Source organism: Streptomyces sp. PsTaAH-137 (genome assembly GCF_003259365.1).
Taxonomy (GTDB): Bacteria; Actinomycetota; Actinomycetes; order Streptomycetales; family Streptomycetaceae; genus Streptomyces.
In genome coordinates this window covers 399,299-454,088 of record NZ_QLLY01000002.1, presented here as the reverse complement: position 1 = coordinate 454,088, position 54,790 = coordinate 399,299, and the positions used below count along the sequence as shown (strand labels likewise).

Genomic DNA, 54,790 nt, shown 5'->3' with positions numbered 1-54,790 from the left:
GCCATCCTCTCGACGGTCGCCGCCGGCCGCTCCGCGGGGGGCTTGGATCCTGTCTCGCTGACCAGCGGGTACGCGGCCGCGTTTCAGGTGGGGGCCGGGATCCTGCTGGTGGCGGTGCTGGTACTCCTGGCCTGGATGCCCCGCACCCCTGGGTAGTTCTCTGTCTGACGGCCGGTGGGGGCTGGTCGCGCAGTTCCCCGCGCCCCTGAGGCAGGCGCTTCGCGCCGCCTCCCCTTCAGAGGCCGCGGCTCCGCCGCGCCTCCGGTGATGAGATGGCGCACGAAGTGCGCATCTCAGGGGCGCGGGGAACTGCGCGGACAGTGCCGGTCAGAGCCAACCCTGCTGGCGCGCGGAGCGCATGGCTTCCATGCGGTTGCGGGTGCCCGTTTTGCCGATCGCCGAGGAGAGGTAGTTGCGGACCGTCGACTCCGAGAGGTGCAGCTTCCCGGCGATGTCGGAGACCGTCGCCCCGTCGGCGGAAGCCCGCAAGGCATCGGCCTCCCGCGCCGTCAACGGACTCGGCCCCGCCGAGAGCGCCGCGGCGGCCAGCGCCGGATCGACCACTGTCTCCCCGCGCAGCACCTTGCGAATGGACTCGGCGAGCTCCTCCACGGGTCCGTCCTTGACGAGGAACCCCGCGGCCCCGGCCTCCATGGCCCGCCGCAGATACCCGGGCCGCCCGAACGTGGTCAGGATCAGCACCCGGCAGTCCGGCACCTGGTCCCGCAACTCGGCGGCGGCATCGAGCCCGCTGCGCCCCGGCAGCTCGATGTCGAGGAGAGCGACATCGGGCCGGCACGTCAGCGCGGTGTCGACGATGGTGTCCCCGGCCGAGACCTGCGCGACGACCTCCATGTCCGCCTCCAGGCCGAGCAGCAGCGCCAACGCGCCCCGCATCATCCCCTGATCCTCCGCGAGCAGCACGCGCACGCTCTTCGCGGGCCGATGGTCCTGCGGCATCTCTGTCGTCACGCTGCGACCTTACGCGGTCGCCTCCGTCAGAACGGCGTCCCGCGCCGACTCACCCTCCCCGACCGGGAGTTCGGCCGTCACGGTGAAACCGGAACGCGCGCCCGGCCCCGCCGTCAGCGAGCCGCCCGCCGTGGCGAGCCGTTCGGCGAGCCCCTTCAGACCGGTGCCGCCGACCCCGGAACCGCCCGCGCCGGACGCCGGCGGCCCCGCACCGTCGTCGACGACCCGCATCCGCACCCGCTCCGCCGTCCCCTCGACGGTGATGACGCAGGTGCCGGCCGCGCTGTAGCGGACGGCGTTGGTGACCGCCTCGCGCACGACCCAGCCCAGCAGCGCCTCCGTCTGCGCGGACAGCGGCGGCCCTGATTGCCGTACGACGGGCTCGATCCCGGCGGCGGTGAGCGCCGAGCGCGCGTTGTCCAGCTCGGTGGCGAGGCTGCCCTCGCGGTACCCGGTGACGGCCTCGCGGATCTCGGTGAGCGCCTGCCGCCCGACCGCCTCGATGTCGGTGATCTGCTCCAGGGCCGCGTCCATGCTGCGCGGAGCCAGCCGCCGCGCCGCCTCCGACTTCACCACGATCACCGACAGGGTGTGCCCGAGCAGATCGTGCAGGTCGCGGGAGAAGCGCAGCCGCTCCTTCTCCACGGCCTGCCGGGCCAACTCCTCGCGGGCCGAGCGCAGTTCCCGTACGGTCTCGGCGAGGGACAGGATCGCCGCCGTCACCATCGTGGACAGGAACGTCCCGTAGAACACGCTGATCGCGTCCCAGCCCTCGCGCAGCGCGCCGACGCCGCCGCCGAGAACGCTGAGCCCCAGCCCGATCCGCCCGATGTTGTGACCCCGGGCGAGCGCGCCGACGGCGAGGCCGAGCAGCGGGAAGAACGTCAGCCAGCTGCCCCCGTACCCACCGGCCAGGGCGCACGTCAGCACGGTCATCAGACCGATGGCCACGCGGGTGGACGTGGCCTCCCGGGTCTCCTTCCGGAAGGCCCGGAACACCACATAGATGTAGAGGGAGTTGAAGGTCAGCAGCGCGATGCCGCCGATCCACGGATTCGGCGTCCTTCCCTGCACCAGGTTCGAGAAGGAGCCGAGCCCCATCAGCAGCCACGGCAGCATCGTGAAGCCGTTGAGCTGCGGGCCCAGCTGCTCGACCGGCTTGCCCTCCTTGCGGCAGGCGCGCTGCTCGGCCTTGACCCGCGCGTTCTCGGCCTTCCACTCGTCGCGCGCGACCTGCCAGGCCCGCCACCGGTCCTTCAGTGCCGTCATCAGAACTCCCCGTTCCCGTGTCCCGTCTCAGATGGTCCGAGCGGCCCTGCGGTACGAGACCACAGCGTACGAACCGAAGGCCAGCAGCCAGCCGACCAGAATCGCCAGGGCGGCGAGCGACGGCGCGTGCCCGTCGGCGACGGCCGTGCCGAGCTGCGCGAACCGGTTGGTCGGCGTGAACGACGACACGTGCCGCAGCCACTCGGGGAACAGCGCCACCGGGAACCACAGCCCGCCGAGCACCGCGAGCCCCAGATAGCAGAGCATGTTCAGCCCGCCCAGCGCCTGCGAGGTCAGCCGGTAGCCGTTGCCGAGGCCGAGCAGCGTGAAGGGCAGCGAGCCCAGCCACAGCAGGACGACGATGACCGGCCACTTCCACCAGTCGAGCCGTACGCCGTTCACCGCCGCGCCCGCGACCAGCACCGCCGTGACGGCGGGCAGCACGGTCACCACGCCCGTCAGCGCCCGCCCCATGACGCCCTGGTGCGGAGCCATCGGCGTGATCCGCAGCTGCCGCAGCCAGCCGATCGCCCGGTCCTCGGCGACCCCGCCCGCCGTGTTCATCGCCGCGCCCAGCGCCCCGTACGCGGCCATCCCCACCATCGACGCCGTCTTCCAACTGCCGTCGTCCGAACCCAGGTTGGTGAAAAGGAGATACATCATCACCGGCATCGCGACCGTGCCGATCACATACCGGCCGTCGCGCAGCGTGCGCCGGACCTCCAGCCGCAGGTAGTCCCACATCACACACGCTCCAGCTGCTCGTCGTCGTGCCCGGTGCCGGTTGCGGTGCCGGTCAGCGCCAGGAACGCGTCGTCCAGGGAGGCCGGCGCGACCTCCAGATTCCGTACGGCGTCCAGGGCGGCCAGCGCCATCACGGTCGCGTCCGGGTCCTCGGTGCGCAGCCGGGCCCGGTCGCCGCGGATCTCCACCGAGACCACCCCGGGCAGCAGGGCCAGCCCCTCCGTGCCGCGCCCGGCGAGGTCGAAGGCGACCAGGCTGCCGCCGCCAGCCCGGCGCAGTTCGTCCCCGCTGCCGTCGGCGACGATGCGGCCGTGGTCGATGACGACGATCCGGTCGGCGTGCGCGTCGGCCTCCTCCAGATAGTGCGTGGAGAACAGCACCGTGTGGCCGCGCCGCGCGTACGCCCGCATCGACGCCCAGAACGCGTGCCGGGCCTCCACGTCGAGCGCCGCCGTCGGCTCGTCCAGGACGATCAGCGCGGGGTTCCCGGCCAGCGCCACCGCGAACCGCACCCGCTGCGTCTGGCCGCCCGACAGCTTGTCCACGCGGCGGTCCGCCAGCTCCGCGATCCCGGCGAGCCGCAGCGCCTCCGCCACGTCCATCGGCGCCGGGTAGCGGCGGGCGACGAAGCCGACCAGTTCGGCGACGGTGACCCGCGGCACGGCCCGGCCCTCCTGGAGCATCGCCCCGACCCGCCCGGCGCGCACCGCGGTCTGCGGCGACGTACCGAACAGCTCCACGCGCCCCTCGTCCGGCTCGTCCAGGCCGAGCAGCAGGGAGATGGCGGTGGACTTGCCCGCGCCGTTGCGGCCGAGCAGTGCGACCGTCTCGCCCGGGTCGATCCGCAAGCAGAGGCCGTCGACCGCGCGGACGTCCCCGAATGTCTTGACGGCCCCCGTGAAGGACACCGCCGGTGTCTCTGTCGTCATGACACCGACGGTACGGAGCGGCACGGGCCGTGCGGCAGACACGGGTGTCCACGATCCGCCGGTACAAATGTCACACCCGGTGGAACTGACGCTCAGTCAGAAAGGTTCCGCCGCACCCTTCCCAACCCATCACCTCTTGGCTATACATGAGGTCGCCGGGTGGATGAGAACACGTTCTACCCAGCCTGTGACGACCTCGGTGCGGCCGACGGTGCGGACGGTCGCACCGAGGTCTTGACCCGTACGACCCGTCAGCCTGAGGAGCGCCTGCCTGATGCCCATCGACGCAGCGAAGGCCGTGGCCGCCGAGCCCAGGTCCGCCGAGATCTCCTGGGACCACAAGGACATCCAGCTCTACCACCTGGGCCTCGGCGCCGGAGTCCCCGCCACCGACCCCGGCGAGCTGCGCTACACGCTCGAATCGGCGCTGCACGTCCTGCCGAGCTTCGCCACCGTCGCGGGCGCGGGCACGGGGGTCGTCGGCGGGCTCAACTCCCCGGGCGTCGACGTGAACCTGGCGCACGTGCTGCACGGCGGGCAGACGATCGAGACGCACCGTCCGATCCCGGTGAAGGGCACGGCGACCACCACGTCCCGCGTCGCCGCCGTCTACGACAAGACCAAGGCGGCCGTCCTCGTTCTGCGTTCCGAAGTCTCCGACACGGACGGGCCGTTGTGGACCGCCGACTCGCAGATCTTCGTCCGCGGCGAGGGCGGGTTCGGCGGCGAGCGCGGCCCCTCCGAGCGCCTGGAGGTCCCCGACCGCGCGCCCGACCGCACCGTCGACCGCCCGATCCGCGAGGAGCAGGCCCTCCTCTACCGCCTCTCCGGCGACTGGAACCCGCTGCACGCCGACCCCGAGTTCGCCAAGCTCGCCGGCTTCGACAAGCCGATCCTGCACGGCCTGTGCAGCTACGGCATGACCCTCAAGGCCGTCGTCGACACGGCCCTCGACGGCGACGTCTCCCGCGTCACCCGCTACAGCACCCGCTTCGCCGGTGTCGTCTTCCCCGGCGAGACGCTGCGCGTGCGCATGTGGCAGCAGCCGAACCGGGTGCAGGTGACCGTGACGGCCGTGGAACGCGGCGAGGCACCGGTCTTGGCGGACACGCTCATCGACCACACCTGAACGACGTACACGCAGCAGAGAGCACCTGAGAGCACCTGAGAGCAGCTGAGACGCGAAGGAGCCGCACCCCATGCGAGCAGCCGTACTGCACGAGACAGGGCAGGACAAACTCGAGGTACTGGACGACGTCGAGGCGGTCGGCTTCGGCCCGGGGAAGGTGAAGATCCGGGTCCGGGCGACGGGCCTGTGCCACTCCGACATCTCCGCGATGAACGGCGTCCTGCCGCAGCCGGCGCCGTTCGTCCCCGGCCACGAGGGCGCCGGCGAGATCACCGACGTCGGTGACGGGGTCGCCGGGCTCAGCGTCGGCCAGCGGGTGCTCGTCTGCTGGCTGCCCGCCTGCGGCGCATGTCCTTCCTGCAAGCGCGGCCAGACCCAGCTCTGCCTCGCCGGGTTCATGAACGCCGGTACGCCCAACTTCAAGCGGCCCGGCGGGGACGTCTTCGGGTTCGCGGGCACCGGGACGTTCGCCGAGGAGGTCGTGGTGGACGCCGGGTGCGCGGTGCCGATCCCCGACGACGTGCCGTTCGACATCGCCGCGCTCATCGGGTGCGGGGTCACCACCGGGCTCGGGTCCGCCATCAACACCGCCGATGTGGCGGCCGGTTCGTCGGTGGCGGTCATCGGGTGCGGGGGCGTCGGCATCTCCGCGATCCAGGGTGCCCGGCTCAAGGGCGCGGCCCAGATCGTCGCCGTCGACCCGGTGGAGTCGCGGCGCGAGGCGGCGCTCAAGTTCGGGGCGACCGAGGCCGTCGCGCCGGACGCGCTCGGCGACGCCAAGCAGCGCATCACCGCCGGTGAGGGGTTCGACTACGTTTTCGAGGTCGTCGGCAAGTCGGCCACCGCCCGCACCGCGTACGAGACGACCCGGCGCGGCGGCACGCTCGTCGTGGTCGGCGCCGGTGCCATGGACGACGTCCTCCAGCTCAACATGTTCGAGCTGTTCTTCGACGAGAAGCGCATCCTGCCGTCCATGTACGGCGGCGGTGACGTCCTCACGTCCTACGAACGCGCCATCGCCCTCTGGCGCGCGGGCCGCATCGACCTCGAATCCCTGATCACCCACCGGGTCCCCCTGGCGGAGATCAACGAGGCCCTGGACCAAATGCGCACGGGCTCCGCCCTGCGAACCTGCATCGAGATCTAGCGGCGATCGGATGCGCCCCGTAAGGGGCGCGGGGAACTGCGCGATCAGCCACGACGGCGCCGCACCCGAAGAGCTCCCCTGAACCCGGGGCTCTGCCCCGGCCCCCGCTCCTCAAACGCCGGAGGGGCTTGGTGGGCAGGTGTGCCCGGTGCCCCAGGGGCGCGGGGAACTGCGCGACCAGCCACGACGGCGCCGCACCCGAAGAGCTCCCCTGAACCCGGGGCTCCGCCCCGGCCCCCGCTCCTCAATCGCCGGAGGGGCTTGGTGGGCAGGCGTGCCCGGTGCCCCAGGGGCGCGGGGAACTGCGCGATCAGCCACGACGGCGCCGCGCCCGAGAGATGTCGCGGACCCGAACCGAGAGGACACGCCCACCATGTCAACGCCGCTCAAGGGCCGCACGGCAATCGTCACAGGAGCCGCCCGCGGCCTGGGCCGCGCCGAGGCTCTGGAACTGGCCCGCCTCGGCGCGAACGTCGTCGTCAACGACTTCGGCCGGCCCGGCAGGGACGGCTCGGGGGAGGCGGACGCCACCCCCGCCGAACAGGTCGCCCAGGAGATCCGCGCCGCAGGCGGCACGGCCACCGCCCACACCGGCGACGTGGCCGACCACCAGCAGGCCGCAGAACTGGTCCAGTTGGCCGTCGACACTTACGGACAGCTCGACATCCTGGTCAACAACGCCGGCATCCTCCGCGACCGCATGATCTTCTCGATGACCGAGGACGAATGGGACTCGGTCATCCACGTCCACCTCAAGGGCCACTACAACACCACCCACTTCGCGGCCCGCCACTGGCGCGACCGCTCGAAGGAGACCGGCGCCCCGGTCTACGGCCGCATCGTGAACACATCCTCGGAGGCGTTCCTGGCGGGCAGCGCCGGCCAGCCCAACTATGCGGCGGCGAAGGGCGGAATCGTCGGACTCACCACCTCCACGGCCCTGGCCCTGGTCAAGTACGGCGTCACGGCGAACGTCATCTGCCCCCGGGCCCGCACCCGGATGACGGAAGACGTCTTCGCCGGGTTCGCCGAGCCCGCCGAAGGGCTCGACCCGCTCGCCCCGGAACACGTGGCCCCGCTGGTCGGCTACCTCTCGGGCCCGTCCGCGTCGCACGTGAACGGCCAGCTCCTCGTCGTGCACGGCGGCATGGTCGCGATCGTCGAACGGCCGCAGGTGCGGGCGAAGTTCGACACGGAGAAGGACGCGTTCACGTACGACGAACTCGACGCGCTGCTCACCCCGCACTACCAGGACCGCCCGCCGAACGAGACCTTCGCGGCGGCGGAGGTGCTCGGCCTCAAACACGGCTGACCCCAGAGAACGCAGGAGGGGCCCGGTGACCGATCGGTCACCGGGCCCCTCCTGTCCTGAAAGCGGACCCTAGGCCTCGTCGGCCCGCGCCCCGCGATGCCGCCCACGCGGCTCGGGCTGCTCGCTCGGAGCCGCCGCCGACGCGGTGACCGTGCCGCGATGCCGCCCGGAACCACCGGAGGCCGAAGCCTCCACGCGCTCATGGCGCTCCATGGTCTCCGTGCTTCCGTTCCTGCCGTTGCTTTCCGTCATCGGAAAACTCACCCCGTAAACCCTTACAAGATCCTTGACTTACAGCCCGGCGAGTCTAACCACCCGCCGTGCGCCCACCGAGCGGCGCCTGCCCCAACGGGACGGGACGCGGTGCCGACGGCGCCTCGGGCACGGCCGGGGCGGGTTGTCCGTCCGCGGCCGGAACCGATGGCTCCGGGGCGCATACCCGAGCGAGACCGCATGACACCTCCTGCGTCACACAAGGAAGAGAAAGCACTCCTTCGCGTGACCAGAACCCGCTCCCGGTCAACCAGCCCTCCGGAGCGGCCAGTTGATGCAACGGCGCGTCGGACGGCCGCCACAACCCGATCCACGGCGCGCCGTCGGCTCCCGCGGGGCCGTCGATGCGCAGCGCCACCGCGCAGCTCTCCGGCAGCAGCGTCTGCCCGGGCTGCACCGCGAACGGCGTCACCGTGCAGTCCGCGACCCGCAGCGCCTGCGGAAAGCGGATGGGCAGCGTCGAGCCCAGCACACCCCAGCCGAGCCGCGGTTCCCCCGGGGTCGCCGCGTCCGAGCGGACCAGGATGAGCCCGCTGTCGAGATCGGCGATGAGCAGCCGGTCGTCGCTCTCCTCCGTGATCTGGAGGAGCGGCGTCACCTCGCCGCCCCGCTCCAGATCGACCGCGACCGTCTTCACCGGCCCACCGTCGGCCGGCTCCCGGTCGAGCGCGAGCAGCCGCCCCCCACGGTCCAGCCACACCCCGCCCGAACACCGCCCCGGCACCTCGGCCACATGCTCGGGGCCGAACGACCCGCCCGCCACCAGCCACACATGAGTGGACTTCTCGCCCGGCTCCAGGGCGTACGCGCTGCGCCCGTCCGGCGACGGCGGCAGCAGCTCCAGCTCGTCGCACTCCACGGCGCCGAGCGGCACCTCGCCGGTCTCCGGCCCCGTCGGGTACAGCAGGGCGAACAGATGGCGCCTGCCGTCGGCCCGGCGCCGGATCAGCACCCGCCCGTCGGTCAGCGGCAGCACATCGGTGTCCGGCTCCTCGGGCTGGTGGCCGGGCAGCGGCACCGCGTACGGCTCAGGGCCGTCCAGCGTCCACCGCTGCGGGAACCACGAGGTGCCGTCGTACGCGAGCCGCGCCGCGTACGACGCGTCCGCCGTGATCACACAGCCGGTGCGCGGCGGCCGCGGCCGCCTCTCCGGCTCGGTCTCCAAGGCCAAGGCCGTCATGGGGATCTGTCACCTCCGCTCGTCCCCCCTGGGTGTCCTCCACGGCCGAAGCTAGTTTTCGTACGTACCTCCAGGGCATTCACGACCGCCCGCTTCACACCAAAGGGTGGCCGTGCCCGCAATCTGCTGAGAGGCGTACGCCGGATGTGCTGGGGGGCGGGGGAGCGGCGAACGGGCCCCGACCTGGCTGATGTTAGGTTTGCCTAACTAATTGCTGTGCACATCTTGTGTACCCGGAACTGGAGCACACCCATGCTCATACGCCCCCGTACGCGCGTCGCGGCCCTCGCCGCCACGGCGGCCGCCGCACTCGCCCTCACCGCCTGCGGTTCCGGGGACGACGGCTCCGGCGGGGCGAGCGGTGACAACGGCGCGGGCTCCAAGGCCGTGGCCCAGGGCGGCGACGACTTCTCGAAGGCCGCCGAGCAGACCGCGAGGATGGGCACGACGGCGAAGGCCGGCGAGTTCCCGCGCACCCTCACCCACGCGCTCGGCAAGACCGAGATCAAGAAGAAGCCGCAGCGCGTCGTGGTCCTCGACGTCGGCGAGCTCGACAACGTCGTCTCCCTCGGCATCAAGCCCGTCGGCTACGCCCCCACCGAGGGCGACGACGGCATCCCGTCCTACCTGAAGAAGGACGCGGGCAGCCCCAAGAACGTGGGCACCATCAACGCCCTCAACATGGAGGCCATCGCGGGCCTCCACCCCGACCTGATCCTCGGCAGCGAGCTGCGCGCCGCCAAGCTCTACCCGCAGCTCGCGAAGATCGCCCCGACCGTCTTCTCCATCCGCCCCGGCTTCACGTGGAAGGAGAACTACCTCCTCAACGCCTCCGCGCTCGACGAGAAGGCCAAGGCCGAGGCGAACCTCGCCGCGTACGACAAGAACGTGAAGCAGCTCGGCGCCGACGTGAAGAAGGCCAACGGCGGCACGGCCCCCACCGTGACGATGCTCCGCTACATGCCGGACCGCATCCGCCTCTACGCCAAGGCCTCCTTCATCGGCACGATCCTCGACGACGCCGGCATCCCGCGCCCGAAGAACCAGCAGATCGACGACCTGGCGACGGAGATCAGCCCGGAGAAGATCGACTCCGCGGACGCCGACTGGATCTTCACCGGCGTCTACGGCGACGCGAAGAAGACCCAGCGCGCGAGCGCCGAGGACAACCCGCTCTGGAAGAAGCTCGGCGCGGTCGAGAAGGGGCAGGCCAAGGACGTCCCGGACGAGACCTGGTACCTCGGACTCGGCGTCACGGCCGCCCAGGAGGTCCTGAAGGACCTGCGGGCGAACCTGGTCAAGTAACCACGCTTAGGGCCGGGGCACGCGGCGCAGGTAACCTGTCTGCGTGCCCCGCCTGTCTGAAGTAACCGCCGCGCTCGCCACCCTCTGGCCCGCCTCCCTCGCCGAGGGATGGGACGCGGTCGGCACGGTCGTCGGCGACCCGGAAGCCCAGGTCACCCGGGTGCTGTTCGCCGTCGACCCGGTCCAGGAGATCGTGGACGAGGCCGTGAAGCTCGGCGCGGACCTGCTGATCACGCACCACCCGCTCTATCTGCGCGGTACGACGACGGTCGCGGCGTCCACCTTCAAGGGCCGGGTCGTCCACACGCTGATCAAGAACGACATCGCGCTGCACGTCGCCCACACCAACGCCGACAAGGCCGACCCCGGCGTGAGCGACGCCCTCGCGGGCGCCCTCGGCGTCCGCGTCGTACGCCCCCTGGTGCCCGACCCGGCGGACCCCTCGGGCCGCCGCGGCCTCGGCCGGATCTGTGAACTCGACCACCCGGTGACCCTGCGCGAGCTCGCGGGCACCGCCGCCGACCGGCTCCCCGGCACCGCCCAGGGCATCCGCGTCGCGGGCGACCTCGACGCGACGATCCGCACCGTCGCGGTCTCCGGCGGCTCGGGCGACAGCCTCTTCGACGACGTACGCGCGTCGGGCGTCGACGCCTTCCTCACCGCCGACCTGCGCCACCACCCGGTGAGCGAGGCCCGCGAGCACTCCTCCCTGGCGCTGCTCGACGCCGCGCACTGGGCCACCGAGTGGCCGTGGTGCGAGCTGGCCGCGAGCCAGCTGGAGCAGATCTCCGACCGCGAAGGCTGGGGCCTGCGCGTCCATGTCTCGCGCACACCCACCGACCCCTGGACCGCCCACGCGGCGTCCAACAACCCCCTCTCTACCTTTGGAGCCCCCAACTGAACGCCGCGCCCGCCGACCAGATCCGTCTCCTGGACGTCCAGGACCTGGACGTCCGCCTCCAGCAGCTCGCGCACAAGAAGAAGTCGCTGCCCGAGCACGCCGAACTGGAGTCGCTCGGCAAGGACCTCACGCAGCTGCGTGACCTGCACGTCGCCGCGACCACCGAGGAGAGCGACTGCGCCCGCGAGCAGACCAAGGCCGAGCAGGACGTCGACCAGGTCCGCCAGCGTGCCGCCCGCGACCAGAAGCGTCTCGACTCCGGGACCGTCAGCTCGCCCAAGGACCTGGAGAACCTCCAGCGGGAGATCGCCTCGCTCGCCAAGCGCCAGGGCGACCTCGAGGACGTCGTCCTGGAGGTCATGGAGCGCCGTGAGTCCGCGCAGGAGCGGGTGAGCGAGCTGACCGACCGGCTCGCCTCCGTCCAGGCGAAGATCGACGACGCGACGGCCCGCCGTGACCAGGCCGCCGGCGAGCTGGACACCGAGGCGTCGTCGGTCGGCAAGGAGCGCGAGGTCGTCGCGGCCTCGATCCCGGCCGACCTGCTGAAGCTCTACGACAAGCTCCGCGAGAAGGAGGGCGGCGTCGGCGCCGCCAAGCTCTTCCAGCGCCGCTGCGAGGGCTGCCGCCTGGAGCTGAACATCACGGAGCTGAACGAGGTCCGCGCCGCGGCCCCCGACGCCGTGGTCCGCTGCGAGAACTGCCGCCGCATCCTGGTCCGCACCTCGGAGTCGGGCCTCTAGTGCACCGGCCACCTGACGGGGCCCAGGACGATCGGGGCTCCGTCAGGGGCGCGGGGAACTGCGCGAGCAACCACGACGGCGCAGCAGTCGCACCCGAATCAGCAACCGCCAACGGCGGGACGCCCCCGGACCTCGGCACCCCCACCACCTTCATCCTGCTCCGCCACGGCGAAACCGCCCTCACTCCCGAGAAGCGTTTCTCGGGCAGCGGCGGCACCGACCCGGAGCTGTCGGACACGGGTCGGCACCAAGCGACCCGGGCGGCGGCGGCGCTGCACGAGCGAGCCACGATCGACGCGATCGTGGCATCCCCCCTCAAGCGCTGCCAGGAAACGGCCCAGGCGGCAGCGGCCCGCCTGAACCTGGACGTCACGACCGAGACCGGCCTGCGCGAGACGGACTTCGGCGCCTGGGAAGGCCTGACCTTCAAGGAGGTCCGGGACCGCCACCCGGCCGACATGGACGCCTGGCTGGCATCCCAGGACGCGCCCCCCACCGGCGGCGGCGAAAGCTTCGCGGCGGTGGCGGCCCGGGTCGCCGCGACCCGCGACCGTCTCACCGGGACCTACCGGGGCCGCACGGTCCTGCTGGTCACGCACGTGACGCCGATCAAGACCCTGGTGCGCCTGGCGCTGGGCGCCCCGCCGGAGGCCCTGTTCAGGATGGACCTCTCGGCGGCGTCCCTCAGCACGATCGCGTACTACGCCGACGGCAACGCCAGCGTGCGCCTGCTCAACGAGACAGCTCACCTGCGATAGCGCACGCCTCGCGGGCCAGCGACTCGACGCGGCCCCAGTCCTTCGCGGCGATGGCGTCGCCCGGCAGCATCCAGCTCCCGCCGACGCAGCCGACGTTCTTCAGCGCCAGGTACGAGCCCGCGTTGGCCGGGGAGATCCCGCCGGTCGGGCAGAACCGGGCCTGCGGCAGCGGGCTCGCGAGGGACTTCAGATAGGCGGCGCCACCAGCGGCCTCGGCGGGGAAGAACTTCATCTCGGTCACCCCGCGCTCCAGGAGCGCCACGACCTCCGACGTCGTGGAGACGCCCGGCAGGAACGGCACCCCGGACCCGCGCATCGCGACCAGCAGCGCGTCCGTCCACCCCGGGCTGACCAGGAAACGGGCCCCGGCGGCGACCGAGTCGGCGACGTTTCCGGGCGAGATGATCGTGCCCGCGCCGACGACCGCCTCCGGCACCCCGTCCGCGATCGCGCGGATCGCGTCGAGCGCGGCGGGCGTGCGCAGGGTCACCTCGATCGCGGGCAGCCCGCCCGCGACCAGCGCCCGTGCGAGCGGCACCGCGTCGGCGGCGTCCTCCACGACGACGACGGGAACGACGGGGGCGAGATCGAGCACGGAGGCAGCGGCAGAGGAGGTCATGGCCTCATCCTGCCTCGCGTGGAGCAGCATGCGCAAAGGTCGTTGCGCATGCTGCAATGAATGCCTCTGCTCGCTGTCAGTGAATCTCGTCCACCAGCACGTCCAGGCTCCATGCCCGCCCCGGCTTCGCGGGCTCCTCGACCTCGACCGTGTAGCCCAACTCGCGCAGTAAGTCGACGAGTTCGGCGGGGCCGGCCGGTGCGGCGCCGGACTGGAGCAGAGCGCGGACGATCCGGCCCTTGGTCGCCTTGTTGAAGTGGCTGACGACCTTGCGGGTCGGCGCGTGCAGCACCCGCACCCCGGCCGTCCGCTCCGCCGGCCCGCCCTTCGGCTTCCAGGCCGCCGCGTACGCCGCCGACCGCAGATCGAGCACGAGCCCGTCCCCGGCCGCCTCGGGCAGCACCTCGGCCATCGGCGCCTTCCAGTACGGGCCGAGCGCACCGAGCCCCGGCAGCTTCACGCCCATCGAGCAGCGGTACGACGGAATCCGGTCCGTCACCCGCACCGCGCCCCACAGCCCCGAGAAGACGAGCAGCGAGCGCGCGGCCCGCTTCTTCGCGGCGGCGTCGAGCGAGGCCAGGTCCAGGGCGTCGTAGAGCACTCCGGTGTAGATCTCCCCGGCGGGCCGGGCCCCGGCCGTGCGCAGCTCAGCGTTCTTCCCGATCTCGCCGCGCAGCCCCTCGCTCAGGCCCAGCACCTCGCGCGCCTTGTCCTCATCGGCGGCGCACAGCTCGACCAACTCGTCCAGAACGGTGGCCCGCGCCTCGGCGAGCCCCGGCAGCGAAAGCCCCTCCGGCTTCAGCGGTGCCCCGCGTCCGGAAGCGGCCTTACCCTCCGACGGCGGCAACAGCACAAGCACGGGCTCTCCTCATACACGTACGGAACGACGGGCGACGACAGAGCCCCAGCGTACGGCGTGCCGACCAGGCCACCGACGCCTACGCTCGGTGCCATGCCCCTCCGCCACCTCCGTGTGACCGGCGCCGCGCGGGAGCCGCTCGGTGCCGTACTGAGCGACCTGCGTACGCGGCTCGACGTGCCCGCGGAGTTCCCGGCCGAGGTGCTCGCCGAGGCCGAGGCGGCCGCCGCCGCGCCGAGACTGCCCGAGCGCGACGAGACGGACATCCCCTTCTTCACCGTCGACCCGCCCACCTCCACCGACCTCGACCAGGCCATGCACCTGTCGCGGCGGCCCGGCGGCGGCTACCGGGTGCGGTACGCGATCGCCGACGTGGCCGCCTTCGTCGCGCCCGGCGGCGCGCTCGACGCCGAGGCCCACCGGCGCGTGACGACCCTGTACTTCCCCGACGGGAAGACGCCGCTGCACCCGACCGTGCTGAGCGAGGGCGCGGCCAGCCTGCTGCCGGGCCAGACCTGCCCCGCCGTGCTGTGGACGATCGACCTCGACGCGGACGGGCGGACCGTCGCCACCGACGTCACCCGCGCCCTCGTCCGCAGCCGCGCGAAACTCGACTACGCGGGCGTGCAGAAGGCCATCGACGACGGCACCGCCGAGGAACCCGTCGCCCTGCTCCGCGCCATCGGCACGCTGCGCGAACGCCTGGAGCAGGAGCGCGGCGGCATCTCCCTCGACGTGCCCGAGCAGGAGATCGAGACCGACGGGGACGACTACAGGCTGGCCTTCCGCGCCCCGCTGCCCGCCGACTCCTGGAACGCCCAGATCTCCCTGCTCACCGGCATGGCCGCCGCCGACCTGATGCTCGCCGCGGGCGACGGAGTGCTGCGCACCCTGCCCGCCGCCCCCGACGGCGCCGTGGGCCGCCTGCGCCACAGCGCGAAGGCCCTGCACATCGACTGGCCGCACCACGTCCCGTACGCGGCCCTCGTCCGGTCCCTCGACCCGCACGACCCGCACCACGCGGCCTTCCTCCAGGAGTGCACGACGCTGCTGCGCGGCGCGGGCTACACCGTGTTCACCGGCGGCGAGCTGCCCGAGCTGACCACGCACGCCGCCGTCGCCGCCCCGTACACGCACTGCACGGCGCCGCTGCGCCGCCTCGTCGACCGTTACGCGTCCGAGCTGTGCCTCGCCGCGGTCGCCGGGCAGGCCCCGCCGGAGTGGGTGCTCGCGGCGCTGCCCGGCCTGCCCAAGGAGATGGCCGACGGCACCCGGCGCGCCAACGCCGTGGAGCGCGAGTGCGTCGACATCGTCGAGGCGGCGCTGCTGCGCAACCGGGTCGGGGAACTGTTCGACGCCGTGGTCGTCGACGTGAAGGACCACGAACCGGCCGTCGGCACCGTCCAGCTGACCGACCCGGCCGTGGTCGCCCGCATCGAGGGCGGCTCCGCCGATCTCCCGCTGGGGGAGCAGTTGCGCGTACGGCTCACCCAGGCGGACCCGGGACAGGCGAAGGTCCTTTTCGCGCCCGCGTGAGCGCGGCGGCGAGAGCCCGGTCGAGCGCGTCGGTGTCCTCCGCGTAGAGCCGCACGACCCGCACCTCCCGCGCCCGCCCGAAGAAGCTGAAGTGCCGTACGGCCTCGTCGAGTTCAACGGTCAAGCTGGTGTGTGCGCCGACGTCCAGATTCAGTTCGCCGTCGGCGGGGGTGTGCGTGAACCGGCTCTCCCGCCGCACCCGCGCGATCCGCTCGAACGGTATCCACAGGTCCACCTGGGCCCCGCGGCGCACCCGCAGCGCGTCGGCCGTGACCACGTGCGGCCGGGTGACGGCGGCGGCGTGCAGCCCGAGGAACATCAGCACGGTGTAGACGTCCAGGACCGTGACGACCGCGTGCAGGACCGGCAGCCCGCGCAGCAGCACCCACATCCCGCACGACTCGACGACGCAGACGAACACGAGGGCGTACATCATCACGGCCTGTCCCCGCGCGTACGAGAAGGCGCCGGCCCCCGCCGGAACCCCGTGCCGCCGCCGCGCCACCCACATCCCGAGGCTCACCAGCACCCGCAGTTCGTGCCGGAGAACGCGCTTCACCGCTCCTCCTCCGCCATCCGCATCGCGAGCCGTACGGCCTCCGCCTGCGCGGGGGAGAAGTCGCCGAGGAACGCGTCGAGGAGCGCGTGCTGCTCGATGCCCTCCGCCGTCGGCAGGTCCGCCGGCAGCCAGCCGAGCAGCGCCCGGGCCGCCTCGGCCACCCGCGGATCGTCCGGCCCGGCCTCGGCGAGCGCGTCGAGCAGGGCGTACACCTCGCGTACGGAGTCCAGGGCGCCCGGCGCGGTGAGCGCGGGCCCCAGGACGGCCATCAGCTCCGCCCGCGCCTCGGGCGGCGCCGTCGCGTCGACGAGGGCCAGCACCTCGCGGTCCTTGACGGCCATCGGCGAATCGAGGTCGACGTCCCCCAACTTTGCGAAGAAGGAGGCGAGTTCGGGGGACAGAGGACTCCCCGCGGGCAGCCCTCCCTGCCGTTCCGCGTCGTCGAGCAGCGCCCGCAGTCGCACCCGCCGCTCGTGCAGGGCCGCCTCCTGCCGCGCGAGATCCGCGTCCAGCTCGGCCAGCACCTCGACGAGGTCCCGCCCGGCGTCCTCGGCGAGCACGTCCCGCACCTCGCCGAGCCCGAGCCCCAGCTCGGTCAGCCGCCGGATCCGCGCCAGCTCCACGGCGTGCCGCAGCCCGTACTCCCGGTACCCGTTCCCCAGCCGCTCGGGCTCGGGAAGCAGCCCGAGGTGGTGGTAGTGCCTGATGGCCCGTGTGGTGACCCCGACGATCCGGGCCAGCTCTCCGATCCGCATGACTTCAGTAGAAACGTTGACGTTGCGGCAAGGTCAAGCGGAGCCTTGACCGCTAACGCTGTTAGCCGTACGGTTCTGGTACCGCTCGGCTAACGATGTTAGCCACCGAGTGCCGTCAGACTCTCCGGGAGGCCCCGATGAGCACCACCGCACCCACCACGACCACACCGCTCAAGCCCGCCCTGCGTACGGCCCGCCGCACCGCCTGGCTCGCACTCGCGCTCTTCTGGTCGGCGTTCGCGGTGCTGGAGGGCGTCAATCACGGCTGGCTCGCGGGGCTGTTCGCGCTCGCCCTCTTCATCGCGCCCGACCTGACGTTCCTGGCAGCCGCCGGTGATGCCCGGCACGTCGAGAAGGGGCAGCTCCCGGCCCGCGCCGTGCCCTTCTACAACACGGCCCACCGCGCCCTGATCCCGCTGGCCCTGATGGTCGCCTACACGCTGCTGTCCCTCACCTGGGCGCCGCTCTTCGCGGGCCTGTGCGGCTGGCTCGCCCACATCTCGTACGATCGCGCCTTCGGCTACGGACTGCGGACCAAGGAGGGCTTCCAGCGTGCTTGATGCTCCCACCGGGCGACGCCTCACGCCCCGCGCCACCGAGATCGCGGCGGAGGCCAGGGCCCTGCTGGAGGAGTCAGGACCCGACGCCCTGACCATGCGGGGCCTGGCCGACCGCCTGGGCATCAAGGCCCCGTCGCTCTACAAGCACTTCCCCGACAAGTACGCCGTCGAGGCCGAACTCGTCGCGCAGATGCTCACCGAGTCGGCCGAGGCCTGCGAGGAGGCGGAGCGCACGGCCCCGGGATCGCTCCCCGCGCTGATGACGGCCTACCGCTCCTGGGCCCTCGCCCACCCCCACCTCTACCGCCTCGCCACCGAACGCCCCCTGCCCCGCCACGCCCTGCCCGAGGGCCTGGAGGACCGGGCGGCGGCCCCCCTGATGCGCGCCTGCGCCGACGACCACGACCTGGCCCGCGCGGCCTGGGCATTCGCCCACGGCATGGTGATCCTGGAACTCCACGGCCGTTTCCCCGACGGCGCGGACCTGGACGAGGCGTGGGCGACGGGCGCGCGAGCACTGCGCGGCTGAGGCCCGCCCCCGGCCCGGGCTGTGCCACGATCGAGGGAACGGTCCCCGATCTCGGCGACAGGAGATCCCCCGATGCCCCAGCGTGGCGAGCGACCGAAGGAGGCGCGTGACATGACCGCCATGGCACACGAGCCGCTCACGCAGGCAGACGTCCTGCTGGAGGGCTTCCTCGCGCTGGACACCCCGGAGGGATTCCGGGCGGAGCTGATCGAGGGGGAGATCGTCGTGACGCCACCGCCGGACGGGGACCACGAGGACTACATCGGCCTGGTCCTGAACCAGGTGATCAGGCGTTCGCGGACCGACATGCAGTTTTCCGGGAACAAGGGACTGAAACTCAAGCGCGGAGGCGCCTGCCCCAAGAATCACGCGATCCCGGACGGCACCTTCGCACCGGCGGAACGCCGCCTCTTCCGCGGCGCCGACCCCTGGATGCCCTGCGAGGGGGTCGCCCTGGTGGTCGAAGTGACCTCCAGCAAGCCGCAGGCCGACCGAGAGGCGAAGCGCCGCTGCTACGCCCAGGGCGGTATCCCGCTCTACCTGCTCATCGACCGGGACGCCTCCTCGGTGACCCTCTTCAGTGACCCAGAGGGCGACGACTACCGGGAGCACTGCACCCGCCCCTTCGGCAAGACCGTCGCCCTGCCTGAGCCCTTCGCCTTCGATCTGGAGACGGCCGACTTCCTCTGAACCGGCAGGTAAGATGGCCGGACGGCAGACGAGCCGGGCGGGCGGCCGCGTGGGGTTCTTCGGAACCTCCCGAGGAACGTCCGGGCTCCACAGGGCAAGGTGGTGGCTAACGGCCACCCGGGGTGACCCGCGGGACAGTGCCACAGAAAACAGACCGCCCGGTGCTTCGGCGCCGGGTAAGGGTGAAACGGTGGTGTAAGAGACCACCAGCGCCTGAGGTGACTCAGGCGGCTAGGTAAACCCCACCTGGAGCAAGGTCAAGAGGAGTCACTTCGGTGACTCTGCGCGGACGATCGAGGGCTGCCCGCCCGAGTTCGCGGGTAGACCGCACGAGGCCGGTGGCAACGCCGGCCCTAGATGGATGGCCGTCACCCCGACGACCGCGAGGTCCCGGGGTACAGAACCCGGCGTACAGCCCGACTCGTCTGCCCCCACCTCCCACCTGGGCTTCCATCAGGTGAAACACCTCTTTCATGTGCGTGTCCTATGCAGCTAACGTCGGGCGCCATGAGTGCACAGGGCATGGCGGCGGCGGAGCGGCTCGACCGGTTGAAGGCCGGGGGGTGGCACAGACGGCTGACCGCGATCGTCGGGATCGGGGCCTTCTTCGATCTGTACGAGGTGTTCCTCGGCGGCGTCCTCGCCGCCGCGCTCGCCGAGCCCTGGCAGCTGTCGGGCGACCAGAAGTCGTGGCTGATCGCCTCCGGGTTCCTCGGGATGTTCGTCGGTGCCAATGTGCTCTCGGTGCTCGCCGACCGGTTCGGGCGGCGGCGGATGTTCCTCGTCAACCTCGGGCTCTACTCGCTCTTCTCGCTCGCCTGCGCCTTCGCCCAGGACGCCACCCAGCTGTCCGTGCTCAGGTTCCTCGCCGGGCTCGGGCTCGGCGCCGAACTCGTCCTCGTGGACACGTACTTGGCGGAGTTCCTGCCCCGAGCCGTGCGCGGCCGGTACATCGCCTGGGCCTACACCTTCGGCTTCGTCGGAGTGCCGGTCGCCGCGCTGCTCGGCGCCCGGCTCGTCGCCAGGCACGAACTGCTCGGCATCGACGGGTGGCGGTGGCTGCTGGTGGCGGGGGCGTGCGGCGCCGCGTTCATCCAGCTCCTGCGTACCCGGCTGCCCGAGTCGCCGCGCTGGCTCGCCTCGCGCGGGCGGCACGCCGAGGCCGAGGCGATCGTCCGGGACATCGAGGCGCGCACCGGCGTCGACCCCGGCGCGGGCGCGAACCCGCTCGCCGCCGTCACCGAGGAACGGGTGCCGCTCAAGCGCATGTTCAAGCCGCCCTACGCGCGCCGCACCGTCATGTGGTGGATCTTCCAGGTCCTCCAGACCGTCGGCTACTACGGCTTCGGCTCCCTCGCCCCGGTCGTGCTCCAGGCGAAGGGCCACACCGTCACCGAGTCCCTGACCTACGCGGCCCTCAGCTATCTCGGCTACCCGGTCGGCTCGGCGCTGTCCGTGCCGCTGATCGACCGCGTCGAACGCCGGTCGCTGATCATCGCCTCGGCGCTCGGCATCGCCGGTCTCGGGCTCGTCTTCGGGTTCGCGTCCGCCTCCTGGCTGATCGTCGGCGCCGGGTTCGCGCTCACCGTCTGCAGCAACATCTTCTCCAACGCCTTCCACGTCTACCAGACGGAGATCTTCCCGACCGGCCTGCGCTCCAGCGCCATCGGCATCGCCTACTCGCTGTCCCGGCTCACCTCGGTGGTCCTGCCGTTCGTCGCGCTCGACGTGCTCGACGACCTGGGCGCCACGGCCGTGTTCGCCGGGTCCGGCGTGCTGATGGTGCTGCTGTGCGTGAACGTGCGGCTGCTCGGGCCCCGGACCACCGGGCGGAGCCTCGACGCCATTTGACCCCCGAGGCGTCAGGGGAGTTGGACGTGGGGCCGGGACGCCGCGATGAACTCGTGAATGAGGGTGCGGGATGCGTTCCGCGCGATCTCCAGCTCGTCGCGGTCGCCGGCCCGCGGTATGCGGTCCACCGCATCCATCGCCCGGCGAGCGAGCGCCGGAAGCGCGGGGGCATCGGTCAGTAGCTCAACGCGGAACATCGCCTCCATCGCCCCTGCCCGCAACCGCTGTGCCTCGCGCCGCAGTTCGTGCAGGTCGGCTGGGTCATCGGTGCGGCCGTCGTGTCGCGGGTACCAGTAATCCATCTGACCCCGGCGGTAGTTGGCCAGGGCCCCGCCGAACGTGCAGTAGGCGTCGATCCGTTCCTGGCGCAGCCGCTCGCCCCGGGCGAACCGCTCGGAGCGAGCCGTGGTCCTGCTCTGGAGCAGGTGGCTGAGGGACGCACCCAGCAAGGTGCCCAGGACCGCGATGACGCTCGTGACGACGACAACCATGAGGCCCAGCCAAGCACCTAGTGCCGCACCGGCACCACCAAAGGCGCCCCACTCCCCGGATGCGGCAGTACCTCCACCGGATGCTGGTACACCTCACTGAGCAGCGGCCCCGTGAAGACCTCGGCCGGGGGGCCCGCCGCTGTGACCCGGCCGCCGTGGAGCACCGCTGTCCGGTCGGCGTGGGCGGCGGCCAGGCCCAGGTCGTGCAGGACCACGACCACCGCGTCACCGGCGGCGGCCCGCTCCCGGCAGACGCGCAGGACCAGTTCCTGGTGGCGCAGGTCGAGGGCGGCCGTCGGCTCGTCCAGGAGGAGGAGCTGGGCGGACTGGGCGAGGACGCGGGCCAGGGCGACCCGGGCGCGTTCGCCGCCGGACAGCGCGGCGAACGGGCGGGCCGTGAACGGCGTCGTCTCCGTCGCCGCCAGCGCCGCCGCGATCACCGCCTCGTCCTCGTCCTCGTACGCCGTGCCCGCCCAGGGCGCCCGTCCCATCCGCACCACGTCCGCCACCGGGAACGGGAAGGACAGCGTCGCCGACTGGGGCAACAGGGACCGGCGCAGGGCCAGTTCGGGTGCCGACCAGGCGGACGCCGGGCGGCCGTGGAGCAGCAGGTCGCCCGCGCCGACGGGGAGGTCCGCCGCCAGTGCCGCCAACAGGGTCGATTTCCCTGCGCCGTTGGGGCCGACCAGAGCCAGCACCTCGCCCGCCCGCACCGTCAGGTCGACGCCGGAGAGCACGGTCCGGCCGCCGAGGTCGACGCGGAGGGCGCGGGCCTCGGCGACCGTGTCCCCGGGCGCGTACCGCTCGGGGAGCGTCCGTGAGCGGGTCCACCTCTTCATGACCGGCCTCTTCATGCCCAGCCTCCTTGCTTGCGGCGGGTGCGGCGCAGCAGCCAGAAGAAGAACGGGCTGCCGGTCAGCGCGGTGAGCACCCCGATGGGGAGTTCGGCGGGCGCCGCCACCGTGCGCGCGGCGAGATCGGCCCCCACCAGGACGACCGCGCCGCCGAGCGCGCTGCCGGGGACGAGGAAGCGGTGACCGGGACCGGCCAGCATCCGCAGCAGGTGCGGGATCACCAGGCCGACGAAGCCGATGACACCTGACACCGCCACGGCCGCCGCCGTGAGCAGCGCGATGACGAGGATGAGCGTGATCCGCAGCTTCTCCACGTCCACGCCCAGGTGCCGCGCGGGGCGTTCGCCCAGCGAGAGCAGGTCGAGCCGGCGGGAGTAGAAGGGCGCGATCAGCAGGCCGGCGGCCGCGCAGGGCAGGACCGCGAGGACCTTCGGCCACGTCGCCTGCGCCAGCGAGCCCAGCTGCCAGAACGTGATCTGGTTGACGGCGGCCGTGTCCGCGTAGGACAGGAACAGGCCGATCAGCGCGCCCGCGAAGGCGTTCACGGCGATGCCGGTCAGGATCAGCGTGACGACCTCCGTGCGGCCGCCCGAGCGGGACATGACGTAGACGACGAGCACCGTGGCGAGGCCCGACACGAACGCGCAGACCGTGATCGTCCACGTACCGAAGAAGTTCAGGCCGAGCGCGATGCAGCCGACCGCGCCGACCGCCGCGCCCGACGAGATGCCGATGACGCCGGGCTCGGCGAGCGGGTTGCCGAACACGCCCTGCATCAGGGCGCCCGCGCAGCCCAGCGAGGCGCCGACGAGGAGGGCGAGGACGACGCGGGGCAGGCGGACGTTCCACAGGACCGATTCGCCGACCCGGTCGAGCGCGTGCCCGCCGAGCCCGGCCCGGTGCTGGACCGAGGCCAGGATGTCGCCGGGCGCGATGTGGTAGGCGCCGATGCCCGCGGAGAGCAGGGCGAGCAGCAGCAGAGCCGCGGCGAGTCCGGCCGTCAGCAGCCAGGCCGTGCTGCGTCGCGTCCGAGGGGCTGCGGCGGGCGGCTTCGGCCCGGCCGCCGTCGGCGGGGTCGCGGTCGCCGTCATCTCAGGGACCGTCCGTCGCGTAGAGCTGCTTCACGATCGAGCGCAGCACCTGGTCGGTGCGGGGGCCGTAGTTGAGCAGGACGCCGTCCTCGACCGAGACGACCCTGCGGTCCACGCCCGCCGGGGTCTCGGCGACGCCCGGGATCTTCACCATGCCGTCGATCCCGCCGACGGACTCAAGTCCCTTGCTCATGACGAGGATCGCGTCCGGTGCCGCCTTCGCCAGCGCCTCGCTGGTGATCGCGGTGAAGTCCTTCTTCAGGCCCGAGGCAGCGCCCGCGTCGACCGCGCCCGCCGCCTCCAGGAGTGAGCCGGCGCCCGACTCCTTGCCGCCGAGGAGGTAGACGGAGGCCGAGCCGCGCAGGTAGAGGAAGGCGACCCGCGGCCGGTCCTTCTCGCTCTTCGGCTTCGGGATCGTCCTGCGCACGGCGTCGATCCGGTCCTCGGAGCGCCGGGTCAGCTCCTTGCCCGCGGCCGGGACGCCGAGGGTGTCCGCGACGGCCTGGATGCGGGTGCCGACGTCGGACAGGCCCTTCGCCGGGCCGATCACGACGACCGGGATGCCCGCGTCGCGGATCTGCTGCATGGCCTCGGCGGGCCCGCTCGTGGTCTCGGCCAGCACCAGGTCCGGCTTCAGGGACAGCACGCTCTCGGCGGACACGTCGTGGTTGCGGGTGACCACCGGCAGCTTCTCCGCCTGCGTGAACGTGGCCGTGATGTCGCGCGCGACCACGTGCCCGCCGAGCCCGAGCGTGAACACCAGCTCGCTCAGGCTGCCGGAGAGCGGCACGATCCGGTCGGCCTCGCGCACGGTGACCCGCTTGCCGTCGGCCGAGTCGACCGTGGCGGGCAGCTTCGGCGTGGGGGAGGGGCTGAGCGGCTCGACGCGGTTCGCCGTCGCCGCCTTCGCGGTGGTCCGTGGACCCGCGGTGGTCTTGGTGGTGGTGCCCGAGCAGGCGGTGGCGAGCAGCGCGAGCGCCAGGAGCAGTACGGAGATCAGCACCCCCGTCCGTCGGGGGGAGTGCGCGAGGGCGCCGTGCGTGGACACGCGGACACCGTCCTGTCGTGGTCGGAGGGGCTGTTGACAAAGGCGATCATAGTTTAGGTTAGCCTTACCTAAGTCGCCAGGGTCTGGTGACGGTCACCCGGAGGAAGAGCCATGCCCCGACGCGCCCGGATACGTCTCCGCGTCCTTGCCGTCACCCTGTTCACCGCGCTGCTCGGCGCCCTGCTCCCGGTCGCGGGCGCGCACGCCGCGGCCCGCACCGTGCAGGGCGGCCGGCTCGACTGGGGCGTGAAGGCGTCCTTCCAGAGCTACATCACCGGGCCCATCGCGCAGGGCTCCTACTCGCTGACGGGCGGCGCGGCCACGGTCGGCGCCAGCCAGTTCCGCTTCCACTCGGCGCGCGGCTCGTACGACGGGTCGTCCGGCGCCTTCTCGTCCTCCTTCTCCGGCGGCGTGCACTTCGTCGGCCACAAGAAGTCCAACGGGACGTACGAACTCGACATGACCATCAGCAACCCGACCGTCCGCATCGCGGGCGGCTCCGGGACGCTGTACGTCGATGTCGTGAGCAAGGCGAAGGGCACCGGGGCGGTCACGTCGTCCCGCCAGGTGCCCTTCGCCTCCCTCTCCCTGGGCGGGATCAACATGAAGGGCGACGGGAACGCCGTGGCCCTCAACAACCTTCCCGCCACGCTCACTTCACAGGGTGCGCAGTCCTTCGCCGGGTACTACACGGCGGGCACCGCGCTCGACCCGGTGAGCCTGTCCGCGGACGTCGCGCCCCAGAAGGCCGAGCCGTCGGCCACGGCCACGAAGAAGGCCGAGTCGAAGAAGGAGAAGGCGAAGAAGGCGAAGCAGGACGCCACCGGGAAACTGCACGACGGAGCTGTCGACTGGGGCGTGCGGCGCACCTTCCGCGAGTACGTCACCGGGGACATCGCCCAGGGCGAGTGGACCCTCGGCGACGGGGCGCAGGACGGCGGCGCGCTGTTCCGCTTCCCCGAGGGCTCGGGCACGTACGACAAGAAGAAGCAGTCCCTGAAGGCCGCGTTCGACGGGTCCGTCCGCTTCACCGGCGAGCACGGCCTCGACCTGAAGCTCGCAAACGTGAGCGTCACCGTCGCCGACGGCAAGGGCACCCTGCGCGCCGACACGACCAGCGACGGCAAGACCGCCGAGGACGCCGCGCTCGTGACGTTCAAGACCGGTGAACTCAAGGCCGAGGACGGGCTCGTGGCCGTCAGTGAGGCCCCGGCCGTGCTCACCGCCGCCGGAGCGAAGGCGTTCGGCGGGATGTACAAGAAGGGCACCGCCATGGACCCCGTCTCCCTGGCCGTAGCCCTCGACGCCGACGCGAGCCTCCCGGCCCTGCCCGACCTCGGCAGCTCGGCGTCGCCGACGCCCACCGCCAAGGCGAAGGCGTCGCGGGCCGCCGAACCGGCCGCGGCCGAGACCGACGCGGGCCTGTCCCGGGGAGCGGTCGCCGGGATCGTCGCCGCCGTCGTGGTCGTCCTGGCGGCCGCCGCGGGCCTGCTGATCCGCCGCGGTCGCGCAGCCCGGCGCTAGCCCCCTCAACTTCCCTCTCCCCAGCGGCCGTCCACCCTCGACGGCCCACCCAGAACATGATCCACACCAAGGAGGAACCACCCCCATGGCACGCATCGCCAGACACCCGATAGCCCTCGCCGCCGCCACGGCCACCGTCGTCGCGCTCGGGGCCGGCGCCCTCGCCCTGCCCGCCGTCGCCGCCGAAGGCTCCTCGTCCGGCATCGAGTTGAAGAACGGCACGCTCGACTGGGGCGTCAAGGAGTCCTTCCGCAAGTACGTCACCGGGATCGCCGCCGGGTCGATCGAGGCCACCGACGGCGCCACGCAGGCCGCCGACAACGGCGCGTTCACCTTCACCGACGGCACCGGCAGCTACGACACGACGACGCACGGCACCGACACCGCCTTCAAGGGCGCCGTCCGCTTCGCCTCGAAGGCGCACGGCTTCGACATCAAGATCAGCGACGTGAAGGTCGTGACGTCCGGCACCACCGGTCACATCGACGCCGACGTCTCCCTCAACGGCACCGTCCAGGACGACATCGAGTTCGCCACCCTCGACCTCTCCGCTGTCAGGCCCGGCCAGGGTGCCGGTGGCGCGATGACCTTCAAGGACATCCCGGCGACGCTGACCGCCGACGGCGCCGCGGCCTTCAACGGCATGTACAAGGAGGGCACCGCGCTCGACGCGGCGACGCTGACCGTCATGGCCGCCTCCCCGTCCACCTCCTCGCCGACGCCCACCAAGACCCCGGAGGCGACCCCGACGGAGACGGCGACCACCTCGCCGTCCCCGTCGACCGGCGGCTCCAACTCCCCGTCGCCGAGCGCGTCCACGACCACGAAGCCCGCCGACGCGGTCTCCGGCGAGGTCGTCGACGGCAACCTGGACTGGGGCGTCAAGGAGTCCTTCCGTACGTACATCACCGGACCCATCGCGGGCGGCAAGGTCGAACTGAGCGGCGGCGCCGCGAAGAACGGCTCCGTCTACCGGTTCGGCGACGCGAGCGGCAGCTACGACGCCGACGCCAAGTCCCTCGACGCCAAGTTCGCCGGCAAGGTCCGCTTCCTCGGCCACGAGGAGGACGGCGCCTACGCCCTCGACCTGCAGTTCAGCGATCTGCACGTGACGGCGAAGGGCACCTCCGGCAAGCTCGTCGCCGACGTCTCCAGCAAGGACCGGGAGTCCGGCAAGGTCACCACGTACGACGACCTGACCGTCGCCACCCTGAAGCTCGGCTCCGGCGACCTCACCGCCAAGGACGACATCGTCGAGCTCGACGGCGCCGCCGCCACCCTCACCGCCGACGGCGCCAAGGCGTTCGGCGGGTTCTACGAGGCGGGCGCCGCGCTCGACCCGGTCACGGCCGCGGTCTCCCTCGACGAGGGCGCTGCGCTGCCGGGCGGTTCCGGTGGCTCCAACGGCGGTACGTCCGGCGGTACTTCGGGCAGTGCCTCCGGTGGCGCGGGCACCACCGGTGGCACCGGCACGACCGGCTCGACCATCGGCGGCTCTCTGGCCTCCACCGGTGCCGATGTCCCGGCCGGTCCGCTGGCCGCGGCTGCCGCGCTGGTCGTGGCCGCGGGTGCGGGTACGGTGTTCGCCACTCGGCGGCGGCGCGCTCAGCAGGGCTGATCCCGGGTTGCCGTTCGGCTGACGGCCGGTGGGGGCTGGCCGCGCAGTTCCCCGCGCCCCTGAGATGCGCACTTCGTGCGCCATCTCATCAAAAGAGGCGCGCGGAGCGCAGCCTCAGGGGAGGCGGCGCGAAGCGCCTGCCTCAGGGGCGCGGGGAACTGCGCGATCGGTCAGCGCGGCCGGGTCAGATCAGCGGGGGGCGGCCGAGGCGGGTCATGTGCCGGACCGTGCGCCACTTCATCGGGCGGCGCTCACCGGCCGGTGTGCGCACGCCCTCCACGAAACCGGCCGCCCACGCGCGCAGCCCGCCGAGCGAGCGGGTCCGCAGCAGGGTGATCGCCGTCCAGACGCCCAGGTACACGGGGATCAGCAGGAGCGGCAGGCGGCGGCGGGCCAGCCAGACCCGGTTGCGGGCGGTCATCCGGTGGTAGACCGCGTGCCGCGCCGGGGACGTCTTCGGGTGCTGGAGCAGCAGCGACGGCTCGTAGAGGACCTTCCAGCCGGCGTCGAGCGCCCGCCACGCCAGGTCCGTCTCCTCGTGCGTGAAGAAGAAGTCGGCGGGCCAGTCGCCCGTCTCGGCGAGCATCTCCATCGAGAAGGCGTGCCCGCCGCCCAGGAACGCGGTCACGAGGCCGCGCCGCATCGGGTCCTTGGCGCGCAGCCGCGGCACATGACGGCGCTGCGTCTCGCCGTGCTCGTCCGCGATGCGGAACCCCACGACGCCGAGCCGCGCATCGTCCGCGTACAGGCGCTGGATCGTGGAGAAGACATCGGCGGCCACGAGCAGTCCGTCATCGTCGAGTTCGACGGCCACGTCCACGTCGCCGAACTCACGGAGCCGGGCGAGCGCGACGTTACGGCCGCCCGGGCAGCCGAGGTTGTCGTCGAGTTCGACCGTCGTGACCTCGAAGGGGTAGCCGGTGTAAGCAGGCAGCACCGTGCCGTTGCCGATCATGACGACGCGCACCGGGGGAGCGTCCTGCATGGCCACCGAATCCAGCAGCGCGTCCACGTCCTTGGGGCGGTTGCCCATGGTGACGATGGCCACGCCCAAGCGCGGAAGTTCGGGGATTCGGTGCCTGTCTGTCATGGCGGCGATGGTAGCCGTTCACCTACGGCGCCCCGCACCCGCCGGTCACACCCGCTCCAGGGGCCGGTGCGGCAGCGCGGGCAGCTCCACGTGCACGGCGTCTCCGGGCCGTACCGTCCCGCCCTCCCGTACGACGCTCATGACGCCGGCCTTGCGGACGATCTCCCCGGTGCCGGGGTCCCGGCCCACGACCCGCTTCAGCAGGCCGTCCTGGAAGGCGTCGATCTGGAGGCAGGGGTTGCGCAGCCCCGTGACCTCGACGACCGCGCCGTCGTCGCCGTCACCGAACCGCAGCAGGGTGCCGGTGGGCAGGGCGAGGAGGTCGATGCCGCGCGTGGTGACGTTCTCGCCGAGTTCGCCGGGGCGCACCTGGTGCCCCTGGGCCGCCAGCTCCGTGAACAACTCCTCGTGGATGAGGTGGACTTGGCGCAGGTTCGGCTGGGTGGGGTCCTGGGCGACGCGGGACCGGTGCTTGACCGTGACCCCGGCGTGCACATCGCCCTCGACGCCGAGGCCCGCGAGAAGCGTGATGCTCTCGCGGTTCGGCTTCGTGAAGGAGTACGTGGCATTGCTGCTCACCGCCGAGACGAGGCCGCCGGTGACGGTGCCCTCGGTGCTCAGTGAGCGCTCCGCCAGCTTCGCCACGTGGGCGGTGAGGGCGGACCGGGCGTCGGGGGTGAGCGTGCCGAGGGCCACGAGCGCCGTCACGATGACGTCGCACAGCTCCGACTCGACGTCCTGCCAGGTGTGGCTGACGCCCTTGCGCGGGTTCTGGCCGACGGCCCCGATCACCGCCTCGGCGACCTCGCCGACCTCCTCCGACAGCTTCAGCACCCGCAGCAGCAGCGCCTCACGGGAAGGCTGCCGATTGCTCGCGTCGAGCCAGGCGCGGAGCCGGTCGACGGTGATCCACAGCTCGGTGTCCGGGTCGGTGGCCGGGCGGCCGGTGTCGCTCGTCGTCATGGACGCCGAGTCTAGAGAGCAGAGGGAGAAGGAGGTGCTACGCCTCCTGCTCCTTGACCCGCTTGTTGCGCGAGCCGACCACGGCGAGCGCCGCCGCCCCCGCCCCGACCAGCGCCGCGGGCACCATCCAGTGCCGGTCGAGGACATGGCCGAGCGCGTGGTCGAGGGAGTAGCTGCCGGGTCCGGTCACCGCGAGGCCCGCGGCGACGAAGCCCAGGAAGGCCGCGTACTCGTAGCCGCCGTTCATCGCGAAGAAGCCGTTCGGGGCGTGCACGGCGGAGGCCGCCACCATGGTCCCGGCCGCTGCGGCACCGCCCACCGGGGTCGCGAGGCCCAGCGCGAGCAGCGTGCCGCCGCCCACCTCGCCGATCCCGGCGGCCAGCGCGCTCGCCTTGGCGGGGGTGAACCCCATGGAGTCCATCGCGGCGGCCGTGCCGGAGACCCCGCCGCCGCCGAACCAGCCGAGCAGTTTCTGCGCGCCGTGCGCGAGGAGCACCCCGCCGGTGCCCGCGCGCAGCGCGAGCAGCCCGAGGCCGGTGCGGTCGGGACAGGAACGCCGGGAACGTATGCAGGTGGTCTTCATGGTTCCACCGTCGGCCCGGGGAGCGCCCGGCACCCGGTGGCCGGGCCCGTTCGGGTGGCGGCCCCCACCGCCCGGTGCAACGCTGACCGCATGCCCATCCAGACCGCGAAACTCAGTGACCCGGCGGTCCGCGCCTTCGTCACGGCGCTGAACGCCCACGACAAGGACGCCTTCCGCGCGGTGCTCGCCCCCGGCGCCACCATGGCCGACGACGGCAGCGACCGGAACCTCGACGAGTGGACCGACCGCGAGATCTTCGACTCGCACGGCCACATGGAGGTCGAGAAGGAGACGGCCCAGGGCCGCGGCCTCGTCGCCCGGTACTCCAACGACACCTGGGGCGAGATGCGCACCCGCTGGACGTTCCAGGTGGAGAACGGCAAGGTCGCCCGCTTCGAGACCGGCCAGGACTGAACACTGCGCCGTCCCGAGCCTGTTGACCTCGTGCGCGCTTCAACTCCTGGCGTCCCGGCGCATGGACACCTTCAGCAGGACCCTGACGGCTTCACCGAACCGGCTCGGCACCGGCCGCGTCGACCCGGGCCCGGGACGTTGAATCAGCCCGGGCCCGCCGCGGCTACGCGATCGGGACCGCCGTCCCGCTCACCCGCACCCGCTCGTCGCCCTCCCGCAGCGTCACCGTCAGCTCGCCGGGGCGGCCCATGTCGGCGCCCTGGTGCAGGGTGAGGACGGACGCGGCCGGGACGAGGCCGAGCGCGCGCAGGTACGCGCCGAACGCCGCGGCCGCCGCGCCCGTCGCCGGGTCCTCGACGACGCCGCCCACGGGGAACGGGTCACGGACGTGGAAGGTGAACTCGCTCTCCCGCCAGGCGAGTTGGACGGTGGTCAGGTCCACTCGATGCATCAGTGCGGCGAGGCGGTCGAAGTGGTACGCCAGGTCCGCCAGGCGCTCGCGGGTGCGCGCGGTGAGGACCAGGTGCCGGGCGCCCGCGTAGGCGATCCTCGGCGGGAACGCCGGGTCCAGGTCGGTCGCCGGCCAGTCGAGCGCCGCCAGCGCCTCGGTGACGTCCTCGTCCCGTACGTCCTCGATGTGCGGGGTGACGCTCGTCAGGGTCGCGCGCAGGGGGCTGCCCGGGGTGCCCTCCACGGTGACCGGGACCTCTCCGGCCGGGGTGTGGAACAGGTAGTCGCCCGTGCCGTGGCGCTCCGCCAGGGCCACGGCCGTCGCCACGGTGGCGTGCCCGCAGAACGGGACCTCGGCTTTCGGGCTGAAGTAACGCAGGTGGTACGTCCTGTCGCCCTGTCCCTGTCCCTGTCCCTCTCCCTGGGCCGGGGTCACGAACGCCGATTCGCTGTAGCCCAGGTCGGCGGCGATCTTCAGCATGGTGTCGTCGTCCAGGCCGGAGGCGTCCAGGACGATCCCGGCCGGATTACCTCCGGCGGGGCTGGTGGCGAAGGCCGTGTAGTGCAGCGGGTTTGTCATGGGGGCATTGTGACCTGCGTGCCACCGTCGTGGCTGGTCGCGCAGTTCCCCGCGCCCTTGAAGCGAGCTGCGCTCGCTCAGGGGAGGCTGCGCGGAGCGCATGCTTCAGGGGCGCGGGGAACTGCGCGAGAAGCCCCACCGGCCGTCGGGCGACAACGCGCCCCCCATCAGCCCCGCCCCACGTACGGCATGTTCGTGGCGAGGATCGTGGCGAACTGGACGTTGGCGTCCAGGGGGAGTTCCGACATGTGGCGGATGGTGCGGGCCACGTCCGCGACGTCCATGACCGGCTCGACGGCCAGTTCACCGTTCGCTTGAAGGATCCCGGTGCGCATGCGCTCGGTCATGTCGGTGGCCGCGTTGCCGATGTCGATCTGGCCGCAGGCGATCCGGTAAGGACGCCCGTCGAGGGAGAGCGACTTGGTCAGGCCCGTCATAGCGTGCTTGGTCGCGGTGTACGCGATCGAGTGCGGCCGCGGCGTGTGCGCGGAGATCGAGCCGTTGTTGATGATCCGGCCGCCCTGCGGATCCTGCTCCTTCATCAGCCGGAACGCCGCCTGCGCACACAGGAACGCCCCGCCCAGGTTGACGTCGACGACCCGCCGCCAGTCCTCGTAGGACAGCTCGTCGACCGGGACCCCGCCGGGCCCGAACGTCCCCGCGTTGTTGAAGAGCAGATCGAGCCGCCCGAACCGGTCGCGCACGGCGGCGAACAGGGCCGTCACGTCGTCGGGGCGCGACACGTCGGCGCGGACGGCGAGCGCTTCGGTGCCGGGGGCGAGGCCCGCCGTCTCCTCCAGCGTTTCGGTACGGCGGCCCGCGAGGGCCACGCGCCAGCCGGAACGCAGCAGTTCCAGGGAGACGGCCCGGCCGATGCCGGAGCCCGCGCCGGTGACCACGGCGGTCCTCGTCGAAGCGGATACCGGTGCAGTGTGCTGATCGTCCATGGGCGCAGGGTACGGGCGGTGCGGCCATCCGGAGATCACCGATCCGCCATGTGGCTGTTGTGTACGCGACAGGCTGGCGTCGTCCCGGGCCACTGCAATTCCCCTGATGCCACACGACAGCAGCAGTCAGGGGAGGGGCTCCATGTCACACGCACCCGAACTCCGCGTAGCCGCCCAGCACTTGGGCCGCCGACGCTTCCTCACGGTCACCGGCGCGGCCGCCGCGCTGGCCTTCGCGACGAACCTGCCCACCGCGGGCACGGCGGCCGCCGCCGAGCTGGACGGCGCGAAGATCACCAGCGACCCGTTCACGCTCGGCGTCGCCTCCGGTGACCCGCTGCCCGACTCCGTGCTGCTGTGGACCCGGCTCGCCCCGGCCCCCTTCGAGGTGGGCGGCGGGCTGCCCGCGCAGCGCGTCGAGGTGAGCTGGGAGCTGGCCCTCGACGAACGCTTCAAGCGGATCGTCCGGCGCGGCAGAGCCACCGCCCACCCGGAGTTCAACCACTCCGTGCACGTCGAGGTCGACCACCTCGACGCCGGCCGCGTCTACTTCTACCGCTTCCGCGCCGGATCCTGGGTCAGCGGCACCGGCCGCACCCGCACCGCGCCCGCCGCGTCGCAGCGCCACGTGCCCGCGCTCACCCTCGCGGCCGTCTCCTGCCAGGCGTACCACGACGGCTACTTCACGGCGTACAAGCACCTCGCCGAGGACGACGTCGACGTGGTCTTCCACCTCGGCGACTACCTCTACGAGTACGCGGTCACGTCCGTCGGCGGCGCCCGCAAGTACACCGACCGGGTGCTGCCCGACGTCTTCAACCGGGAGACGACGACCCTCGACGACTACCGGCTCCGCTACGCCCTCTACAAGTCCGACCCGGACCTGGTGGCCGCGCACGCCGCGCACCCGTTCGTCGTGACCTGGGACGACCACGAGACCGAGAACAACTACGCCGACGACACCTCCGAGAACGACGACCCGCCGGCCGAGTTCCTGCTGCGCCGCGCCTCCGCGTACCGCGCCTACTGGGAGAACCAGCCGCTGCGCCGCCCCCAGCTGCCGCACGGCCCCGACGCCCAGCTCTACCGGCGCCTCCAGTGGGGCCGGCTCGCCCAGTTCGACATCCTGGACACCCGCCAGTACCGCACCAACCAGGCCAACGGCGACGGCTGGAAGTCCCCGACGCCCGAGTCCGAGGCCGCCTCGCAGACGCTGCCCGGCTTCACCCAGGAGCGCTGGCTGATCGACGGCTGGCGCCGCTCGAAGGCCCTGTGGAACGTCGTCCCGCAGCAGGTCACCTTCGGCCGCCGCAACAACCCCGACGGCACCGACACCCTCTCCATGGACTCCTGGGACGGCTACCCCGCCTCCCGCGACCGCGTCCTCCAGGGCGCCCGGTCCGCCCGCGTCGAGAACCTCATGGTCCTCACCGGTGACGTGCACGTCTCGTACGGCCTCGACATCAAGCAGGACTTCGACGACCCCGACTCCGCGACGCTCGGCACCGAGATCGTCACGACGTCGATCACCAGTGGCAAGGACGGCTCCGCCAAGCCGTCCAACTGGGCCGCCTACCTTGCCCGCAACCCGCACATGAAGCACTACAACGGCCAGCGCGGTTACGTCACCGTGGAGCTGGGCACCTCCGAGGCGCGCGCCGACTTCAAGACGGTCTCGGCGGTGACCGTCCCCGGGGCCCCGCTCACCACGGCGGCCTCCCTGATCACCGAAATCGGCAACCAGGGCCTGCGCCCGGCCTAGAGTCCCGATGGCGCGCCACCGTCGTGGCTGGTCGCGCAGTTCCCCGCGCCCCTGGGCAGTTCGTCACGCGCGGGCCGGTGGCCGCTTCTCGCGCAGTTCCCCGCGCCCCTGAGATGCGCACTTCGTGCGCCATCTCATCAGAGAAGCGCGCCACCGCTGCCTCAGGGGAAGGCTGCGCGCAGCGCATGCCTTCAGGGGCGCGGGGAACTGCGCGAGAAGCCCCACCGGGCCGCACCCGGCGACGAAAGCCCTACAGCTCCCCGGGGTACCGGACGCCGACAGCAGCCCGTACCCGGTCCAGCGTGCGCATCACGGCCAAGGTTCCATCGAGCGGCACCAGCGGCGACTCGGTGTCCCCGGCGCGCAACCGCCCCATGACCTCCAGCGCCTCGTGCCGAAGCGAATCGCGGGGCCCGTCCTCCGGCACGGCCGTGAACTCCTCGGGCTCCCGCCCGTCCCGGTGTAGAACGAACCGTTCCGGGTGGAAGAACCCGCCCGGCACATCGATCCGCCCCGCGGACCCGGTCACCGACGCCGTGACGCTCGTACCGGCGTTGATGGCACAGTGCAGCAGCGCCCGCGCCCCGTTCGCCCAGGACAGCAGCATCCCGGTCTGGAGATCGACCCCCTCGTCCGACAGCTGCGCCGACGCGACGACCTCCTCCGGCTCCCCGAGCAGCAGATGCGCGAACGACACCGGATACACCCCGAGATCGAGCAGCGCGCCCCCGCCCTGCGCGGGATCCCGCAGCCGGTGCGCGGGCGGGAACGGCCCGGCGAGCCCGAAGTCGGCCTGCACGGTGCGTACGTCACCGATCGCCCCGTCGTCGACGAGCGCCTTCAGCCGCCGTACGAGCGGATGGCAATACATCCACATGGCCTCCATGAGGAACAGCCCGCGGGAGCGCGCCAGCGAGACCAGCTCCCCGGCCTCCCGCGCGTTCAGCGCGAACGCCTTCTCGCACAGCACCGGCTTCCCCGCCTCCAGGCAGAGCCCGGCGGCCTGCCGGTGCGCGGAGTGCGGCGTCGCCACGTACACCACGTCGACATCGGGGTCCGCGGCGAGCGAGGCCCAGTCGCCGTACGCCCGCGGGATGCCGAACCGCTCCGCGAACGCCTTGGCCGACGCGTCGGAACGGGAACCCACCGCCACCACCTCGGCGTCCGGCAGATCGAGCAGGTCCGCCGTGAACGACGCGGCGATGCCGCCCGTCGCGAGAATTCCCCACCGCACGCGTTCCACTGTCATCGCTGCTCACCTCAGTTTGGTCTCGACCAGTCCGCCGAGCTGAGAGCATAGGTAATCGTACGTACGGCCGGGAGGGAGCCAGGATGACGGACAGGGCGGACAGAGCGGTGCGGCAGGCGGTGGAAGCGAAGAAGACGGAGGCGGACGCGCGCCCGATCGCCGCACCCCGCGCGGCCGTTCGCACCGGACTCCTGGTCACCCTGGTGCTCGGCGGCCTGACCGCCGTGCCGCCGCTGTCCATGGACATGTACCTCCCGGCGCTGCCGGAGGTCACCGGCTCCCTGCGCACCTCGACCGCCACCGCCCAGCTGACCCTCACCGCCTGCCTGACCGGCATGGCGCTCGGCCAGCTCGTCGTCGGCCCGATGAGCGACAAATGGGGACGCCGCCGGCCACTGCTCGTCGGCCTGCTCGTGTACGTCGCCGCCACCGCGATCTGCGCGATCGCGCCGAACGCCGTCCTGCTCATCGCCTTCCGGCTGCTCCAGGGCCTCGCCGGATCGGCCGGCATCGTGATCGCCCGCGCCGTCGTCCGCGACCGCTACGACGGCATCGCGATGGCCCGCTTCTTCTCCACCCTGATGCTGATCTCCGGCGTCGCCCCGGTCGTCGCGCCCCTCATCGGCGGGCAGATCCTGCGCTTCACCGACTGGCGCGGCGTCTTCGTCGTCCTCACCGGCATCGGCCTCGCGCTCACCGCCCTGGTCTGGAAGTGCCTGCCCGAGACCCTGGAACCCGAGCGCCGGCACGGCGGCGGCGTGGGTACGGCGCTGCGCACCATGCGCGGGCTGCTCGCGGACCGCGTCTTCGCCGGGTACATGATCGCGGGCGGCTTCGCGTTCGCCGCGCTGTTCGCGTACATCTCGGCCTCCCCGTTCGTCCTCCAGGACCTCTACGGGGCGTCGCCGCAGACCTACAGCCTCCTGTTCGGGCTCAACTCGGTCGGCCTGATCGTGATGGGGCAGATCAACGGCAAGATCCTCGTCGGCCGCGTCAACCTCGACAAGGTCCTCGGCATCGGCATCGCCGTGATCATCGCCGCGTCGGTCTTCCTCCTCCTGGTCGCCACCGGCACCTTCGGCAGCCCGAAGGAACTGGGTCTCGTCCCCATCGCGAGCGGCCTCTTCGTCCTCATGGCGTCGATGGCCCTGACCACCCCGAACACCAACGCCCTCGCGCTGATGCGCACCCCGCACGCCGCCGGTTCGGCCTCCGCGCTGCTCGGCACCTCCTCCTTCCTCATCGGCGCGGTGGCGTCCCCGCTGGTCGGCATCACCGGCGCCGACGGCGCGCTGACGGCCGTACCGATGGCGCTGGTCCAGCTCGCCGCCGGGCTCGCGGCGGCGCTCGCGTTCGTGGTGCTGTGCCGCCCGTGGCGGCGCACGGGGGAGGTGAGGGAGGTCTGAGCTCCCCAAGACTGCGGCACGGCACACCCGAGCGGGCCGGCCTCGATCCGGTCGAGCTCGCCGCCCTCGTCCGCGAGGTGCGCCGGCTGCCCGAAGGATTACGGCCCTGGTGCGCGGGTGCCGTGCTGCTCGCAGGACGCGGCCCGGTGATCGCCGCCGAGGCCGTCAGCGGCTGGGCCGTGCGCTACTCCGCGTACGACGAGAGCGCCGACCGCGGTGTCGAACTCCCGGCGGACGCCCGCGTCCCCATGACCCTCGACACCGTCTTCGACCTGGCCTCGCTCACCAAGCTGTTCACCTCGATCGCCGCCGTGCAGCAGATCGAGCGCGGCACCCTCGGCATCGACGCCCAGGTCGGCGCCTACCTCCCCGACTTCACCGGCGCGGCCCGGTACGCCGTCACCGTCCGCCAGCTCCTCACCCACACCTCCGGGCTGCGCCCCGAACTCCCGCTGTACGAGGCCCGGAACCGGCCCGCGCGGCTCGCGGCCCTGCGCGCCGAGTTCCCCTCGTCGAAACCCGGCCACTACCGCTACTCCGACCTCAACATGCTGCTGCTCCAGCAGCTCCTGGAGCGTCTCACCGGACGCCGCCTGGACGCCTTGATCCACGAGGGCATCACGCGGCCGCTCGGGATGACCGCCACCACGTTCGGACCGCGCCGTGACGCCGCCGCCACCGAGGACCAGCGGCGGCCCTGGGGCAAGGTCGACCGGGGGCCGTTGCGCGGGGCCGTGCACGACGAGAACGCCTGGGCGCTCGGTGGCGTCGCCGGGCACGCGGGCCTGTTCTCGACGGCGCACGACCTGGCGGTGCTGTGCCGGACTTTGCTGAACGGTGGCTCGTACGGCACCGCGCGCATCCTCGGCCCCGACTTCGTCGACCTGATGCTGCGGGCGCCGGGGCTCGGGTTCCGGGTCGATCAGCCCTGGTTCATGGGGGAGCTGGCCGGGAGGGGCGCCGCCGGGCACACCGGGTTCACCGGCACGTCCATGGTCCTCGACCCGGTGACGGACACCTTCCTGGTGCTGCTCGCGAACACCGTCCACCCGCGCCGCCGCCCCGCCGACAACGGCCCCCGCTCCCGAGCCGCCACCCACCTGGCCCGAGCCGTGGTCCCACTGGGCCCGGTGGGCAGCTAGCTCGCCCCGGTGGCTTCCGTCGCCGGCTGCGGCCCGGTGGGTGGCTGGTCGCGCAGTTCCCCGCGCCCCTATCGGGTGGTTCGTTACGCGCGGCCCGGTGGCCGCTTCTCGCGCAGTTCCCCGCGCCCCTGAGATGCGCACTTCGTGCGGCATCTCATCAGAAGCCCCCGGTGGGAGGCTGCGCGAAGCGCATGCCTCAGGGGCGCGGGGAACTGCGCGAGAAGCGGCCACCGGCCCGCAGGCGAAGAACAACCAAGGGGCGCGGCCGCACCCGACGGACGCCCCGTAAAATCGACGGGTGAACGCCCCCACCGACGACACCCTCCGCGCCGCCCTGGCCACCCTCCTGGAAGGCCTCCCGCCGAGCCAGGCGACCCGCGCCGTGGACCGCCTCATCGCGAACTACCGGGGCACCACGCCCACCGACGCCCCGATCCTCCGCGACCGCGCCGACGTCGTGGCGTACGCGGCGTACCGGATGCCGGCCACCTTCGAAGCGGTCCGCGCCGCGCTCGACGCCCTCGCCGCAGCGGCCCCCGGCCGGACCCCCACCGGGCACCTCGACATCGGCGGCGGAACCGGCGCCGCCGTCTGGGCGGCCCAGGACGTCTGGCCCGGCAAGCGCCCGACGACCGTCCTCGACTGGTCCGAGCCCGCGCTCGCGCTCGGCCGCGAACTTGCTTCCGCGGAGCCGACGTTGGCGTCCACCGTCACCTGGGAGCGGGCCCGCATCGGCGCCTCCTCCGCCCCGGCCGACGCCTCCCTGGTCACCGTCTCCTACGTCCTCAAGGAACTGACCGAGGCCGACCGTGCCGCCGTCGTCGACACCGCCGCGCGGGCCGCCACCGACGCCGTCGTGATCATCGAACCCGGTACGCCCGACGGCTACACCCGCGTCATCGAGGCCCGGGACCGGCTGATCGCGGCCGGTTTCCACGTCGCCGCGCCGTGCCCGCACAGCGGGACCTGCCCGATCGTGCCCGGCGCCGACTGGTGCCACTTCTCGGCGCGGGTCAGCCGTTCTTCGCTGCACCGGCAGATCAAGGGCGGGTCGCTGGCGTACGAGGACGAGAAGTTCGCGTACGTCGCGGCGACCCGCTTCGCCCCGGAGCCCGCCCCGGCCCGCATCGTCCGCAAGCCCCAGATCCGCAAGGGGCAGGTGCTGCTCGACCTCTGCGAGGTGCGGGGCGCGCTGACCCGCACGACGGTCACCAAGAAGCACGGGGCCCTTTACCGGGAGGCGCGGGATGCCGAGTGGGGCGATGCGTGGGGTGCCGGGGACTGATTGTTGCGCGTCGGCCTGCGGCCCGGTGGGTGGCTGGTCGCGCAGTTCCCACGCCCCCGCACCCGACCTACAACCCCCGAAGCTCAAGCGTGCAGCACTTCACGCTGCCGCCCCCCTTCAACAACTCCCCGAGATCCATCCCCACCGGAACGAACCCGCGCTCCCGCAGCGGCTCGAACAAGCCCACGGCGGCCTGGGGGAGCAGTACGTGCAGGCCGTCCGACACCGCGTTCAGGCCGAAGGCGACGGCATCGGCCTCGTCCACGACCAGCGCGTCGGGAAACATCCGCCGCAGCACGGCCCGGCTCCCGGCCGAGAACGCGCCGGGGTAGTACATGACCTCGTCGGCGGCGTCGTCCAGCACGGCCAGCGCCGTATCGAGGTGATAGAAGCGCGGGTCGACGAGATCGAGCCCGATCACCGGCCGCCCGAACACCTCCTGCGCCTCCCCGTGCGACAGCGGCGACGCCCGGAACCCGCGTCCCGCGAGCAGATAGGAGGCGGTGACGGCGAAGTCCCCCTCGCCCTCGTTGACGTGCACCGGCTCGTGCACCTGCGCGTACCCCCGGCCCCGGAACCACTCCAGGTGCGCGACGGCCTCCAACTCCCGCTCGGGATGGGCGAACCGGGCCCCGAGCACCCGCCCGTCGACGACCGTCGCCCCGTTCGCGGCGAACACCATGTCGGGCAGGCCGGGCCGCGGGTCGAGGACGTCGACGGTGTGGCCGAGCGCGCGGTACCGGTCGCGCAGGTCCTCCCACTGCGCGAGGGCGAGCCGGACGTCGACGGGTTTCGACGGGTCCATCCACGGGTTGATCGAGTAGGTGACCTGGAAGTGTGCCGGTGGGCACATCAGATAGCGCCGGGGTGTGGCGCTCCGGTCGGCGATACGCGGATTACGCAATGAGGGCTCCTCACGACCGCAGGGCTGTTGACGCCCATGGTGCGGCCGGAGGAGCCCTCCGGGCTGTGAACCGAACGGGTGGTTCGCGGCGGTACGTCCGGGTCATGACGCGTCGTGTCCGCCGTGCCTCTCCTGAAGCCTGCGCAACAGCTCCCGCTTCTGCGCCACGGGATCGACGCCCCCGCCGAACTGCCCGCTCCGGCCGCCGCCGCGCAGCGCCTTGCGGGAGAGCTTGCTCCGCGTACCGCCGACGCCCAGCAGTCCGCCTCCGCCTGCTCCACCTCGGGTCATGGTGTGCTCCTTTGTTCTGTTCGCGCATTTCACCGTGACGAGACGTTTCGTCTCGCCTCTGACTCGCTCCACTCTGTACGAGACGGTGCGTCTTGTCAATGCATTACGAGACGGAACGTCTCGGTTCGCTCGCTGCTACATTCGAACCATGGCAGCCACGCAGTCGTCCCCCGACAAGAAGACGCCCCCCGACTCCACCCGCCGCAGCGAACGCTCCCGCCACGCCATCTACGACGCGGCCCTCTCCCTCGTCGGCGAGATCGGCTACCCCCGGACCACCATCGAGGGCATCGCCGCCCGGGCCGGCGTCGGCAAGCAGACGATCTACCGCTGGTGGGGATCGAAGGCCGAGGTCCTCCTGGAGGCCTTCCTCGACCTCGGCGAGCAGGCGGCCCGCGAGGCCGGCGGCGCCGACGCGTACGCCATCCCCGACACCGGCGATCTCGCCGCCGACCTCAAGCACGTCCTGCGGCTCACCGTCGACCAGCTCCAGGACCCGCGCTTCCAGGGCCCGTACCGCGCCCTGGCCGCTGAGGGCGTGGTCAACGAACAGGTCGGCCGGAAGTTCACCGAGCAGCTCCTCCTGCCGTCGCTCCAGTTGTACGTCGACCGGGTGCGCGCCGCGCAGGAGGCCGGTCAGGTGCGCCAGGAGATCGACCCGCGCATCGCCCTCGAACTCTGGGTCTCGCCGCTGGCCCAGCGCTGGCTGCAGTTCACGGGCCCGATCTCGCACGAGTACACGGACACGCTCGTCGACTACGCCCTCTACGGCATCGCGCCCCGCTGAGGCGTACGCGCCAGCAGCCCCGGCGCGTCGGAGATCACCCCGTCGCAGCCGAGCCGCAGCACCCGGTCGCGCTCCCGCGGGGTGTTCACGGTGTGCGCCCAGACCCGTGGCACCCCCGATCTGACGGCCCGCAGCAGATCCGCGTCCCGCGCCCGGTAGTCCATGTCCAGCACGTCGACGTAACCGGCCCAGTGCGCGGGCCGGTCCGTCCGCATCTGCCGCGCCGAACGCCACAGCTGGGCGATCAGGCCCAGCTGATGGGCGCGGCGCGCGACGGCGGGACGGTTGGAGTTGACCAGCACCGAGCGGGTCAGGCCGCGCGCCCGGATCAGCCCGGCGAGCCGGGCCAGGCTGTCGGGATCCTTGGCCTCCAGCATCAGCACGGAACGGCCGCCGAACCGGTCGAGCACCTCCGCGACCGTCGGCGGCCGCTCGCGGCGCCAGTGCCCCGGCAGCGCCGCCCGGGGCCGCAGCCGCACCCCCTGCCAGCCCCGCCGGTCCAGGCCGCGCACCGGCCCCGCCGAGGTGGTCGTGCGGTCCAGGGTCCCGTCGTGCATCACCACGAGGGTGCCGTCGCGCAGCATCCGCGTATCGAAGTCGAGCACCTGCGCGGTACCGCGGTCGAAGGCCGCCGCGAGCCCCGCCATGCTGTTCTCCGGCACTTCGAGGGCGCCGCCGCGATGCGCCGTGTACGTCACGCGGGGCAGGGTGTCGACGGTGAGCGGACCGCGGCCCCGGTCGAGCGGACCGACGAACGCCAGACCGCTGACGGCCAGCAGGCCGGCGGCCCCGGCGAGCGGCACCGCCCTGCGGAGCGGGGCGGCCAAGGCGCTCAGGGCGCTCAGGGCGGGCGGGGCGGTCATGCGCATCACGGTAAAGCCGCAAATACCGTATTCACTGTCAATGACATCGATAACACCCGATGACATCTCATCGCGGTGCATGACAGCTCATGACGGTGGTTCCTCCACCCCCGGATGTGGACTGTGGCCACCCGAGGCGCAGGATGGTGGGACGATATGGGTCCGGGATTCCTCCCGTAGCCGTCGGCGGCACTGGCCGCCGTGGCCGGCACGAGAGCGTCGACGAGGAGATAGATGGGCACGGAGCGGAGCGGACGGTACGGACTGGGCCGGATCTCCCAGTGGCTGAAGAACGCCCGGGGCGCCCAGGAGGCCGAGGCGGACACCGAGCGCGAGCCGCTGCTCCTCGCGGCCGCCGCCGCCGGACTTCCACTCGCCCCGGCCGCGTACCCGGCGGACTACCGATGTTCGTGCAACCGCATAGGCTGCCCGACACCCGGCAGGCACCCGGTCTCCTTCGCCTGGCAGACCCAGTCCACGACGGACCGCGGACAGATCGAGCGCTGGGCCCGGCATCAGCCGCAGGCCAACTTCATCACCGCGACCGGCATGGTCCACGACGTCCTCGACGTCCCGACCGAAGCGGGCCGGGAAGCCCTCGACCGGCTGCTCTCCTCCGGCGTCGACGTCGGCCCGGTCGCCCTCAGCGGCGACGACCGCATGCTCTTCTTCACGGCGACCCGGGGCACCCCGGACGACGAGGACGAGTGGTGGCCCTGCGAGCTGGACTGCCACCCCGAGACGATGGACGAACACCCCGGCCTGCGCTGGCACTGCCGCGGCAGCTACGTCCTGATCCCGCCCGCCCGGCTCCCCGGCGACCGGTCGGTGCGCTGGCTCCGCGGCCCGGAGCACCCGCTCCCGGACCCCCTGACCCTCCTGGAACCCCTGACGGACGCCTGCGCCCGGCACGCCGGAGCGGAGCCCGACTTCACATCGGCCTGGCCGTAGAGCGCCCCGCCAGGGGCGCGGGGAACCGCCCGAGCAACCCACCACGACCCGCGCCCGGCAGCGGACCGCACGGGGCAGGCGGATCCGCGATCAGGACCCCTCGGCCGACGTGATTCCTTCGAGCCGCGACAGCACATCGACGGCCGACCCGGCGGAGCCCTTCCTGGGGACCAGCGCGGCCTGGTTCGACACGTACCCGTACATCGCCGACTGCTTGGCGTCGCCCGTCATGAGCGCCTTCACATCGACGTTGACGGCCGGCAGATCGCTTCCGGGCGACGCGGTCTGCTTCACGTACCGCCGCATGGTGAAGAAGACGAGCGCCCCGCCGTCGGTGGTGCGCAGCGCGACGGGCGCGTAGTCGCCGGAGGTGAGCGGCTCGTCGATGTACTGCGTGGCGAGGCCGGGGCGCGACAGGTTCTTCTTGCGGGTGGCGCGCCAGTCCGAGGTGAACCCGCCCTTGGCGAACACGTCGCCGCCGCCCGTCTTCGGGTCCAGATAGTCGGCGTACTTCTTGCTGAGCGCCGCCGGCTTCACGGCGAGCCCGGTGGAGTCGTTGTCGATCGCCTCGCCGTAACCGTCGGCGTCCGTCTTGAACTCCGGGACCTTGCCGTCGCGGAACAGCATCAGATACGACACCGCCCACGGCTCGCTCACGTCGTCGCGCGTGAAGACCATGACCCAGCGGTAGCCGTCGAACCGGTTGTTGTCGGCGTCCGCGACGAACCAGCGCGGCCAGCCCGCCTTCTTGGGGACGGTGTACTTCACGTCGGTGAGCTTCAGCGGCCGGGGGTTCTTGTTGCCCTCCGGGTGGAGCTTGCGCGCCGCCTTCAGCTTCGCCGTGTCGATCGCCCCGAGCGGCCCGGTGACGTACGCGGCGTCGTCGGCCCTGTCGTACGTCCGCTCGGCCTTGGTGTACGCGGACACGAACGCGTCCAGAGCGCGCGCGGCCTGGGCCTTCGTGGTCGTCGGGACGATCTCCAGTTCCCCGTGCACGGTCACGCAGCCGCTCGCCGTGAGGGACAGCACGACCGCGGCCGCCGCCGTCGCGGCGGGCCTGCCGAGCCTGTTCATGACCTTGCTCATGACGTTGACTTCACCCTTCGCTCCCCCTGCCCCTTCACGGGGCCGAACCCTACCGGGAAGAGGAAGCCTCCACTGCCCCGGCCCTCTCGGAGCGCCGGACCGTGAAGCCGAGGAAGAATGCCATCGTCGGGATCAAGTACAGGCACCAGACGACGACTTGCAGGACCGTGGGGTCGGGCTGGAAGTTGAAGACGCCCTTGAGGAGGGTGCCGAGCCAGCCGTCGGGCGCGATCGTCGAGCTGATGTCGAAGGCCAGGGAGTTCAGCCCGCCGATGAAGTCGGCCTCCTGGAGGTCGTGGACGCCGTACGCGAGGACCCCCGCGGCGACGACGACGAGCATGCCGCCGGTCCACGTGAAGAACTTCGCCAGGTTGATGCGCACCGCGCCCCGGTAGAACAGCCAGCCGAGCACCACCGCGGTGGCCAGGCCGAGCAGCGCGCCGATCACCGGTTCCGTCGTGCCGTCGCTGGTGGCGTGCACGGCCGTCCACACGAAGAGCGAGGTCTCCAGGCCCTCCCGGCCCACCGCGAGGAACGCGGTGACGACCAGCGCCGCCGTGCCCATGCGCAGCGCCGAGTCCAGCTTGCCCTGCAACTCGGTCTTCAGATGCCGGGCGGTGCGCCGCATCCAGAACACCATCCACGTCACCAGGCCCACGGCGACGATCGACAGCGAGCCGCCGAGCGCCTCCTGCGCCTTGAACGTCATCTCCTGCGAGCCGAACTCCAGGCCCGCGCCGAACGCCAGCGCCAGGAACACGGCGGCGCCGACGCCCAGCCACACCGGCTTCAGCGCGTCCCTGCGGTCCGTCTTCACCAGGTAGGCGACGAGGATGCAGACGATGAGGCTGGCCTCCAGGCCCTCGCGCAGCCCGATCAGATAGTTCGCGAACATCCGTCACACGTCCTTCGCTGCGAAGAGGCCGCGGCCCCACCAGTCACTCGCGTCCCGCACGCCCGGCGGCACCGCGAACACCGCGGATCCCACGTGCTGGATGTACTCGTTCAGCGCGTCGTGCGCCGAGAGCGCGCGCTGCACGGGGATGAACCCCTTGCGCACGTCCTTCTGGTACGCGAGGAAGAACAGCCCCGCGTCGAGCCGGCCGAGCCCGTCCGTGCCGTCGGTGAACGAGTAGCCCCGGCGCAGGATCGTCGCCCCGTCGTTGGAGTCCGGATGCGCGAGGCGTACGTGCGCGTCCGGCTTCATCGCCTTCAGGAACGGCTCGTCGCGCTCCTTGGCCTTCCCGACCGGCGCGCCCTCGCCCTTGTCCCGGCCGAAGACGTCCTCCTGCTCCTGGAGCGAGGTGCGGTCCCACGTCTCGATGTTCATGCGGATGCGGCGGGCGACGAGGTAGGAGCCGCCCGCCATCCAGGCAGCGTCCTTGCCGGTGTCCTTGTCGGTGACCCACACGTGCCGGTCGAGCCGGGCCGTGTCGGTCCCCGCGATGTTGCGGGTGCCGTCCTTGAAGCCCATGAGGTTACGGGGGGTCTGCGCGTCCGGCGTCGTCGAGGACGTCTTGCCGAAGCCCAACTGCGACCAGCGGATGGCGACCTTGCCGAAGCCGATGCGGGCCAGATTGCGGATCGCGTGCACCGCGACCTGCGGATCGTCGGCGCAGGCCTGCACGCACAGGTCACCGCCGCTGCGGGTCCTCTCCAGGTTGTCGCCGGGGAACCTGGGCAGCTCGACCAGCGCGGCGGGCCGCCGGTCCGCGATCCCGAACGCTTTCCCGTACTTCTCGAAGAGGGAGGGCCCGAAACCGATGGTCAGGGTGAGCCGCGACGGCTTGAGGCCGAGCGCCTCGCCCGTGTCGTCCGGGGGCGCCTCGGCGAGCCCGCCGAACGCGCCCTCGCCGACCGGCCGCCCCTCGGCCATCAGGGCGGCGGCCTTCGTCCAGTCCTTCAGCAACTGGACGAACTCCTCGCGGTCCTCCGTCTTCACGTCGAACGCGGCGAAGTGCAGCCGGTCCTGGACGGCCGTGGCGATGCCCGCCTGGTGCGCGCCGTGGAAGGGCACGGCGCCGCCCGACTCGGCGGCGGGCTGCATGTCGGCGCCGTCGTCGGACCGGGCCAGCGCGACGGCGCCGCCCGCCGCGGCGGCCCCGAGCGCGAGCCCGGCGCCGCCGACAGCGAGCAGTGAACGCCGGGACGGGGCAGGGGAGTTGTCCGTCATGGCGGGCTCCTCGGTGGTCTTCTCGTTCACTTCCCGGTTACTTCACGACCGCTGCGGCCAGCTTCGACAGCGGCTCGGCCAGCGCGTTCACCGCGTCGGACAGCTCCTTCTGCTGGGCCTTGCCGACCTTGTCGTAGGACGTGAAGTCGTAACCGGTCTTGTCCTTGCGGTACTTGTCGAGCAGCGTGTCCAGCGCGGCGAACTGCTTGTCGAGTTCCTTGGTGAGCGCCGCGTCGTTCTCCGAGGCGACCGGCTTCAGCAGGGTGTACGCCTGCTCCGCGCCCTCGACGTTGGCCTTGAAGTCGACCAGGTCGGTGTGCGAGTAGCGCTCCTCCTCGCCGGTGACCTTGCCGGTGGCGACCTCGTCGAGGAGTTCCTTGGCGCCGTTGGCCATGGAGGTGGGGGTGATCTCGGCCTTGCCGACGCGCTGCTGCCAGTCGGTGAGGTCCTTGTCGAGCTGCGTGGCGAGGGTCTTCTCGGCCGCGCCGATCTTCTTGTCCTTCCACAGCGCCTTCTCCAGGCGGTGCCAGCCGGTCCACTTCTGGCCCTCTTCGAGGCCGTCGGCGCGGGTGTCGGTCTTCGGGTCGATGTCGCCGAACGACTCGGCGACCGGCTCGGTGCGCTCCCAGCCGATGCGCGAGGGGGCGTACGCCTTCTTCGCGGCGTCGAGGTCGCCCGCGCGCACGGCGTCGGTGAAGACCTTCACCTTCGGCAGCGTCTGGTCGGCCTGCTCCTGCGCGTACTGGCGGTAGCCGGCGACGGCCTTGTCCAGGCGCGGGTCGCGCTTGGCGGCCTTGCCGCCGGTGGCCTTCACGTCCTGCCGGTGGCCCTTGCCCTTCATGCCGGGGATGCAGGCGATGCGGTAGTCGCCGCTCTTCACCTCGGCGGTCAGGGTGTGCTTGGTGCCGGGGCCGATGTTCTCGCGCTCAGAGACGATGCGGTCGTCGGGGAAGAGGATCTCCACCTCGGTGACCCGCGAGCCCTTGTTCTCGACCGCCAGCTCGACGTGCCCGGCCGGGAACTCGGTCTTCGACACCTTGCAGCCATCGTCGGTCGCGGTCACCCGGATCGCACCGGAACCGCCGCCCTTGGCGTCGCTCTTCTCGGTGCAGCCCGTGATGACGGTCAGGGCCGCCACCGTGGCGACGGCGGTGGTGACGGAGAAACGGACGGCTCGCATGCGGGCTCCAAGGGGGCGTACAGATAGTGCACAGCTCGACTAAGGCGGCCCTAACTTATATGAGGCTTGCCTAAGTGCTACCCCCTTCTGTCGTGATTCACCTCTCATGGAAACCCGCTGGTCGCGGTGCGGATACAAGCGACCCATGGGCGACCCAGAGAAGAGTCAAGAGGCGGTCAAGCGGGGCCGGTTGGGCCGTCGGGTGCTTCGTGGTTCACTGCCGACATGAACGAGTACGACGTCCTGTCCGTCTTCTGCGGCCCCGACGGCCGGCACGGCAACGAGCTCGGGGTCGTGCGCGACGGCTCCCGGATTCCCGACCCGGACGAGCGCCTGCTGTTCGCGGCCAAGCTGGGCTTCAGCGAGACCGTCTTCGTCGACGACCCCGAGCGCGGCGTCATCGACATCTGCACCCCCTCGGTCCGCCTGCCGTTCGCCGGCTATCCGTGCGTCGGCGCCGCCTGGCTGCTCGACGTGCCCGAACTGGTCGTCCCGGCCGGCGTCGTCGGGGCCCGCCTGGACGGCGAGTTCAGCTGGATCGAGGCCCACGCGGACTGGGCCCCGCCGCGCACGCTGCGTCAGTACGCGTCGGCGGCCGAGGTGGACGCGCTTCCCGTCCCGCCCGAGGGCGAGTGGATCTACGCCTGGGCCTGGGAGGACGAAGCGGCGGGCCGCGTCAGGGCCCGCGGCTTCCCCGGCCGCGGCGACGGCATCACGGAGGACGAGGCGACGGGCGCCGCGGCCCTCCTCCTCACGGCCCGACTCGGCCGGGCCCTCAACATCCGCCAGGGCGCGGGGTCGCAGCTCCTTACGGCACCCCAGCCCGGGGGCTTCGTGGAGGTGGGCGGCCGGGTGCGGCTGGGGTAAGCCCCCGGGGTGCGGGGCGGAGCCCCGCGGCCCCGCCGCACCCCACATCACGCCGCGCGCGAGAACTCCTCGCCGAGCGCAGCGAACACCGCGGTGTTCAAAGAGAACGCCCGCTTGCACTCGGCGACGACCCGCTGCTGCTCCAGCTCGTCCACGGCGATGGCATCGAGCAACTCGCGGTACCGCCGCTTGAACGCCGCCGGATTCTGCACCCCCTCGAAGACGTAGAACCGCACCCCGTCGCCCTTGCGTGCGAACCCCCAGGTCTTCTCCGCCTTGTCGCGGATGATCTGTCCGCCGGACAGATCGCCCAGGTACCGGGTGTAGTGGTGCGCCACATATCCGGCCGGCCACTCCCGCGCGCACTCCGCGATCCGGGCCGCGTACGCCTCGGTCGCCGGAAGGGCGGTGACCCGCTCGCGCCAGTCGGCCCCCCGCAGATGCGCGAGGTCGCGCTCCAGCTCGGGCACGCGGGCCAGCTCGGCCTGTATGAAGGGGCCCGCGACCGGATCGGCGGCGAGCTGCTCCATGCCGTCCTCAAGTGCCCTGTAGACGAACCACAGTTGCTCCGTGTACCGCGTGTAGGCGTCCACGCCGAGCGTCCCGCCGAGCAGGTCGCTCATGAAGGTCGACGTCTCGGCCTCGGTGTGCTGCTCGTGCGAGGCGGTACGGATCAGGGTGGAGAACGGGGTGTCCATGAGGCCTCCGCCGAAGAATGTTAGTAAGGTTAGCCTTGCCTAAGGTAGCACTGTTTTCGGCTTTCCCGACGGGCTGTCGGTAAAAAAGTACCCGCTTTCCCGAACGGGCGAACGGCAACGAGAAAGCCCGCCCCGGAAACGGGACGGGCTGATAGAGGGCGGCGGCTCCGGGTTACGGCAGGGTGAGGATCTCCGTGCCGGTCTCCGTGACGACGAGCGTGTGCTCGAACTGGGCGGTCCGCTTGCGGTCCTTGGTCACGACGGTCCACCCGTCGTCCCACATGTCGTACTCGTGCGTGCCGAGCGTCAGCATCGGCTCGATGGTGAACGTCATGCCGGGCTGGATCACGGTCGTGGCGTGCGGGCTGTCGTAGTGCGGGATGATCAGGCCGCTGTGGAACGACGAGTTGATGCCGTGCCCGGTGAAGTCGCGCACGACCCCGTAGCCGAAGCGCTTGGCGTACGACTCGATGACCCGGCCGATGATGTTGATCTGGCGGCCGGGCTTCACGGCCTTGATCGCCCGGTTCAGTGACTCACGGGTCCGCTCGACGAGCAGCCGGGACTCCTCGTCCACGTCGCCGACGAGGTACGTGGCGTTGTTGTCGCCGTGCACACCGCCGATGTACGCCGTCACGTCCAGGTTGATGATGTCGCCGTCGCGCAGCACCGTGGAGTCCGGGATGCCGTGGCAGATGACCTCGTTGACGCTCGTGCACAGCGACTTGGGGAAGCCGCGGTAGCCGAGCGTGGACGGGTAGGCGCCGTGGTCGCACATGTAGGCGTGCGCGATGCGGTCCAGCTCGTCGGTGGTGACGCCCGGCGCGATCGCCTTCGCCGCCTCCTCCATCGCCTGCGCCGCGATCCGCCCGGCGGTCCGCATCGCCTCGATCGTCTCCGGCGTCTGCACCTCCGGGCCCTTGTACGGGGTCGGCGCGGGCTTGCCGACGTACTCGGGGCGCCGGATGTTCCCGGGCACATGACGGGTGGGGGAGAGTTCCCCGGGTACAAGCAGCGACGACTGCGACTGGCCAGACATGCCAGCGAGTGTAACGAGCGGGACTGGGGGAGCATGGCCCTGAGCGCCCCGAGGAGAGGAGTCGGACATGGCCCTGTTCAAGAAGCGGACCGTGGGCAAGCCGGGCGAGTGGTACTACTGCCTGGAGCACCACAAGGTCGAGGAGGGCCCTGACTGCCCCGCCAAGGACCGTTTCGGCCCGTACGCGTCCCGCGCCGAGGCCGAGCACGCCATGCAGACCGCGCAGGAGCGCAACCTCGAATGGGAGAACGACCCCAAGTGGCATGACGCGGGCGCCTCCGGCGACACCGACAAGACGTAGTCCCCCATCTGCGGCGCCGTCGTGGCCGGTCGCGCAGTTCCCCGCGCCCCTGAGATGCGCACTTCGTGCGCCATCTCATCACTAGAGGCGCGGCAGAGCCGCAGCCTCAAGGGGAAGGCGCGCGAAGCGCAGCCTTCAGGGGCGCGGGGAACTGCGCGACCAGCCCCCACCGGCCCGCGGGCGAAGGACGGCCCAGGGGCGCGGGGAACTGCGCGACCAGCCCCCACCGGCCCGCAGCCGAAGAACTACCACCGAGCAGGCGGCGGCGCCGTCAGATGGTCCGCCAGCCGCGACAACCGGTCCCGGAAAGAGCGTCGCCCCCGCGCAGCACCCCCCGCGTTCTCCCCGGCCGCCGCACTCACCAGATGCTGCACCGTGTCCAGATCCAGATCGGTCCCCCCGGGCACGGCCAGCGCATCATGCGCCAGCGCCCGCAGATCCCCGTTACCGGCGACCTGCCCGTCCAGCGCCAGCACGGTCGCCCCGGCCCGCCGAGCGTCATGCACCCGTTCCAGCAGCGGAGCCCCCACGGCGTCCGGCGTCACCACCAGCAACGTCTCCCCGCGCCGAGCCGCCGCGAGCCGCCCGAGCCCGACGGCGAGATGAGCCGGATCACCGGGACGCGCGGCGTGCCGCACAAGGGTCGGCGACAGCTCCGGCGTGCCCGACCAGGCGGCCTCGTCGACCAGATGGGCGGCCAGGTGCCAGGGCTCGTACTCCTCGGTGCCGACCAGCAGCAGCCCACCCCCGTGCGCCCCCACCGAGGACCGCAGCGCCCCGGCGAAGCGACGGGTGGCGGCCGGCCACTCGGTGCCGGCGAGAACCTCGCGCAGCAGCGCTACTCGTACGGCGTCCATGGGCCCGCATGCTGCCCCAAGAACCCGGCCCCGATGTGAGGTTCGCGGCAAGACCGCCCGTACGGGTCGCCGCCCGGTACCTCTGAGTAAGGTCGCTCCATGACTACCAGTGATGACAGCGCACAGCCCGCCCCGAAGGCCCCGGCCAAGGACCCCTGGGACCTGCCCGACGTGTCCGGCCTCGTCGTCGGCGTGCTCGGCGGCACCGGACCGCAGGGCAAGGGCCTCGCCTACCGGTTCGCGCGGGCCGGCCAGAAGGTGATCCTCGGCTCCCGCGCCGCCGAGCGCGCGCAGGCCGCCGCGGACGAACTCAACGAGCACGGCCTCGGCATCGAGGGCGCCGACAACGCCGAGTGCGCCCGGCGCAGCGACATCGTGATCGTCGCCGTGCCGTGGGACGGCCACGGGGCCACCCTCGAAGCGCTCCGCGAGGACCTCGCCGGCAAGCTCGTCGTCGACTGCGTCAACCCGCTGGGCTTCGACAAGAAGGGCGCCTACGCCCTGAAGCCGGAGGAGGGCAGCGCCGCCGAGCAGGCCGCCGCCCTGCTCCCGGACTCCCGGGTCACCGCCGCCTTCCACCACCTGTCCGCGGTGCTGCTCGCCGACCCGGAGATCGACGAGATCGACACCGACGTGATGGTGCTCGGCGAGAGCCGCGCCGACACCGACGCGGTGCAGGCGCTGGCCGGCCGCGTCCCGGGCATGCGCGGCGTCTTCGCGGGCCGCCTGCGCAACGCCCACCAGGTGGAATCCCTGGTCGCGAACCTGATCTCCACCAACCGCCGCTACAAGGCGCACGCGGGCCTGCGCGTCACGGACGTATAACCACCGGATAACCCCGTATCGGGTTGTACGGGTCGCCTTCGGGCGCGGGCGGGGCATGGGGGACACTGGTCGGCGAACACCAGCCGTGTATTGGAGCCGACCCCATGCCCCGCATCGCACTCTTCGCTCTCGTCGTCTGCCTGCTCGCCGTCGTGGCCGCCGTGGTGTCCTTCGTCGAGGGCAGCTTCCTCGGGATCGTGTGGGTGCTCATCGCGGGCATCACGTCGAACATGACCTGGTTCTACGCCCGCAAGGCCAAGGCCGAGAAGGCCCAGAGCGCCCCCACCGCCTGAACCCGCTACTGGCTGATCACGGGGATCTCGGGAGTGCCCTCCCAGAAGCGGTAGAAGCGCTGACCCCAGTACGTGTCCCAGTCGTGCACCCCGAGCGCGCGCAGCAGCGCGTCCACCACGTCGAAGAACACGCGGTTCACCTCGGGGATCCACAGCAGCGCGAACACCGCGATCAGGCCGAACTGCGCGAACGGCTCCACCTGCCGCTTCACCTTGTACGACAGCCAGGGCTCGATGACGCCGTAGCCGTCGAGGCCCGGCACCGGCAGGAAGTTCAGGATCGCCGCCGTCACCTGGAGCAGCGCCAGGAAGGCCAGCGCGTAGCGGAAGGTGTCCGGCACGCCGTCCAGCAGGTCCAGCCAGAACGGCGCGGTGCAGACGATCGCGAACAGCACGTTCGTCAGCGGGCCCGCCGCGGAGATCAGGCTGTGCTTCCAGCGGCCCTGGATACGGCCCCGCTCGATGAAGACGGCGCCGCCGGGCAGACCGATCCCGCCCATGATCACGAAGAGGACCGGCAGCACGATGCTGAGCAGCGCGTGCGTGTACTTCAGCGGGTTCAGGGTCAGATAGCCCTTCGCGCCGATCGAGATGTCGCCGCTGTGCAGGGCGGTGCGGGCGTGCGCGTACTCGTGCAGGCAGAGCGAGACGATCCACGCGCCCGTCACGAACAGGAAGACCGCGAAGCCGGGCTGCGAGGCGAAGTCCGTCCACACCGCCCAGCCGGCCACGGCCGTGATCGCGGCGATGCCGAGGAAGACGGGGCTGATCCTGCTGTCGCCTCGTCGGGATGTGGCGGTGCTCATGAGGACGAAAACTCCCGGGTCCGGTGGCGGGGGGCGTGCATGAACGTACCCGCCCGGTGGGGAAACGTGTCGCGCGGGCGCGATGGTTCCGACGCTCTGAGCGGACCCGGCAGCCGGTTCCCGCGCGGGCGGGGACAATGGGCCGGTGCGCTTCTCGCTCCTCGGCACCACTCAGGCACTCCGCGACGACGGCACGGCCGTCCCCGTCGGCGGGGCGCGGCTGCGTGCCCTGCTCACCGTGCTCGCCCTGCGGCCCGGCCGGACCGTGCCGGTGGCCGCGCTCGTCGACGAGGTGTGGGGCGCCGAGCCGCCCGCCGACGCGCAGGGCGCGCTCCAGGCGCTCGTGGGACGGCTGCGCCGGGTGCTCGGCGCCGGGGCCGTCGCCTCCGACGAGGGCGGCTACCGGCTCGCGGCCGTCGCGGACGACATCGACCTGTTCCGCTTCGAGCGGCTGACCGCCGACGGCGTCCGAGGCCTCGCCGACGGCAACCCGGCCAAGGCCGCCGAGCTGCTCGACCAAGCGCTCGGGCTGTGGCGCGGGCCCGCCCTCGCCGACCTGCCCGACCGGGTGGGCGAGGCGGCCCGCTGGGACACCCGCCACCTGGACGCCCGCCGCACCCGGCTCGCCGCCTGGCTCGCCCTGGACCGGGCCGACGAGGCGCTGCCCGAGCTGACGGCGCTGTGCGACGCGCACCCGCTGGACGAAGCCCTCCAGGTGCTGCGCCTGCGCGCCCTGCGCGACGCGGGCCGCACCGCCGAGGCGCTGGCCGCGTACGACGCGATACGCCGCGCCCTCGCCGACCGCCTGGGCGCGGACCCGGGAGCCGAACTCCGATCCCTGCACGCCGATCTGCTCGACGCGGGGCAGGCGCTCCCGACGGGCCCGGCCCCGGCGCGGGCGGAGCCCCGCACCCCGGGCAACCTCCGCGCCCGCCTCACCTCGTTCGTCGGCCGCGGCACCGACATCGACGCCATCCGGACCGAGCTCACCCGGGCCCGCCTCCTGACCCTCCTCGGCCCCGGCGGCGCCGGAAAGACCCGGCTGTCCCAGGAAGCCGCCGAGGGCCTCGCCGAGACCACGGCCCCGGACGGCGTCTGGCTCGCCGAACTGGCCCCGGTCAGCGACCCAGCCGCCGTCCCGGAGGCCGTCGTCAGCGCGCTCGGCGCCCGCGAGACCGTGCTGCGCGGCGCCGGCGCCGAGGAACTGCGCGTCGCCGGGGAACGCCAGGGCGACGACCCGCTGGTCCGCCTCGTGGAGCACTGCGCCGACCGCCGCATGATCCTCGTACTCGACAACTGCGAACACGTCATCGAGGCCGCCGCCGCCCTCGCCGAGCACCTGCTCGCCCGCTGCCCCGGCCTGACCGTGCTCGCCACCAGCCGCGAACCCCTCGGCGTGCCCGGCGAGATCCTGCACCCCGTCGAACCCCTGCCGCAGCCGTACGCGCTGCGGCTGTTCGGCGAGCGCGGCGCCACCGTCCGCCCGGGGTTCCGGGTCGACGAGTCCGAGGAGACCTCGGCGGCCGTCACCGAGATCTGCCGCCGCCTCGACGGCCTCCCGCTCGCCATCGAACTCGCCGCGGCCCGGCTGCGGATGCTCACCCCGCGCCAGATCGCCGACCGCCTCGACGACCGGTTCCGGCTGCTCACCTCCGGCGCCCGCACCGCCCTGCCCCGCCAGCAGACCCTGCGCGCCGTCGTCGACTGGTCCTGGGACCTGCTCGACCACACCGAGCGCGCCGTCCTCGCCCGGCT

The 54,790-nt window shown here is 72.2% G+C and carries 57 protein-coding genes, 1 other RNA gene and 1 pseudogene (2 of these 59 cut by a window edge); 28 read left to right on the top strand and 31 right to left on the bottom strand.

The window, feature by feature from the left end; translation table 11 throughout:
- On the top strand, positions 1-156 hold the final stretch of the coding sequence (locus K377_RS05645) for an MFS transporter (protein WP_181512483.1). The gene continues 1,296 nt to the left of window position 1, outside the view; only the last 156 of its 1,452 coding nucleotides appear in the window; its start codon lies off the left edge, out of view; its stop codon occupies positions 154-156.
- A gap of 171 nt (positions 157-327) precedes the next feature.
- Here the strand turns inward: K377_RS05645 and K377_RS05640 are convergent, their stop codons facing one another.
- Genes K377_RS05640 through K377_RS05625 form a run of 4 tightly spaced genes read right to left on the bottom strand, consistent with a single transcriptional unit; the run spans position 328 to position 3,914 of the window.
- Positions 328-960, bottom strand: a complete 633-nt coding sequence (locus K377_RS05640; protein ID WP_111662009.1) for a response regulator transcription factor — start codon at positions 958-960, stop codon at positions 328-330.
- A 21-nt stretch (positions 961-981) separates the two neighbouring features.
- Complete coding sequence (locus K377_RS05635; protein WP_111662008.1) at positions 982-2,241, bottom strand: sensor histidine kinase; 1,260 nt, start codon at positions 2,239-2,241, stop codon at positions 982-984.
- Positions 2,242-2,268: 27 nt separating this feature from the next.
- Positions 2,269-2,985 (bottom strand): ABC transporter permease, encoded by a 717-nt coding sequence (locus tag K377_RS05630; RefSeq protein ID WP_111662007.1) that lies wholly within the window; start codon positions 2,983-2,985, stop codon positions 2,269-2,271.
- Positions 2,985-3,914 carry an ABC transporter ATP-binding protein gene (locus K377_RS05625; protein ID WP_111662203.1) on the bottom strand — a complete coding sequence of 310 codons (930 nt, stop codon included), beginning with the start codon at positions 3,912-3,914 and terminating at the stop codon, positions 2,985-2,987. The genes K377_RS05630 and K377_RS05625 overlap by 1 nt, the downstream gene beginning before the upstream one ends.
- Positions 3,915-4,188: 274 nt before the next feature.
- On the opposite strand from K377_RS05625, the gene K377_RS05620 reads away from it, so the two are divergent.
- The 3 genes from K377_RS05620 (at position 4,189) to K377_RS05610 (ending at position 7,502) form a co-directional block, all read left to right on the top strand.
- Positions 4,189-5,043, top strand: coding sequence for a MaoC/PaaZ C-terminal domain-containing protein (locus tag K377_RS05620; RefSeq protein ID WP_111662006.1), 855 nt, complete (start codon positions 4,189-4,191; stop codon positions 5,041-5,043).
- A gap of 70 nt (positions 5,044-5,113) precedes the next feature.
- Positions 5,114-6,190 (top strand): Zn-dependent alcohol dehydrogenase, encoded by a 1,077-nt coding sequence (locus K377_RS05615; RefSeq protein WP_111662005.1) that lies wholly within the window; start codon positions 5,114-5,116, stop codon positions 6,188-6,190.
- 373 nt (positions 6,191-6,563) lie between these two features.
- Positions 6,564-7,502, top strand: coding sequence for a 3-oxoacyl-ACP reductase (locus K377_RS05610; RefSeq protein ID WP_111662004.1), 939 nt, complete (start codon positions 6,564-6,566; stop codon positions 7,500-7,502).
- A gap of 69 nt (positions 7,503-7,571) precedes the next feature.
- Here the strand turns inward: K377_RS05610 and K377_RS41290 are convergent, their stop codons facing one another.
- Together K377_RS41290 and K377_RS05605 are read right to left on the bottom strand one after the other, a co-directional pair.
- Positions 7,572-7,754, bottom strand: coding sequence for a hypothetical protein (locus tag K377_RS41290; RefSeq protein ID WP_146614687.1), 183 nt, complete (start codon positions 7,752-7,754; stop codon positions 7,572-7,574).
- Between the two features lie 55 nt (positions 7,755-7,809).
- A complete protein-coding gene (locus K377_RS05605; RefSeq protein WP_111662003.1) occupies positions 7,810-8,955 on the bottom strand; it encodes a hypothetical protein in 1,146 nt (381 codons plus the stop codon).
- A 252-nt stretch (positions 8,956-9,207) separates the two neighbouring features.
- Here K377_RS05605 and K377_RS05600 point away from each other — a divergent pair, with 252 nt between their 5' ends.
- The 4 genes and pseudogenes from K377_RS05600 to K377_RS05585 all read left to right on the top strand — a co-directional run.
- Positions 9,208-10,260 carry an ABC transporter substrate-binding protein gene (locus tag K377_RS05600; protein WP_111662002.1) on the top strand — a complete coding sequence of 351 codons (1,053 nt, stop codon included), beginning with the start codon at positions 9,208-9,210 and terminating at the stop codon, positions 10,258-10,260.
- 43 nt (positions 10,261-10,303) lie between these two features.
- Entirely contained in the window at positions 10,304-11,161 is an 858-nt protein-coding gene (locus K377_RS05595) for a Nif3-like dinuclear metal center hexameric protein (RefSeq protein ID WP_111662001.1), read from the top strand.
- Positions 11,158-11,901, top strand: a complete 744-nt coding sequence (locus K377_RS05590) for a zinc ribbon domain-containing protein (protein ID WP_181512492.1) — start codon at positions 11,158-11,160, stop codon at positions 11,899-11,901. The genes K377_RS05595 and K377_RS05590 overlap by 4 nt, the downstream gene beginning before the upstream one ends.
- Before the next feature lie 119 nt (positions 11,902-12,020).
- Positions 12,021-12,659, top strand: a pseudogene (locus K377_RS05585) (histidine phosphatase family protein); the annotation flags it as partial.
- Here K377_RS05585 and eda read toward each other — a convergent pair.
- The gene (gene eda / locus K377_RS05580) at positions 12,634-13,278 is read right to left on the bottom strand and encodes a bifunctional 4-hydroxy-2-oxoglutarate aldolase/2-dehydro-3-deoxy-phosphogluconate aldolase (protein ID WP_111662201.1); all 645 of its coding nucleotides are present in this window, start codon (positions 13,276-13,278) and stop codon (positions 12,634-12,636) included. The pseudogene K377_RS05585 and the gene eda sit on opposite strands and share 26 nt — an antisense overlap.
- Before the next feature lie 76 nt (positions 13,279-13,354).
- Positions 13,355-14,137: a peroxide stress protein YaaA gene (gene yaaA / locus K377_RS05575; RefSeq protein ID WP_111661999.1), complete on the bottom strand. Its 783-nt coding sequence runs from the start codon at positions 14,135-14,137 to the stop codon at positions 13,355-13,357.
- Between the two features lie 93 nt (positions 14,138-14,230).
- Between yaaA and K377_RS05570 the strand changes: the two genes are divergently transcribed.
- Positions 14,231-15,673, top strand: a complete 1,443-nt coding sequence (locus tag K377_RS05570; protein ID WP_111661998.1) for an RNB domain-containing ribonuclease — start codon at positions 14,231-14,233, stop codon at positions 15,671-15,673.
- On the opposite strand, the gene K377_RS05565 is transcribed toward K377_RS05570, so the two are convergent.
- On the bottom strand, positions 15,624-16,184 hold the full coding sequence (locus K377_RS05565) for a hypothetical protein (protein ID WP_237551535.1): 561 nt from the start codon (positions 16,182-16,184) through the stop codon (positions 15,624-15,626). The genes K377_RS05570 and K377_RS05565 overlap by 50 nt on opposite strands.
- A gap of 44 nt (positions 16,185-16,228) precedes the next feature.
- Complete coding sequence (locus tag K377_RS05560; protein WP_111661996.1) at positions 16,229-16,987, bottom strand: MerR family transcriptional regulator; 759 nt, start codon at positions 16,985-16,987, stop codon at positions 16,229-16,231.
- Between the two features lie 137 nt (positions 16,988-17,124).
- Between K377_RS05560 and K377_RS05555 the strand changes: the two genes are divergently transcribed.
- The 5 genes from K377_RS05555 (at position 17,125) to K377_RS05535 (ending at position 20,617) form a co-directional block, all read left to right on the top strand.
- Positions 17,125-17,547 (top strand): DUF4260 family protein, encoded by a 423-nt coding sequence (locus K377_RS05555; protein WP_111661995.1) that lies wholly within the window; start codon positions 17,125-17,127, stop codon positions 17,545-17,547.
- Positions 17,540-18,076, top strand: a complete 537-nt coding sequence (locus K377_RS05550) for a TetR/AcrR family transcriptional regulator (protein ID WP_111661994.1) — start codon at positions 17,540-17,542, stop codon at positions 18,074-18,076. The genes K377_RS05555 and K377_RS05550 overlap by 8 nt, the downstream gene beginning before the upstream one ends.
- 120 nt (positions 18,077-18,196) lie before the next feature.
- Positions 18,197-18,766 (top strand): Uma2 family endonuclease, encoded by a 570-nt coding sequence (locus K377_RS05545; protein WP_111662200.1) that lies wholly within the window; start codon positions 18,197-18,199, stop codon positions 18,764-18,766.
- Positions 18,767-18,795: 29 nt separating this feature from the next.
- Positions 18,796-19,194: RNase P RNA component class A (rnpB, locus tag K377_RS05540), an RNA gene on the top strand.
- Between the two features lie 79 nt (positions 19,195-19,273).
- Complete coding sequence (locus K377_RS05535; protein WP_181512482.1) at positions 19,274-20,617, top strand: MFS transporter; 1,344 nt, start codon at positions 19,274-19,276, stop codon at positions 20,615-20,617.
- 11 nt (positions 20,618-20,628) lie between these two features.
- Here the strand turns inward: K377_RS05535 and K377_RS05530 are convergent, their stop codons facing one another.
- From K377_RS05530 to K377_RS05515, 4 genes are read right to left on the bottom strand one after another with little or no spacing between them, the layout of a single operon-like run.
- On the bottom strand, positions 20,629-21,108 hold the full coding sequence (locus K377_RS05530) for a hypothetical protein (RefSeq protein WP_111661992.1): 480 nt from the start codon (positions 21,106-21,108) through the stop codon (positions 20,629-20,631).
- 17 nt (positions 21,109-21,125) lie between these two features.
- Complete coding sequence (locus K377_RS05525) at positions 21,126-21,962, bottom strand: heme ABC transporter ATP-binding protein (protein WP_111661991.1); 837 nt, start codon at positions 21,960-21,962, stop codon at positions 21,126-21,128.
- Entirely contained in the window at positions 21,959-23,053 is a 1,095-nt protein-coding gene (locus tag K377_RS05520; protein ID WP_111661990.1) for an iron ABC transporter permease, read from the bottom strand. Before K377_RS05520 ends, K377_RS05525 begins: the two co-directional genes overlap by 4 nt.
- 1 nt (position 23,054) lies before the next feature.
- Entirely contained in the window at positions 23,055-24,101 is a 1,047-nt protein-coding gene (locus K377_RS05515) for a hemin ABC transporter substrate-binding protein (protein ID WP_111661989.1), read from the bottom strand.
- Between the two features lie 111 nt (positions 24,102-24,212).
- Between K377_RS05515 and K377_RS05510 the strand changes: the two genes are divergently transcribed.
- Together K377_RS05510 and K377_RS05505 are read left to right on the top strand one after the other, a co-directional pair.
- Complete coding sequence (locus K377_RS05510) at positions 24,213-25,625, top strand: HtaA domain-containing protein (RefSeq protein ID WP_111661988.1); 1,413 nt, start codon at positions 24,213-24,215, stop codon at positions 25,623-25,625.
- Positions 25,626-25,710: 85 nt separating this feature from the next.
- A complete protein-coding gene (locus K377_RS05505) occupies positions 25,711-27,243 on the top strand; it encodes an HtaA domain-containing protein (RefSeq protein ID WP_111661987.1) in 1,533 nt (510 codons plus the stop codon).
- 184 nt (positions 27,244-27,427) lie between these two features.
- Here the strand turns inward: K377_RS05505 and K377_RS05500 are convergent, their stop codons facing one another.
- The 3 genes from K377_RS05500 to K377_RS05490 form a co-directional block, all read right to left on the bottom strand.
- Entirely contained in the window at positions 27,428-28,333 is a 906-nt protein-coding gene (locus K377_RS05500; protein WP_111661986.1) for a glycosyltransferase family 2 protein, read from the bottom strand.
- 45 nt (positions 28,334-28,378) lie between these two features.
- Complete coding sequence (locus K377_RS05495; RefSeq protein ID WP_111662199.1) at positions 28,379-28,954, bottom strand: MOSC domain-containing protein; 576 nt, start codon at positions 28,952-28,954, stop codon at positions 28,379-28,381.
- 379 nt (positions 28,955-29,333) lie between these two features.
- Positions 29,334-29,879, bottom strand: coding sequence for a DoxX family protein (locus tag K377_RS05490; protein WP_111661985.1), 546 nt, complete (start codon positions 29,877-29,879; stop codon positions 29,334-29,336).
- A gap of 90 nt (positions 29,880-29,969) precedes the next feature.
- Between K377_RS05490 and K377_RS05485 the strand changes: the two genes are divergently transcribed.
- Positions 29,970-30,293: a nuclear transport factor 2 family protein gene (locus K377_RS05485; protein ID WP_111662198.1), complete on the top strand. Its 324-nt coding sequence runs from the start codon at positions 29,970-29,972 to the stop codon at positions 30,291-30,293.
- 163 nt (positions 30,294-30,456) lie between these two features.
- Here K377_RS05485 and K377_RS05480 read toward each other — a convergent pair whose 3' ends face one another.
- Together K377_RS05480 and K377_RS05475 are read right to left on the bottom strand one after the other, a co-directional pair.
- Positions 30,457-31,323 (bottom strand): PhzF family phenazine biosynthesis protein, encoded by an 867-nt coding sequence (locus K377_RS05480; protein WP_111661984.1) that lies wholly within the window; start codon positions 31,321-31,323, stop codon positions 30,457-30,459.
- Positions 31,324-31,490: 167 nt separating this feature from the next.
- Positions 31,491-32,270: an SDR family oxidoreductase gene (locus tag K377_RS05475; RefSeq protein ID WP_111661983.1), complete on the bottom strand. Its 780-nt coding sequence runs from the start codon at positions 32,268-32,270 to the stop codon at positions 31,491-31,493.
- A gap of 142 nt (positions 32,271-32,412) precedes the next feature.
- Here K377_RS05475 and K377_RS05470 point away from each other — a divergent pair, with 142 nt between their 5' ends.
- Positions 32,413-34,032: an alkaline phosphatase gene (locus K377_RS05470; RefSeq protein ID WP_111661982.1), complete on the top strand. Its 1,620-nt coding sequence runs from the start codon at positions 32,413-32,415 to the stop codon at positions 34,030-34,032.
- Between the two features lie 250 nt (positions 34,033-34,282).
- Here K377_RS05470 and K377_RS05465 read toward each other — a convergent pair whose 3' ends face one another.
- A complete protein-coding gene (locus tag K377_RS05465; RefSeq protein ID WP_111661981.1) occupies positions 34,283-35,281 on the bottom strand; it encodes a Gfo/Idh/MocA family protein in 999 nt (332 codons plus the stop codon).
- Between the two features lie 83 nt (positions 35,282-35,364).
- Between K377_RS05465 and K377_RS05460 the strand changes: the two genes are divergently transcribed.
- The 3 genes from K377_RS05460 (at position 35,365) to K377_RS05450 (ending at position 39,114) form a co-directional block, all read left to right on the top strand.
- Entirely contained in the window at positions 35,365-36,687 is a 1,323-nt protein-coding gene (locus tag K377_RS05460) for a multidrug effflux MFS transporter (RefSeq protein WP_111661980.1), read from the top strand.
- Complete coding sequence (locus tag K377_RS05455; protein ID WP_111662197.1) at positions 36,654-37,829, top strand: serine hydrolase; 1,176 nt, start codon at positions 36,654-36,656, stop codon at positions 37,827-37,829. Before K377_RS05460 ends, K377_RS05455 begins: the two co-directional genes overlap by 34 nt.
- A gap of 298 nt (positions 37,830-38,127) precedes the next feature.
- Positions 38,128-39,114: a small ribosomal subunit Rsm22 family protein gene (locus K377_RS05450; protein WP_111661979.1), complete on the top strand. Its 987-nt coding sequence runs from the start codon at positions 38,128-38,130 to the stop codon at positions 39,112-39,114.
- 67 nt (positions 39,115-39,181) lie between these two features.
- Here K377_RS05450 and ddaH read toward each other — a convergent pair whose 3' ends face one another.
- Positions 39,182-40,018, bottom strand: a complete 837-nt coding sequence (gene ddaH / locus K377_RS05445; RefSeq protein WP_343238095.1) for a dimethylargininase — start codon at positions 40,016-40,018, stop codon at positions 39,182-39,184.
- 102 nt (positions 40,019-40,120) lie between these two features.
- Entirely contained in the window at positions 40,121-40,309 is a 189-nt protein-coding gene (locus K377_RS05440; RefSeq protein ID WP_111661977.1) for a DUF6243 family protein, read from the bottom strand.
- A gap of 148 nt (positions 40,310-40,457) precedes the next feature.
- On the opposite strand from K377_RS05440, the gene K377_RS05435 reads away from it, so the two are divergent.
- A complete protein-coding gene (locus tag K377_RS05435) occupies positions 40,458-41,096 on the top strand; it encodes a TetR/AcrR family transcriptional regulator (RefSeq protein WP_111661976.1) in 639 nt (212 codons plus the stop codon).
- Here the strand turns inward: K377_RS05435 and K377_RS05430 are convergent.
- Positions 41,075-41,959, bottom strand: a complete 885-nt coding sequence (locus K377_RS05430; RefSeq protein ID WP_111662196.1) for a glycerophosphodiester phosphodiesterase — start codon at positions 41,957-41,959, stop codon at positions 41,075-41,077. The genes K377_RS05435 and K377_RS05430 overlap by 22 nt on opposite strands.
- A 234-nt stretch (positions 41,960-42,193) precedes the next feature.
- On the opposite strand from K377_RS05430, the gene K377_RS05425 reads away from it, so the two are divergent.
- The gene (locus K377_RS05425; protein WP_111661975.1) at positions 42,194-42,910 is read left to right on the top strand and encodes a bifunctional DNA primase/polymerase; all 717 of its coding nucleotides are present in this window, start codon (positions 42,194-42,196) and stop codon (positions 42,908-42,910) included.
- Positions 42,911-43,000: 90 nt separating this feature from the next.
- Here the strand turns inward: K377_RS05425 and K377_RS05420 are convergent, their stop codons facing one another.
- The 4 genes from K377_RS05420 to efeO are packed head-to-tail and all read right to left on the bottom strand — an operon-like array spanning position 43,001 to position 47,349.
- Positions 43,001-43,996, bottom strand: a complete 996-nt coding sequence (locus K377_RS05420) for a hypothetical protein (RefSeq protein ID WP_111661974.1) — start codon at positions 43,994-43,996, stop codon at positions 43,001-43,003.
- A gap of 49 nt (positions 43,997-44,045) precedes the next feature.
- Complete coding sequence (gene efeU, locus K377_RS05415; RefSeq protein ID WP_111661973.1) at positions 44,046-44,891, bottom strand: iron uptake transporter permease EfeU; 846 nt, start codon at positions 44,889-44,891, stop codon at positions 44,046-44,048.
- Positions 44,892-44,894: 3 nt separating this feature from the next.
- On the bottom strand, positions 44,895-46,169 hold the full coding sequence (gene efeB / locus K377_RS05410; RefSeq protein WP_111662195.1) for an iron uptake transporter deferrochelatase/peroxidase subunit: 1,275 nt from the start codon (positions 46,167-46,169) through the stop codon (positions 44,895-44,897).
- Between the two features lie 37 nt (positions 46,170-46,206).
- Positions 46,207-47,349, bottom strand: a complete 1,143-nt coding sequence (gene efeO, locus K377_RS05405; protein ID WP_111661972.1) for an iron uptake system protein EfeO — start codon at positions 47,347-47,349, stop codon at positions 46,207-46,209.
- A 225-nt stretch (positions 47,350-47,574) separates the two neighbouring features.
- On the opposite strand from efeO, the gene K377_RS05400 reads away from it, so the two are divergent.
- Positions 47,575-48,216 (top strand): PhzF family phenazine biosynthesis protein, encoded by a 642-nt coding sequence (locus tag K377_RS05400; protein WP_111661971.1) that lies wholly within the window; start codon positions 47,575-47,577, stop codon positions 48,214-48,216.
- A gap of 47 nt (positions 48,217-48,263) precedes the next feature.
- On the opposite strand, the gene K377_RS05395 is transcribed toward K377_RS05400, so the two are convergent.
- On the bottom strand, positions 48,264-48,914 hold the full coding sequence (locus tag K377_RS05395) for a heme oxygenase (biliverdin-producing) (protein ID WP_111661970.1): 651 nt from the start codon (positions 48,912-48,914) through the stop codon (positions 48,264-48,266).
- 172 nt (positions 48,915-49,086) lie between these two features.
- The gene (gene map / locus K377_RS05390; RefSeq protein ID WP_111661969.1) at positions 49,087-49,953 is read right to left on the bottom strand and encodes a type I methionyl aminopeptidase; all 867 of its coding nucleotides are present in this window, start codon (positions 49,951-49,953) and stop codon (positions 49,087-49,089) included.
- Between the two features lie 67 nt (positions 49,954-50,020).
- Between map and K377_RS05385 the strand changes: the two genes are divergently transcribed.
- Positions 50,021-50,254 (top strand): hypothetical protein, encoded by a 234-nt coding sequence (locus tag K377_RS05385; RefSeq protein ID WP_111661968.1) that lies wholly within the window; start codon positions 50,021-50,023, stop codon positions 50,252-50,254.
- A gap of 245 nt (positions 50,255-50,499) precedes the next feature.
- Here K377_RS05385 and K377_RS05380 read toward each other — a convergent pair whose 3' ends face one another.
- On the bottom strand, positions 50,500-51,111 hold the full coding sequence (locus tag K377_RS05380) for a hypothetical protein (RefSeq protein WP_111661967.1): 612 nt from the start codon (positions 51,109-51,111) through the stop codon (positions 50,500-50,502).
- A gap of 99 nt (positions 51,112-51,210) precedes the next feature.
- Here K377_RS05380 and npdG point away from each other — a divergent pair, with 99 nt between their 5' ends.
- Complete coding sequence (gene npdG, locus K377_RS05375; protein WP_111661966.1) at positions 51,211-51,936, top strand: NADPH-dependent F420 reductase; 726 nt, start codon at positions 51,211-51,213, stop codon at positions 51,934-51,936.
- A gap of 104 nt (positions 51,937-52,040) precedes the next feature.
- Complete coding sequence (locus tag K377_RS05370) at positions 52,041-52,229, top strand: hypothetical protein (RefSeq protein WP_111661965.1); 189 nt, start codon at positions 52,041-52,043, stop codon at positions 52,227-52,229.
- A 5-nt stretch (positions 52,230-52,234) separates the two neighbouring features.
- Here K377_RS05370 and K377_RS05365 read toward each other — a convergent pair whose 3' ends face one another.
- Entirely contained in the window at positions 52,235-53,035 is an 801-nt protein-coding gene (locus K377_RS05365) for a site-2 protease family protein (RefSeq protein ID WP_111661964.1), read from the bottom strand.
- Between the two features lie 145 nt (positions 53,036-53,180).
- Here K377_RS05365 and K377_RS05360 point away from each other — a divergent pair, with 145 nt between their 5' ends.
- Positions 53,181-54,790: the beginning of a BTAD domain-containing putative transcriptional regulator gene (locus tag K377_RS05360; protein ID WP_111661963.1), read on the top strand. It continues 1,711 nt past the right edge of the window; only the first 1,610 of its 3,321 coding nucleotides appear in the window; the start codon lies at positions 53,181-53,183; its stop codon lies off the right edge, out of view.

Bases quoted from the DNA above. Each gene is read 5' to 3' on its own strand.
- efeU (WP_111661973.1), bottom strand. From the start codon at position 44,891: ATGTTCGCGAACTATCTGATCGGGCTGCGCGAGGGCCTGGAGGCCAGC.
- K377_RS05385 (WP_111661968.1), top strand. From the start codon at position 50,021: ATGGCCCTGTTCAAGAAGCGGACCGTGGGCAAGCCGGGCGAGTGGTAC.
- K377_RS05435 (WP_111661976.1), top strand. From the start codon at position 40,458: ATGGCAGCCACGCAGTCGTCCCCCGACAAGAAGACGCCCCCCGACTCC.
- K377_RS05365 (WP_111661964.1), bottom strand. From the start codon at position 53,035: ATGAGCACCGCCACATCCCGACGAGGCGACAGCAGGATCAGCCCCGTC.
- K377_RS05475 (WP_111661983.1), bottom strand. From the start codon at position 32,270: ATGGACGATCAGCACACTGCACCGGTATCCGCTTCGACGAGGACCGCC.
- K377_RS05530 (WP_111661992.1), bottom strand. From the start codon at position 21,108: ATGGTTGTCGTCGTCACGAGCGTCATCGCGGTCCTGGGCACCTTGCTG.
- K377_RS05555 (WP_111661995.1), top strand. From the start codon at position 17,125: ATGAGCACCACCGCACCCACCACGACCACACCGCTCAAGCCCGCCCTG.
- K377_RS05395 (WP_111661970.1), bottom strand. From the start codon at position 48,914: ATGGACACCCCGTTCTCCACCCTGATCCGTACCGCCTCGCACGAGCAG.
- K377_RS05630 (WP_111662007.1), bottom strand. From the start codon at position 2,985: ATGTGGGACTACCTGCGGCTGGAGGTCCGGCGCACGCTGCGCGACGGC.
- K377_RS05505 (WP_111661987.1), top strand. From the start codon at position 25,711: ATGGCACGCATCGCCAGACACCCGATAGCCCTCGCCGCCGCCACGGCC.
- efeB (WP_111662195.1), bottom strand. From the start codon at position 46,169: ATGACGGACAACTCCCCTGCCCCGTCCCGGCGTTCACTGCTCGCTGTC.
- map (WP_111661969.1), bottom strand. From the start codon at position 49,953: ATGTCTGGCCAGTCGCAGTCGTCGCTGCTTGTACCCGGGGAACTCTCC.
- K377_RS05520 (WP_111661990.1), bottom strand. From the start codon at position 23,053: ATGACGGCGACCGCGACCCCGCCGACGGCGGCCGGGCCGAAGCCGCCC.
- K377_RS05625 (WP_111662203.1), bottom strand. From the start codon at position 3,914: ATGACGACAGAGACACCGGCGGTGTCCTTCACGGGGGCCGTCAAGACA.
- npdG (WP_111661966.1), top strand. From the start codon at position 51,211: ATGACTACCAGTGATGACAGCGCACAGCCCGCCCCGAAGGCCCCGGCC.
- eda (WP_111662201.1), bottom strand. From the start codon at position 13,278: ATGACCTCCTCTGCCGCTGCCTCCGTGCTCGATCTCGCCCCCGTCGTT.
- K377_RS05420 (WP_111661974.1), bottom strand. From the start codon at position 43,996: ATGAGCAAGGTCATGAACAGGCTCGGCAGGCCCGCCGCGACGGCGGCG.
- K377_RS05570 (WP_111661998.1), top strand. From the start codon at position 14,231: ATGCCCCTCCGCCACCTCCGTGTGACCGGCGCCGCGCGGGAGCCGCTC.
- K377_RS05500 (WP_111661986.1), bottom strand. From the start codon at position 28,333: ATGACAGACAGGCACCGAATCCCCGAACTTCCGCGCTTGGGCGTGGCC.
- K377_RS41290 (WP_146614687.1), bottom strand. From the start codon at position 7,754: ATGACGGAAAGCAACGGCAGGAACGGAAGCACGGAGACCATGGAGCGC.
- K377_RS05480 (WP_111661984.1), bottom strand. From the start codon at position 31,323: ATGACAAACCCGCTGCACTACACGGCCTTCGCCACCAGCCCCGCCGGA.
- K377_RS05380 (WP_111661967.1), bottom strand. From the start codon at position 51,111: ATGGACGCCGTACGAGTAGCGCTGCTGCGCGAGGTTCTCGCCGGCACC.
- K377_RS05605 (WP_111662003.1), bottom strand. From the start codon at position 8,955: ATGACGGCCTTGGCCTTGGAGACCGAGCCGGAGAGGCGGCCGCGGCCG.
- K377_RS05465 (WP_111661981.1), bottom strand. From the start codon at position 35,281: ATGACAGTGGAACGCGTGCGGTGGGGAATTCTCGCGACGGGCGGCATC.
- K377_RS05545 (WP_111662200.1), top strand. From the start codon at position 18,197: ATGGCACACGAGCCGCTCACGCAGGCAGACGTCCTGCTGGAGGGCTTC.
- K377_RS05425 (WP_111661975.1), top strand. From the start codon at position 42,194: ATGGGCACGGAGCGGAGCGGACGGTACGGACTGGGCCGGATCTCCCAG.
- K377_RS05525 (WP_111661991.1), bottom strand. From the start codon at position 21,962: ATGAAGAGGCCGGTCATGAAGAGGTGGACCCGCTCACGGACGCTCCCC.
- K377_RS05635 (WP_111662008.1), bottom strand. From the start codon at position 2,241: ATGACGGCACTGAAGGACCGGTGGCGGGCCTGGCAGGTCGCGCGCGAC.
- K377_RS05400 (WP_111661971.1), top strand. From the start codon at position 47,575: ATGAACGAGTACGACGTCCTGTCCGTCTTCTGCGGCCCCGACGGCCGG.
- K377_RS05610 (WP_111662004.1), top strand. From the start codon at position 6,564: ATGTCAACGCCGCTCAAGGGCCGCACGGCAATCGTCACAGGAGCCGCC.
- K377_RS05600 (WP_111662002.1), top strand. From the start codon at position 9,208: ATGCTCATACGCCCCCGTACGCGCGTCGCGGCCCTCGCCGCCACGGCG.
- K377_RS05560 (WP_111661996.1), bottom strand. From the start codon at position 16,987: ATGCGGATCGGAGAGCTGGCCCGGATCGTCGGGGTCACCACACGGGCC.
- K377_RS05565 (WP_237551535.1), bottom strand. From the start codon at position 16,184: ATGTGGGTGGCGCGGCGGCGGCACGGGGTTCCGGCGGGGGCCGGCGCC.
- K377_RS05485 (WP_111662198.1), top strand. From the start codon at position 29,970: ATGCCCATCCAGACCGCGAAACTCAGTGACCCGGCGGTCCGCGCCTTC.
- K377_RS05470 (WP_111661982.1), top strand. From the start codon at position 32,413: ATGTCACACGCACCCGAACTCCGCGTAGCCGCCCAGCACTTGGGCCGC.
- K377_RS05370 (WP_111661965.1), top strand. From the start codon at position 52,041: ATGCCCCGCATCGCACTCTTCGCTCTCGTCGTCTGCCTGCTCGCCGTC.
- K377_RS05620 (WP_111662006.1), top strand. From the start codon at position 4,189: ATGCCCATCGACGCAGCGAAGGCCGTGGCCGCCGAGCCCAGGTCCGCC.
- K377_RS05640 (WP_111662009.1), bottom strand. From the start codon at position 960: ATGCCGCAGGACCATCGGCCCGCGAAGAGCGTGCGCGTGCTGCTCGCG.
- efeO (WP_111661972.1), bottom strand. From the start codon at position 47,349: ATGCGAGCCGTCCGTTTCTCCGTCACCACCGCCGTCGCCACGGTGGCG.
- K377_RS05430 (WP_111662196.1), bottom strand. From the start codon at position 41,959: ATGACCGCCCCGCCCGCCCTGAGCGCCCTGAGCGCCTTGGCCGCCCCG.
- K377_RS05615 (WP_111662005.1), top strand. From the start codon at position 5,114: ATGCGAGCAGCCGTACTGCACGAGACAGGGCAGGACAAACTCGAGGTA.
- K377_RS05460 (WP_111661980.1), top strand. From the start codon at position 35,365: ATGACGGACAGGGCGGACAGAGCGGTGCGGCAGGCGGTGGAAGCGAAG.
- K377_RS05535 (WP_181512482.1), top strand. From the start codon at position 19,274: ATGAGTGCACAGGGCATGGCGGCGGCGGAGCGGCTCGACCGGTTGAAG.
- K377_RS05510 (WP_111661988.1), top strand. From the start codon at position 24,213: ATGCCCCGACGCGCCCGGATACGTCTCCGCGTCCTTGCCGTCACCCTG.
- K377_RS05490 (WP_111661985.1), bottom strand. From the start codon at position 29,879: ATGAAGACCACCTGCATACGTTCCCGGCGTTCCTGTCCCGACCGCACC.
- K377_RS05440 (WP_111661977.1), bottom strand. From the start codon at position 40,309: ATGACCCGAGGTGGAGCAGGCGGAGGCGGACTGCTGGGCGTCGGCGGT.